Source organism: Zobellia sp. OII3 (assembly GCF_002211465.1).
Lineage (GTDB): Bacteria > Bacteroidota > Bacteroidia > Flavobacteriales > Flavobacteriaceae > Zobellia > Zobellia galactanivorans.
In genome coordinates this window covers 1-57,671 of record NZ_MWRZ01000013.1, presented here as the reverse complement: position 1 = coordinate 57,671, position 57,671 = coordinate 1, and the positions used below count along the sequence as shown (strand labels likewise).

The 57,671-nt window shown below is 43.9% G+C and carries 38 protein-coding genes and 1 pseudogene (1 of these 39 running past the window's edge); 21 read left to right on the top strand and 18 right to left on the bottom strand.

The genetic code is table 11. The features are described 5' to 3' along the window. Positions 1-3,139 carry the 3' portion of a malectin domain-containing carbohydrate-binding protein gene (locus B4Q04_RS20560; protein ID WP_088697942.1) on the top strand. The gene continues 2,960 nt to the left of window position 1, outside the view, so only the last 3,139 of its 6,099 coding nucleotides appear in the window; the start codon falls outside the window, past its left edge; the stop codon is at positions 3,137-3,139. Positions 3,140-3,228: 89 nt separating this feature from the next. On the opposite strand, the gene B4Q04_RS20555 is transcribed toward B4Q04_RS20560, so the two are convergent. The 12 genes and pseudogenes from B4Q04_RS20555 to B4Q04_RS20500 all read right to left on the bottom strand — a co-directional run bounded on the left by B4Q04_RS20555 (position 3,229) and on the right by B4Q04_RS20500 (position 15,553). Further along, a complete protein-coding gene (locus tag B4Q04_RS20555; protein WP_013995115.1) occupies positions 3,229-3,969 on the bottom strand; it encodes a tyrosine-protein phosphatase in 741 nt (246 codons plus the stop codon). Between the two features lie 196 nt (positions 3,970-4,165). Then, the gene (locus B4Q04_RS20550) at positions 4,166-6,397 is read right to left on the bottom strand and encodes a TonB-dependent receptor (RefSeq protein WP_088697941.1); all 2,232 of its coding nucleotides are present in this window, start codon (positions 6,395-6,397) and stop codon (positions 4,166-4,168) included. Positions 6,398-6,496: 99 nt separating this feature from the next. Continuing rightward, positions 6,497-6,979: a hypothetical protein gene (locus B4Q04_RS20545; RefSeq protein WP_088697940.1), complete on the bottom strand. Its 483-nt coding sequence runs from the start codon at positions 6,977-6,979 to the stop codon at positions 6,497-6,499. Positions 6,980-7,063: 84 nt separating this feature from the next. Further along, positions 7,064-7,228: pseudogene (locus B4Q04_RS23190) on the bottom strand (phosphopantetheine-binding protein); the annotation flags it as partial. 291 nt (positions 7,229-7,519) lie between these two features. Further along, on the bottom strand, positions 7,520-8,824 hold the full coding sequence (locus B4Q04_RS20535; RefSeq protein WP_236631068.1) for a DUF3570 domain-containing protein: 1,305 nt from the start codon (positions 8,822-8,824) through the stop codon (positions 7,520-7,522). A 13-nt stretch (positions 8,825-8,837) separates the two neighbouring features. Next, on the bottom strand, positions 8,838-9,050 hold the full coding sequence (locus B4Q04_RS20530; RefSeq protein WP_088697956.1) for a DUF4266 domain-containing protein: 213 nt from the start codon (positions 9,048-9,050) through the stop codon (positions 8,838-8,840). Then, on the bottom strand, positions 9,047-10,027 hold the full coding sequence (locus tag B4Q04_RS20525; protein ID WP_236631067.1) for an FAD:protein FMN transferase: 981 nt from the start codon (positions 10,025-10,027) through the stop codon (positions 9,047-9,049). Before B4Q04_RS20525 ends, B4Q04_RS20530 begins: the two co-directional genes overlap by 4 nt. Before the next feature lie 109 nt (positions 10,028-10,136). Then, complete coding sequence (locus B4Q04_RS20520; protein WP_088697936.1) at positions 10,137-11,165, bottom strand: Gfo/Idh/MocA family protein; 1,029 nt, start codon at positions 11,163-11,165, stop codon at positions 10,137-10,139. Position 11,166: 1 nt separating this feature from the next. Next, entirely contained in the window at positions 11,167-12,435 is a 1,269-nt protein-coding gene (locus tag B4Q04_RS20515) for an MFS transporter (protein WP_088697935.1), read from the bottom strand. A gap of 9 nt (positions 12,436-12,444) precedes the next feature. Beyond that, entirely contained in the window at positions 12,445-13,830 is a 1,386-nt protein-coding gene (locus B4Q04_RS20510; protein ID WP_088697934.1) for a four-carbon acid sugar kinase family protein, read from the bottom strand. Next, on the bottom strand, positions 13,830-14,474 hold the full coding sequence (locus tag B4Q04_RS20505) for a cyclase family protein (RefSeq protein WP_088697933.1): 645 nt from the start codon (positions 14,472-14,474) through the stop codon (positions 13,830-13,832). The genes B4Q04_RS20510 and B4Q04_RS20505 overlap by 1 nt, the downstream gene beginning before the upstream one ends. A gap of 14 nt (positions 14,475-14,488) precedes the next feature. Beyond that, entirely contained in the window at positions 14,489-15,553 is a 1,065-nt protein-coding gene (locus B4Q04_RS20500) for a tartrate dehydrogenase (RefSeq protein ID WP_088697932.1), read from the bottom strand. A 173-nt stretch (positions 15,554-15,726) separates the two neighbouring features. Between B4Q04_RS20500 and B4Q04_RS20495 the strand changes: the two genes are divergently transcribed. The 3 genes from B4Q04_RS20495 (at position 15,727) to B4Q04_RS20480 (ending at position 20,630) form a co-directional block, all read left to right on the top strand. Beyond that, the gene (locus B4Q04_RS20495) at positions 15,727-16,764 is read left to right on the top strand and encodes a LacI family DNA-binding transcriptional regulator (RefSeq protein WP_046288060.1); all 1,038 of its coding nucleotides are present in this window, start codon (positions 15,727-15,729) and stop codon (positions 16,762-16,764) included. Positions 16,765-16,831: 67 nt separating this feature from the next. Beyond that, positions 16,832-19,777 carry a DUF5060 domain-containing protein gene (locus B4Q04_RS22870; protein WP_201723429.1) on the top strand — a complete coding sequence of 982 codons (2,946 nt, stop codon included), beginning with the start codon at positions 16,832-16,834 and terminating at the stop codon, positions 19,775-19,777. Between the two features lie 7 nt (positions 19,778-19,784). Next, positions 19,785-20,630: a DUF1080 domain-containing protein gene (locus B4Q04_RS20480; RefSeq protein ID WP_088697931.1), complete on the top strand. Its 846-nt coding sequence runs from the start codon at positions 19,785-19,787 to the stop codon at positions 20,628-20,630. A 51-nt stretch (positions 20,631-20,681) separates the two neighbouring features. On the opposite strand, the gene B4Q04_RS20475 is transcribed toward B4Q04_RS20480, so the two are convergent. From B4Q04_RS20475 to B4Q04_RS20460, 4 genes are all read right to left on the bottom strand, one after another. Then, positions 20,682-22,247: a sulfatase gene (locus tag B4Q04_RS20475; RefSeq protein ID WP_088697930.1), complete on the bottom strand. Its 1,566-nt coding sequence runs from the start codon at positions 22,245-22,247 to the stop codon at positions 20,682-20,684. Between the two features lie 15 nt (positions 22,248-22,262). Then, positions 22,263-23,831 (bottom strand): DUF4955 domain-containing protein, encoded by a 1,569-nt coding sequence (locus B4Q04_RS20470; RefSeq protein WP_088697929.1) that lies wholly within the window; start codon positions 23,829-23,831, stop codon positions 22,263-22,265. Next, entirely contained in the window at positions 23,821-25,044 is a 1,224-nt protein-coding gene (locus B4Q04_RS20465) for a glycoside hydrolase family 88 protein (protein ID WP_088697928.1), read from the bottom strand. Before B4Q04_RS20465 ends, B4Q04_RS20470 begins: the two co-directional genes overlap by 11 nt. 139 nt (positions 25,045-25,183) lie before the next feature. Further along, on the bottom strand, positions 25,184-29,278 hold the full coding sequence (locus B4Q04_RS20460; RefSeq protein ID WP_088697927.1) for a two-component regulator propeller domain-containing protein: 4,095 nt from the start codon (positions 29,276-29,278) through the stop codon (positions 25,184-25,186). Between the two features lie 194 nt (positions 29,279-29,472). Between B4Q04_RS20460 and kduI the strand changes: the two genes are divergently transcribed. From kduI to B4Q04_RS20445, 3 genes are read left to right on the top strand one after another with little or no spacing between them, the layout of a single operon-like run. Beyond that, positions 29,473-30,312 (top strand): 5-dehydro-4-deoxy-D-glucuronate isomerase, encoded by an 840-nt coding sequence (kduI, locus tag B4Q04_RS20455; protein WP_088697926.1) that lies wholly within the window; start codon positions 29,473-29,475, stop codon positions 30,310-30,312. A gap of 2 nt (positions 30,313-30,314) precedes the next feature. Then, entirely contained in the window at positions 30,315-31,109 is a 795-nt protein-coding gene (locus B4Q04_RS20450; RefSeq protein WP_013995136.1) for a gluconate 5-dehydrogenase, read from the top strand. Positions 31,110-31,113: 4 nt separating this feature from the next. Then, positions 31,114-32,310, top strand: coding sequence for a DUF4861 domain-containing protein (locus B4Q04_RS20445; protein WP_088697954.1), 1,197 nt, complete (start codon positions 31,114-31,116; stop codon positions 32,308-32,310). A gap of 54 nt (positions 32,311-32,364) precedes the next feature. Here B4Q04_RS20445 and B4Q04_RS20440 read toward each other — a convergent pair whose 3' ends face one another. Together B4Q04_RS20440 and B4Q04_RS20435 are read right to left on the bottom strand one after the other, a co-directional pair. Next, positions 32,365-32,937: a sugar O-acetyltransferase gene (locus B4Q04_RS20440; RefSeq protein ID WP_088697925.1), complete on the bottom strand. Its 573-nt coding sequence runs from the start codon at positions 32,935-32,937 to the stop codon at positions 32,365-32,367. Between the two features lie 68 nt (positions 32,938-33,005). Next, positions 33,006-33,479 carry a nucleoside deaminase gene (locus tag B4Q04_RS20435; protein WP_088697953.1) on the bottom strand — a complete coding sequence of 158 codons (474 nt, stop codon included), beginning with the start codon at positions 33,477-33,479 and terminating at the stop codon, positions 33,006-33,008. 396 nt (positions 33,480-33,875) lie between these two features. On the opposite strand from B4Q04_RS20435, the gene B4Q04_RS20430 reads away from it, so the two are divergent. The 14 genes from B4Q04_RS20430 (at position 33,876) to B4Q04_RS20365 (ending at position 57,417) form a co-directional block, all read left to right on the top strand. Beyond that, positions 33,876-36,638 carry a LuxR C-terminal-related transcriptional regulator gene (locus B4Q04_RS20430; RefSeq protein WP_236631066.1) on the top strand — a complete coding sequence of 921 codons (2,763 nt, stop codon included), beginning with the start codon at positions 33,876-33,878 and terminating at the stop codon, positions 36,636-36,638. A 264-nt stretch (positions 36,639-36,902) separates the two neighbouring features. Then, the gene (locus B4Q04_RS20425; RefSeq protein ID WP_088697924.1) at positions 36,903-39,941 is read left to right on the top strand and encodes a SusC/RagA family TonB-linked outer membrane protein; all 3,039 of its coding nucleotides are present in this window, start codon (positions 36,903-36,905) and stop codon (positions 39,939-39,941) included. A gap of 12 nt (positions 39,942-39,953) precedes the next feature. After that, positions 39,954-41,492 (top strand): RagB/SusD family nutrient uptake outer membrane protein, encoded by a 1,539-nt coding sequence (locus B4Q04_RS20420; protein ID WP_013995142.1) that lies wholly within the window; start codon positions 39,954-39,956, stop codon positions 41,490-41,492. A gap of 25 nt (positions 41,493-41,517) precedes the next feature. Further along, positions 41,518-43,314 (top strand): LamG-like jellyroll fold domain-containing protein, encoded by a 1,797-nt coding sequence (locus tag B4Q04_RS20415; RefSeq protein ID WP_088697923.1) that lies wholly within the window; start codon positions 41,518-41,520, stop codon positions 43,312-43,314. A 41-nt stretch (positions 43,315-43,355) separates the two neighbouring features. Then, on the top strand, positions 43,356-44,714 hold the full coding sequence (locus B4Q04_RS20410) for a glucoamylase family protein (protein WP_088697922.1): 1,359 nt from the start codon (positions 43,356-43,358) through the stop codon (positions 44,712-44,714). Then, on the top strand, positions 44,707-46,092 hold the full coding sequence (locus B4Q04_RS20405; RefSeq protein ID WP_084724372.1) for a glucoamylase family protein: 1,386 nt from the start codon (positions 44,707-44,709) through the stop codon (positions 46,090-46,092). Before B4Q04_RS20410 ends, B4Q04_RS20405 begins: the two co-directional genes overlap by 8 nt. A gap of 111 nt (positions 46,093-46,203) precedes the next feature. Continuing rightward, positions 46,204-48,477 (top strand): beta-glucosidase BglX, encoded by a 2,274-nt coding sequence (bglX, locus tag B4Q04_RS20400; RefSeq protein ID WP_088697921.1) that lies wholly within the window; start codon positions 46,204-46,206, stop codon positions 48,475-48,477. Positions 48,478-48,493: 16 nt separating this feature from the next. Beyond that, positions 48,494-50,128: a sulfatase gene (locus B4Q04_RS20395; protein WP_088697920.1), complete on the top strand. Its 1,635-nt coding sequence runs from the start codon at positions 48,494-48,496 to the stop codon at positions 50,126-50,128. A gap of 117 nt (positions 50,129-50,245) precedes the next feature. Next, complete coding sequence (locus B4Q04_RS20390; protein ID WP_088697919.1) at positions 50,246-51,343, top strand: hypothetical protein; 1,098 nt, start codon at positions 50,246-50,248, stop codon at positions 51,341-51,343. 29 nt (positions 51,344-51,372) lie between these two features. Next, positions 51,373-53,754: a ShlB/FhaC/HecB family hemolysin secretion/activation protein gene (locus B4Q04_RS20385; RefSeq protein WP_088697918.1), complete on the top strand. Its 2,382-nt coding sequence runs from the start codon at positions 51,373-51,375 to the stop codon at positions 53,752-53,754. 18 nt (positions 53,755-53,772) lie between these two features. Beyond that, a complete protein-coding gene (locus tag B4Q04_RS20380) occupies positions 53,773-55,386 on the top strand; it encodes a glutamate synthase-related protein (RefSeq protein WP_088697917.1) in 1,614 nt (537 codons plus the stop codon). A 10-nt stretch (positions 55,387-55,396) separates the two neighbouring features. After that, on the top strand, positions 55,397-56,131 hold the full coding sequence (locus B4Q04_RS20375) for a hypothetical protein (protein ID WP_088697916.1): 735 nt from the start codon (positions 55,397-55,399) through the stop codon (positions 56,129-56,131). Positions 56,132-56,133: 2 nt separating this feature from the next. Further along, on the top strand, positions 56,134-56,787 hold the full coding sequence (locus tag B4Q04_RS20370) for an NAD(P)H-hydrate epimerase (RefSeq protein WP_088697915.1): 654 nt from the start codon (positions 56,134-56,136) through the stop codon (positions 56,785-56,787). 6 nt (positions 56,788-56,793) lie between these two features. Next, positions 56,794-57,417, top strand: a complete 624-nt coding sequence (locus B4Q04_RS20365) for a Pycsar system effector family protein (protein WP_088697914.1) — start codon at positions 56,794-56,796, stop codon at positions 57,415-57,417. Positions 57,418-57,671: the final 254 nt, after the last annotated feature.

Genomic DNA, 57,671 nt, shown 5'->3' with positions numbered 1-57,671 from the left:
TTTTGATATTTTGGCTGAAACAGATCCGGCTACGGCATTGGTGAAGGAGTTTGATAATGTAACCATATCGGATGGTTTCGCGAGTATCTACTTTAATGGGGTAGAGAGGAGTCCAAAAGTCAATGGTATTGAAATTTTATCGAAGGATACCTTTGATAAAGGGGATGTCAATGCAAATATTACGATTATTTCACCTTCAAACGGTTGGGATGTTAACACTTCATTTGAAGTGGCCTTTAGGGTAGAAAATTGGGTAATCAACGAAGGCGATACGCACGTGCATTATTTTTTAGATGGTAGTTTGGTAGACAAGTATTACGGCTATGATCCTATTCCATTCTCTGATTTATCTGAAGGAGAACATACAATACGAATTGAGTTGTTTACCGAAAACCATATTGGTACGGGTATTTATGACGAGGTAGTCGTAAACGTAACAGGTTTGATTACTTGCAACGAGACCCCATTTCCTGAATCTTGGGTGGTTCATGAGTTCGACCCCAATCCGTACACGGTAGTATATACTTTTGCAGATGATGATTTGGATGGCGATGGCTTGAAGGACATTGTAACCGGTGGTTGGTGGTATAAAAATCCAGGTTATGCTTCTGGAGATTGGGAGAAAAAAGAAATAGGAGGGACATTTAAAAATGTAGCCCATGTTTATGACTTCGATCAGGATGGTGATTTGGATTTACTGGGTACAAAAGGAGCTTATACAGGTGTTGAGCTAGTTTGGGCGCAAAATGATGGGAAAGGTAACTTTACGGTGTACGAAAATATACCTGAGGGAGATTCAGATTATTATGAGCCATTTTTGGCTGGTATAGCCGGTGGTGTATTTGATAACACAGGCATCTACAGAATGGCGATTAACTGGAACGGCGCCGAATCGACCGATTCACCGATTCAAATGCTTACACCTCCGACCAAATCTTTAATTACAACCGAAGAGTGGAGTTTGGTAGATATCAGTCCTGATTCGTCGGGAGAAGACATTCAAGCAGGTGATATTGACCGCGACGGCGATCTCGATTTGTTCCAAGGTATAAATTGGTTGCGAAATAATGGCGACCTGAATTTTGAAACTTTTTCAACAGGAATAACGTATGTATCCACACCGGATAGGGCCCAATTGGCCGATTTTGACCGCGATGGCGATTTGGATGCCGTAGTTGGACAATTAGGTTGGGGAGGAAGTGGCAATAATAAGCAATTTGCGTGGTTTGAAACGCCTTCTGACCCGACCCAACCATGGATACGACATGATTTGGCGGATGATATAGAAGGAAGTCTAAGTGTTTCTGCGGTGGACATTGATTTTGATGGTGATCAAGATATCGTCGTCGGAGAATGGAGGGGTGAGAATCGCTTGATAGCCTTTGAGAACGACCTCTGTGGTTCTGGTCAATTTAACAAGATTATTTTAGATGATGGAGCCTTGGGGTATGAGCATCATGACGGTGCCAGGGTAGTGGACATTGATGCTGATGGAGATTTAGATGTGGTTTCCAATGGGTGGTTAAATGACAAAGTTCTCAGAATTTACGAAAATACAACCCCTCCGTTACTTGATGACAGACCAATAGCTAATGCAGGTTCGGATAAGATTATATCGGCGACAAGTGTGACTTTGGTCGGATCGGGAAGTGACCCGGATGGAGGTGATATCGTTTCCTATAGTTGGAGCCAGCAAAGTGGCCCATCGGCGACTTTATCGGGTGAATTGACACAGGAGTTGAAGGTAACTGATATGATTGAAGACGGTATTTATGTTTTCCGTTTAATGGTTACCGATGATGAAGGGGAAATTGGGTTCGACGAGGTAAGGGTAACTAAATCGAGTGTTTCAATAGTTACAAGAATTAATAGTGGAGGTCCTACCTTTATCCATGATGGTAAAAATTGGGCCGGTGATATACATTCTAATGGAGGAGAAACTTTAGTTAATGCCATAGAAATAGCTAACACGGAAAACGATGTATTGTACCAAACTGAGCGTTATCGAACTAGCGGAAGTTTAATTTATGAGATTCCAGTTAGTAACGGTGAGCATAGTGTTAACTTGCACTTTGCGGAGATATATTATGGTGCACAAGGAGGAGCTGAAGGAGGAGCTGGATCGCGTATTTTTAATATCGATGTTGAAGGTCAGCAGCAAAAGGAAAACTACGATATTTTTGTAGCGGCTGGAGGTGCGGCAACGGCCGTAATAGAGACCTTTAGCGGTATAAATGTTACGGATGGCAGTTTGACCATTACCTTGACACCGGTCACAGAATACCCGAAAATATCAGGTATTGAAATAATTGAACCGGTAGTGGAAGGGGCACCTACGGCCGATGCCGGTGATGACCAAGTATTGACCTTGCCAATAAGCAATGTCGTGCTTACCGGGTTTGGATCGGATCCTGATGGAGGAGAAGTTTCTTATGCTTGGTCCCAAAAAAGCGGACCTGATTTGGCAACGTTGAGTGGAGCCGATACGGCAAGTTTGACCGTTAGCAATTTGAGTGCCGGAGTCTATGTATTTACTCTTGTCGTTACCGATGATGAGGGAGAATCGGATTCTGATACCGTTACGGTTACTGTTGTAAATGAAAATGGACTTTTGGCTGTTGCCGAAGCGGCTCCTACCGAAGGAAGTGCGCCACTAGAAGTAACTTTTACGGGTAGTAAGTCATTCGGTGATGTCGTTAGTTATTTATGGGATTTTCAAGATGGAAAAACATCGACCGATTCGGATACTGCTAATACCTTTGTTGAAAACGGCACTTACAATGTAGAGCTTACCGTTACCGATGCTGAAGGGGTTACCGATACCGCAACGGTGACCATAATCGTTTCGGAAACCCTTGAAGGGGATAAGATGGGGTATATTTTAAAAGACAACCCCGTTACCGAAGGCGTCGTAAGCGTTCGGGTGCTCAACCAACCTGCTGACTTTATTATGCTGGGGGTTAATTTGCACGATCAACAAGGACGATTGATTAGCGATATTAGTGCCGAGGATATTGTTCTTTCCGGGGATAATGCCTATAACATACCCGTTTATCTGTTAAGGGATGGTATTTACTTCCTGAACATAGTGAACAATATGGGTGACCCGGTTACCATAAAGTTCCTGGTGAAGAATTAGATTATTTTGAACTGAATATAAAAAAAGCCGCTATACAGCGGCTTTTTTGTTTGAATACACGAAATTTCTTTCCTTCGATTTGACCTATCTTAATAAAAGGTCTCGATGGTATTATTGATCAATGGTAATAACTGCTCCAAGGTCTTTTTTGATACCGTAAGTTTTTTAAGGGCGTTGAATTGATTCATGTTATGTATATCCGAACCCAGGAAATCGATGAAACCGTTTTCTAAAAGTTCATGGGCTACTTTTGGCACTTCCTTGCCGTAATACTCGCTCAGCGACAATAAGTTCATCTGAAACAATATCCCATTGTCTTTGTATTGGTTATATCGTTTCATTCGATGGTGTAGAAAGCCATATCTCTCTGGGTGGGCCAGAATCGGAAAAAATCGATTGGAGGCCGTCTTTATAATGGCGTCATCAAAATTTATAGGTGGCTGCAAATAGGACATTTCTACAAGAAGATAGTCCTTCTTCATGGGCATTACGCCCGAGCTCTCCAATAAAAATTCATAATTGTCATCGATCATATGTTCGGCCGATGCCTCTATGGAAATATCTGTCAATCCATTTTGTAAAAGGGCATTCTTTAATTCCGATAGGGCGGCCTGAATCGTCTCTTTGGTGTTGGGGTAATAGTTAGACATGATATGTGGGGTGGCAATAAAATGCTTTACGCCCAATTCGGAAAATGCTTTGATAAGGCCAATCGATTCGTCTACGGTTTTGGCCCCATCATCAATACCCGGTAAGATGTGGTTATGGATATCGATAAACCCTTCTAGGTAATCGGACAAGAATTTCTTTTTACTGAAAAAGTGAAACATTTATAAGGGTTTCGTTAGTATCGTAAGAGGTATAACGGACAATGCCGATATTTATGATGTTTTGTTTGGTTCTATACAAAGATAAGTTAGAACCGCTATAATCGGAACAATTCTTAAAAACTTTGATCGGTCTTAAAAACAAAAACGATGGTAAGGTGAATTCACCTTACCATCGTTTGTATAAAAATTGAAAAAACTAAAAGGTGACCGAAACTTTTCCCCTTAAATAAAAGGGTGTACCCGGAGTAAAATGAATTTCTTCTACGGGTTCGGTTTCGTTAAAAAGTCGACTTTCAGTGGCAAATTGGGTTTCGTTCCATTCGGTGTCAAACAAGTTTTCTACAATTATGCCCAAGGTCCAATTCTTAATGGAATAGTTGATGTTCAAATCGGTTACAAAATATCCTTCCGCCACAATGGAATTATCCTCGTTGGCAGGTCTATCCTTCACGAACTTATAATTGATCCCTCCTGAAAAATTATTGATATTACTAAAGGAGAGTCCCGCCGAAGACGTTAGGTCGGGGGCCAAGGGAATATAGTCTTGACCGCTTGGGTCTTCACTACTTCTCGCGTAGGTATAGTTGATATCACCATTGGCATAGAGCCAGTCGGTAAGTTGGTATCTTAAACCGAAATCTAGCCCAAGGCGCTTGGTTTTTCCGCTGGGTTCAACGATGCCCGCATCGCCAACGTAAACGAATTCCTGGTCAAGGAAGAGGGACCATAGGGCTACATTGATCGCAAGTCTGTCTATGGGTTTATAAATAGCACCCAGGTCCGCCCCATAGGCCAAGGGTAAAATTTCCTTGCCATTGTTGGCTGTAACCACTCGGGTGTCGTTTGAATGATAGCCTATACCTGACTTGGCAAATAATTGCAAGTTTGACGTGGGGGCATAGATGATATTGAGTTTGGGCCCGAGAAAAAGTTTGTTTTCACTTTTGCTATCGTAGGTTTCGGAAAGTTTATCGATATAATCGAACTTAAAATAGTCTAACCTGAGCCCTGTGTTCAGGGTCCATTTGTTTTTCTTGTAGGTGATATCAAAAAAACCGTAGGCATTAAGTTCGTCAACATCGCCGAAAGCCAGTCGCTCCAATAGGGTTTGGCGATTCTTGGTACGGGAGAGTTGAACGTCATTGACATCATCGTACCTAAACCCTATACCGGACTCGTACTTGAACTGTGAATCGTGATTACCAATATGAACGGAATGCTCGTAGCTGGTTTCGGCCCCGATTATGGTGCGGTCTTCAGATTGCCTTATTTGGTCGCCGTTTACGGGGTCTTCCAAAAAGAATGTAAAATTGGAGAAAAGCTCGAAGTCATATTGGGTCAGATAGGCTTTAGATTTTACCCTTGAATGCTCATCAAGCTGTTTGGTATGGTTCAAAAGAAGGTTGCTCCTGCTGGTATTTCCTCCCTCCGTATCATCAATGGCCCCAAACCTACTGATGCTACCCGCGTCAACGCTACGTTGTGGTATCTGGCCCGAAGCGTCCCATTTACTTTGAAAGTGCGATAGGGTAAGGGTCAGGTCCTGATCTTTTCTATTATTGAATGAGTATCGTCCCATAATATTGATGCGATTGAAGTTTTGCGATGATTCAAAAGGACCATCGGTCAGAACTAGCTCAGAAGCCAAATAAGCGTTGCTAAAGTCGCTTTCGGCAACTTTGAACATACCTAGGGTACGGAGTGTATTAAACTGTCCTAGCTCAAGGGAGACCGTATTCTTATCGATTTTTCGTTTCGTTTTCAAATCGACGTAGCCGGCCGTATTGAAATTTCCCTTGTGGACATAATAGGGCCCCTTTCCGAAGTCGATGTTATCTATGGTTTCTGGGATAATGAAATGCATATCGGAATAACCCTGTCCGTGCGCATGCGATACCATGTTTACGGGAAGTCCGTCTACATTTATGGCCAAATCGGTTCCATGGTCGATATCGAATCCCCTTAAGAATATTTGTTCGGCTTTTCCTCCACCGGCATGCTGCCCTATAATTAACCCCGGTACTTTTCGCAATATTTCTTGTGAAGATTTTACGGGATTTGCCTTTACGTCTACATTGACAAAATTGCTCAGCGCATTTACTTTTGAAACCAATACGACTTGGTCGAGTGAGACGGCCGATTCTTGAAGGATGATTTCTACTGTGCTATTCAATTGGGCCTCGGTAATAGTAAGCTGTTGGTTTTTATAGCCCAAACTGTAGAAGTAAATCACATCACCGACCGAAATATCGTCCAGTTCAAAATATCCTGAAACATTGGTGTAGGTATACCCGCCTGTAGTCTTGTTATAGACCCCGACACCTTCTAAGGCGGTTTTATTTTCGCTTAGTACTTTGCCGTTCAGGTCATGGGCATAAGTGCTAGTACAAAAAAGCATTAATAATATATATATAATCTGTTTTTTCATCGTGTATAGTTTGATGTATAAAATAGAAGCCATAGGCACACCACCACAATAAAGAAAAGCGGTGTGTACGGTATATTGTAAGCCCCGATCAATAGGGTCTTATATCAAAAAAAAAATTGGCCAGATAGGTTTCGGTGGCTCTTCTATGGCATTGTAGTAGCTTGATTCTAGAAAGTTGTCGAAACAAAAATAAGTGGTTCGTGGTTCTGTGAATACAATACTGTCGTAGTCGTCAGAATCTTTGACCAGGTGTTTGTCGAATTTAAAATCGGCGTGCAGTTCTTCATCGTGATGTCCCTCTTCGTCGGATGCATCAAAGAGTGCGCTAAAAACATCGATGAATTCGTGTTGGTGAAGTGTTTCTTGACCGGAATGTTGGTGGGCCCGATGGTGTTTTTCCGTAACCGAAGCATGGGAAATAAGGTTATCGGGAATTGTTAATATATGCGAGACCTCGTGAAGTACGGTTTGGATTTGCTGGTGTAAAGGATTGATGATATAACAGAGCGCAATAATCAAGGCCATATATTTGATAAGCTTTGATTTTAGGACTTTAGCCGAATTTTGTTTGGCGCAATGCATACGATCCTATTTTACTCGATAATCGAGATTAAATGCTCCGAGGCTTGCCTCGAGGTAGTTTACGTAATCTTGAACGGGTACGTTCTATTCCTTTAATAAAAAGGTTAAGGTCTCTTCTATATATTTTAAATATTCTGCAATAGTAGGCAATTCAAATATCTTTTTTAAGGGAAAATTATATTCTATTTCCTCATTGATACGGGGCGTAAGCCGTAGGGCTGCCAAAGGATGGCCTCCTAAAGAAATGAAATTATGGTGAACCCCCTACCTTGCCCAATTGTAAAACTTTTGCCCATATACTTTCCAATAGGGTTTCAAATTCGTTTCGAGGGCCATTTGAACGGCGTTCAAATTTTATAAGCTGACCTTATCTATAGGAAACGCTTTGGAACCCTGAAGAAAGGCAGCATTGGAGGATTTTTTCCTTTGAGCCTGTCGGAGCGATTGCCCTACCTCGGTCAATTCATAAAATTATCTACTATGGCTTGAAAGATGTAAGGTAGTGCTTCCCGATTTTGAAGTATAGACTTTTCTTGTCTTTTAATCCATTACAAAGTTGAAACCAGCCGTAACAATTTGATAGCCAAAGGAGGTGTCGCGATCGTATCGATAGAACTTAAGGTCGATACTTTTTAGTCCGAATTTAGAAATATGTAGTTGGGTAAAAATATCGGTATAAGATACGCCTAAACCATATTGATGCGCATTGTACTTAGAGAGGTCGTAGTCCGAAGTGTAAAAATTTTCGGTAGACAAATGGGTTTCATAGGGTGCAAAGTAATCCGCTGCCGTTTGATTGTAAAAACGATAGGAAGGATATACGGTAAACTTATCCGATAGTTTTATGGGGATTTCAACGCTTGCCGTATGTGAGTTGATGCCCCAGTCATCGAAGTAATAGCGATAATAGGTGCGTAGCGACAGTACTTCGTTCATATACCAGTTCAAACGGCCTCCTATAGCGATTTTGAAGCGGTTGTCAGGAAGGCGTTCGATATCGTCGGCGAGATGGAAATCTTCAATAAAGCTATCCGCTACATCGCTGAAATAAACCCTTTGAAAAGGCGTGGAAAGTAGGCCTTGTTGTTGCACGAGGTCTATCGATACCAATCCCTGAACATTCTTGTGCAATATTTGCGAAAGTCCAAAACCCAAGGAGTATGAGTTTCTGTTCTTCTTTGTTAACTCCGTGAATTGTGGACTGTAATTTGGGTTTCCTGAAATTTCGTCGGGTCTGAAAAAACCTAGCCCTCCATCGGAAAAAGGACGAAGTTCTATTGGGTAAACGGTAGTCCAGCTATCCAAAAAGACATTGGCATTTATACTGGCTTCAGTATTTTTTTCATTGAATAGTTTGGAATAGCTCCCGCCAAATCCCAAAGAGAAGTAATCGTATTCCGAAGCGAGCGAAGCGCTGGCCGACCAAACATCGTTTCTGTTATCTGAACTATGGGTATAACTACCTTTTAGGTTGACCCAATTATCGGCTTTTGAGGCCCCGCTACTGGCCACAAATGCATTGGCGCTACCTTTTCCGTCAAACGGATCGACATTGCTTGAAGAGGCCGAGGTATAGGCCGATACGCCTGCATCTATGGTCAAGACATCATCGTCGTTCAAGGGTATCGATACTACTATGGTACCGGTAATATCCGTTAGCTCTTCTGTTCCAATGCCGCCACTGACCGCTGCATTATCTCCATCTTGCGAGTAGTAGCTTGATAAAATATCGACTTCGGTACTCTCAAGAACCCGTTTTTTGTAGGTGGATTCTTCTTGTGACCTTGCTTCGGCAAAAGCGAAAACCAGCAAGATCAGGAGTATATTTTTTATGTGGATCGTCATATCTGACACTTTTTTAGTTACAGCCGCATCCGCCACCGGTTTTTCCTCCATTTGCCCCTACGGCCGCTTCGCGATATGAATGCGCGATCGTTACATTTCGGTCGCACTTTTTGTCCGACAGGGCCATATCGGGATCGTTGAGGTTTACTTTATCGTACTCTTTTACCACCACACAACTGTTTAGGGTTATGATAAACAATACTACTGTCAAAAATCGAGCGATCATAATTTTTCTATTTCTATTTTGTCGGATGTATGGATGTTTCCTTTCCCGTCAATTAAAATGCATTCAACATTCGGTATCTGGTTGATTCTGTTAAGCCCGACTTCCTTCCCCATAACAAAGACCGAAGTGGCCAAGGCGTCGGCAAGTTCGGCTTTTGGGGCGAATACGGTTGCGCTGATTATGCCCGTAGACGGATAGCCTGTTCTCGGGTCGATGATATGGGAATAACGAATACCGTTAAACGTTACGTATTTTTCGTAATTGCCAGAGGTTACAACGGCTCCGTGTTGTATGGGAAGCAGCGCAAACACCTTGTTTTTATCCATCGGATTGGTGATGGCCACTTTCCAAGGCTCGCCGTTTGCTTGTTTGCCCCATGTGTTCATATCGCCAGAGGCATTGATGATACCGGAAACCACACCTTCGCTCATGAGCATTTTTTTGGCATGGTCGGCCGCATAGCCTTTCCCTATGCCCCCAAAACCTATTTTCATGCCCTTTTCCTTTAGAAAGACGGTGCGGTTTTCTCTGTTTAAAACGATTTTTTTATAACCGACTCTAGAAACGGATCGTTTTATGGCTTCGGGGTCGGGAATTGTGGTCATACTCCCGTCAAACTTCCAAAGGGCATCCATGGAGGCGTAACTGATGTCAAAAGCACCGTCGGTGAGTTGGCTAATGGCAAGGGACCGCTCGATAAGGTCGAACAGTTCTTTGTCGACTTTTACCGGTCTGATTCCTGCGTTTTTATTGATTCGTGAGGTCTGCGACAGACTGTCCCAAGAAGAAATCAATTTTTCAATTCTTGAAATGTCGGCAACGGCCATATCAATATATCTATGGGCCTTGGTCGAATCGGTATCGACAACGGTGATGTCGAACCTGCTGCCCATAAGCCTTAGGGTACGGCTATAACTTTCTTGTGATCGAGCGTATATAGCGGTAAACACGCAAAGGGCTAATAATATCCTCTTCAAGATCGGGCAGATTGAATTCTATAGACTTATGTAAGATGTATCAACAAAGATACTGGGCAAAGGTATGCCTCTATCTTATACAAATGTAAAAAGTGCGGAAATATTGTGTTTATGCGATGTTGACAGGCGATTTTTCATCGTTGGAACGGTAGATGGCATCTTGAACCTCTATGTTCTTTAGGTATTTAGATACCTCCGTTTCAAAGGGCCTGTTATCGCACAGTCGTTCTATGAAATGTGATTGTGTGGCGAAGACACAATCGCCCGAAAAGTTCTTATTCTCAAAGTGGTAGGTGTGCTTGGTTTCTTTTTTGCCGAGGGGCTGCACGGTAATGGTGCCGTCGTCATAGAGCCTTATGCTGCCCTTGGGACCATCGATCAGTACCGAGCCAAAGGTCAACCTGGGGTCTTCGGCCGTATTTTCGTTATAACGGCTCGCATCTAAAAAGCCTAGGGTTCCATTTTCAAAATCAAAATTTACCCAAGCAAAATCCTCCCCTTTAATATTGGGGTTCAAGGTGCGTAACTTGGCGTAAACACTTTTGATGTTTCCTCCCAAAAAGCTGAAGACGTCAATAAAATGGATGCCGGTCTCATAGATAAGCAGGCGGTCCATTTTACGGAAATAAGGTTGTCGGTTCATATAGGCGTCGTCTTGCCAGCCATCTCCCATCCGCATACGAAGTTGAATGGTCTGTATTTTGTCGCCTATTGTATTCTGTTCCAATAGCTTTTTGATTTCGCGGTACCATGGCATAAACCGGAAATTCTCGTGTACCATCATACGGACTCCCGAGCTTTTTATCATTTCTGCTATTTGAACGGACTCCCCATAAGTAGGGGCCAAGGGTTTTTGACAGATGATATCGATTTCGTTTGCAATGGCAAGTTTACAGAGTTCTAAATGGGTTTCAGGGGGTGTTATAATATCAACGAAATCAGGTTTTTCCGTTTCGAGCATGGTAACCACATCGTCATAGGCCTTTTTGAAACCATAGGTGTCACAAACGGTTTGGGCCTTTGCGAGTTGGTGGTCGCAAATGGCTGCAATCTCTACATTCTCTATGCGTTGCCAGGCATCAAAGTGAAATTGACTAAAATAACCTGCCCCGATACATACTCCTGTTAACTTTTTCATTTTAGTATAGTGAAAAGTGTTTTGATGGTTTCATATTGTACCAAATGAATATGGCCATAATGTTGAGGGCCGCACCTACTATAAAAAATAGGGTAGTGGAACCTGTCCATGCCAATAAATAAGGGAATAATAGGGCCGTAATAAAGGCTCCTATGTTTCCGGCCATGTTCATTGTGCCCGATACCGTTCCCGAGTGCTTTTGGCCAATATCAACACAAAAGGCCCAAGATGGGGGAAGGGTCATGTCCGCCCCAAAAATAGCGATACTTAGAAAAACAATGGCTCCAACGGCCGAATCCATATAAATACTTCCCAAAAGACCAATGGCCGCAAGGCCAAAACCGATAGATGCGGGCAATATTCTCGATTTGTTCCAATTGCCGTTTTTGAATATCCTGTCGATCAGCCAGCCTGAGACCCAATTGCCTATGGCCCCAAAAGTGAGGGGTATGGCCGAGTAGAATCCGGCCTCGACCGTTTCTAGTCCGTATTCGCTCTTTATATGGGGAAAGAGCCAGGTAAGGGCAAAGAAAAAGGTGAAATTACTGGCAAAGTACTGGCCCATGGCCAACCACATGTTCCTTGATTTAAGCAGGGTTCCGAAATGTATTTTTTCCTTGGTTTTTGTAGCTTTTTTGTTTTGTCGGGAGGCAATGATAAATTCCTTTTCCTCCTTTGAAATACCGTTGTGTTCCTCGGGGGTGTCACGGAATAAAAAGTACCAGGCCAATGCCCAGAGCACGCCAACGGCACCTAAAATGAAAAAGGTGATCCTCCATCCGAAGTCGTTTACCATCCAGGCAACGGCAGGTAGGGCGAAGGCCGCACCTAGTCGAGAACCGGAAAAATTGATGCCGGTTACCAATCCCCGTTCCTTTAGGGGGATCCAGCTAAAAATGGCCCTTGACATGCCGGGAAAGGCACCCGCCTCACCCGCGCCAAAGAGAAAACGTACGATCAAAAGCGATATAAAATTAAATGCTGCTCCCGTCAATGCGGTAAACACCGACCATAAGGTTACGATCATAGTGAGTACCCGGCGTGGCCCGAAGCGGTCGGCCAAAATACCCGACGGGGTTTGAAAAAAGGCATAGCCAAGGGAAAAGGAGGCTAGAATCCATCCCATTTGTTTGTCGCTGAGGTTCAGGGCTTCCGAAATGGGGTCTTTGGCAACAGAAATACAGATGCGGTCAATATATAAAAGCAGGGCCAGCAAAAATGTGCCGACCACCATAAAATAACGTTTAGGGAAATAACCGTGTTCTTTCATCTTTATCTATTAATTCAAAAGTTCTATTACTTCGGCCACTGCCGTTTCATCACCAACATTTCCAGGGAAAACGATATAAGGTAAATTAGGGAATTTCGACTCATTTCCCAATTGCCATACCGGAACCCCTTTAATGACCTGTCCGAGAACCATGGCGCGTTTTACACCCAAACCCTTGGTTGCGATATCGCTAGACGTTATCCCTCCTTTGGCCAGTATATATCGCGGCCGAACCCTTAGCTGTCTTATAAGGGAGTTCAGTCCGTTCGCCACTTCGTTGACAATAGCCAGGCTTTCTTTTTTATCGGCGCCCTTTACGATGGTGCGACTGGTGTAAATTACAACGTTTTGCCCCTTGTCTATGGCCTTGTCGGCTTGTTCGGCCAAATCGGATATTTGGGCGTTAAAGGCATTTATGTCGAAGACCAAATTCGCGTTCAGCTCAAGGAAGAGGGCGGAGCTTCTGTTTTTGAGATAGTTTAATTGGGCCGTTGTTTTGGGGACGTAAGAACCGACAACGGTCAGGGCTCCATAGGAAACTTTGTTCTTTAATAACTCGCCTTTTTCAAGGCATTTTTTAGGGGCGATTCCTCCCAAGGCGTTGACAAAGGAGGCGGCGCTTCTAAAAACGAGATGGCCTTGATGTAAAAGACAGGACAAGGCTATGGCCTGTAAGTCGGAATAACTTGTGGCGTTGACAACAAAATGTGTTTTTGTCTTAGAGGTTAAAGCTTTTTGGACCTTCGTCAAATCCGATGCGCGTAAGTCGGCCAGTGATATCGACCCGATTTCATCGGGAGATATGCGGGGCCCATACTTTTCGAGAATGTATTCCTTAAGGTTGGATGAAGAATAGCCAAAAGTATTGTCTTGGGCGAACGGTGTTTTGGAAGCTGGTACAAAGTGTTGCTTTTCGGCAACGTAGTGCACATCATTGAAGGTGTATCTTCCCCCTTCAAAAAAAGCGGGAATCAACAGTTGTTTGGTGTTTTTCCACCCTAATCCCTTGACCAGGGCTTCTACCTCGTTCGGATAATGGCCTCGTAAGGTGGAGTCGCTACGGCTGATTACCAAAACGGACTTATCAAGTTTGTCGGCCGCTATCTTTAAGCGTTGACCGATGCATTCGGCAAGGGAGTTGGCTTCTTCGGCCTGTAAACTTCTTGAGTTGGTCAGGATAAAAAAAATACGGTTATCAGCTAGTTCCCGTTCTAAGATCTCTTGGGTCCATTCCGTTATTACCGGTATGTCGTATATGGTTTGGGTACCGGTGGGGTCATCATCTAGAACGACTATGCTTTTGGGGGATGTCTCCAACGCTTTAAGAATAGCCCTTTCGTATCCGGGTAGTGCATCACCTTCCGTAATCGAACGTAAAATTGCCGTTTGTTCCATTAATTTTCAGTTTCTATAGCTATGACCCGGGCCGGAGCGCCATCGCCTTTTGCTACTTTCAAAGGAAGGGCGATGAGCGTGACCTTGGGTTTTGAGAGGGCCTCAAGGTTGGTTAGCCCTTCTATGATGATTACCTTGTTCTTAAATAAGATCGTGTGTATTTCGGTAACCTCTTCAATATTGTTGACATCTGCCACCGATGGGGGTTCCACGCCCAATATGTTAACGCCGTTGTTGCCGAGCCAAAGGGCGAGCTCCTTGCCGATACGCGGTAAGCTGTTTCTATAACTATCGGTCCCCGCCCGCTTGCTCCAACCGGAACGCAATAATATGCTTTCCCCTTTTCTGAACGAATGGGCCACGTCTCCCAAATGGGAAACCTTTATTTCTTCGCTAGGGGAGATGGAAGTGATATCTACGACCCAGGCTTCTGAAATAAAATGGCTTACCGGCAACTCGTCTATGGTCTGCTCAGTGGTTTCAAAATGAATCGGGGCGTCCATATGGGTGCCACTATGCGAGTATAGGTGCAAGGTGGTGGCGTTCCATCCATCATCGGCTACTGTTTTAGCATTTTCTATGGATGCCCCGGGCATATGGTTGCCAATGGTCTGTGTTAGGTCTATGATTCGTTTTTCACCCATTTGGGAATTCAGTTTTAATTGGCCTTTATGAATGCGACTACACTTTCTGCTACTTCGGAAGTTGTGGCGTTTCCTTTGAGGTCCTTGGTTAAATTGCCCTTGGCGGTAGTGTGTTCTATACCGACAAGAATATCCTGGGCAGCCTCTGATTCGCCCAAATGTTCCAGCATGATGGCCGCGGACCAGATTTGACCTATAGGGTTGGCAATGTTCTGTCCTGCAATATCGGGTGCAGAACCGTGAATAGGCTCGAACATTGAAGGAAAATTATTTTCAGGGTTGATGTTTCCACTACCGCCGAGGCCTAAGCTTCCCATTATGGCACCGCCAAGATCGGAGAGGATGTCGCCCATCATATTGGTAGTGACGATAACATCAAAAACTTCAGGTTTCAAAACAAAGCTGGCCGAAGCATTGTCAATGTACATTTTCGTATAGGTAACATCAGGATATTGCTCCGCAACCTCCGCTATGACCTTGTCCCAAAAGCCCAAGGTGTAGATCAAGGTGTTCGATTTGGTTACGTTGGTCACGTGCTTTCGGCGCTTGCGGGCCAATTTAAAGGCGTAATGGGCGATACGTTCAACGCCTAATCGGGTGACCATGCTGGTGTCGACGGCGACGCCATTGGGGGTGTCAGGGTAAAGTATTTTACCGTTTTGGACAAATTCCCCTTCGTTGTTCTCACGAAGAATGACAAAATCGATGTCTTTTTCGGTTTTGTCCCTTAGGGGACTTTTTACCCCGGAAAAAAGTTTTACCGGTCTGTAGTTGACATATTGCTCCAGTTGGGTACGTACTTTAAACGTGTAGTCCCTTGCCGGAAGGGTATCATCCACCGCAGGTAGGCCAACCGCCCCAAAGTATATGGCATCAAAGGCCTTTAGTTGCTCTATGCCGTCTGAGGGCATGAATTCCCCGTGCTTTAAATAATGACCGGCACCCCATGAAAAATCGGTAGTGTCTAGGGAAAAATTGTGTTTTGCTGCCACGGCCTCTAATACGGATACGCCCGCTGGTACAATTTCGGATCCTATGCCGTCTCCTTTTACAACGGCTATTTTATATGTTTTGCCCATAGTTCTTGAATAAAGCTAAATTTTGTTGCACAGATTTGCACAAATATTAAATGTTAATTTATCGATTAATTAAGTATTTTTGACAAATATATGTAAATTTGGTTATCAATTTTGATAATAATACAAATTATTGCGCAATATTTTGCTCAATTGATTTTGCTAAAGAACATCTTTTGAAACAGCGTCCGAACAAACGAAATGCCACTTTACAAGATATAGCCGAGAAGTTAAACTTATCGGTATCGTCCGTTTCGCGTGCGTTAAAAGATAACCCTCGTATCAGCGGTTTTACCAAAGAAAAGGTTCGACGTGCGGCCGAGGAACTAGGCTATGTCTCCATTGATACCTTAGGGCTAAAAAAAGGAAGTGCCTCTAAATTGATCGGGGTTATCGTTCCTAAGATCGGTTATCACCTATATGCAACGGCTATCAGTGGTATTGAACAAATAGCCGAGCAGTTCGGTATGCGCATTGTCGTTTGCCAAAGCAATGAATCGAGTGAACGCGAAAAAGATTTGGTAAACGAGCTGATCAATATCGGGGTCAAGGGCGTAATTGTGTCCTTGGCCAGTGAGACCAAAACTTTTGGACATTTTGAGAAGTTGAAGCGAAATGGAGTCCCTTTGGTTTTCTTTAATAGGGAATGCAATGAGGTCTTGACCCATAAGGTAACGATAGACAACCGGTTGGCCGCCTATAATGCGGTACAACATTTGATTTCCATAGGATGTGAACGAATAGCCTATTTGGGCGGACCTGAAATCCTTCAGATCAATCGAGACAGGGCGCAAGGCTATAAGGAAGCTTTAAAGGAAGCCGGACTAAGGCAAGACGCAAGCTTGCTAAGGTTCAGCACCTTCGATCGCGAAAGTGCGATGAGCGCCGCTAGGGACCTGCTTTATCAGTCGGAATATCCCGACGGTATCTTGGCCTTCAGTGACCAAATGGCCATCAGTGTTATGCTGGCCGCAAAGGAAAGGGGGATTTCCATTCCAGAGCAACTCTCCATTATAGGTTTTAACAACGAACCGGTGGGTGAGCTGTTGGAACCCTCCCTAACCAGTATCGACCAACCGGCTTTCGCTATGGGGCAAGAATCGGCGAAGCTACTGCTGCAACCCTCTACCGAGTTTAAGCTGAATTATGAAAAGAAGGTGCTCAATTCCTTCATCGTGATACGGAATTCTACAAATAAGAATAAAAAAAACTGAACCCAGCCTTTACGGCGTTGATATTAAACATGAACACAAAAATAATGAACCTATGAAACCACGACACATGAAAAAACAATTCACGCTTTTTTGGTCCCTGACGGCCTTATGCTTCCTTTTTTCCGCATTTAAGCCCCATCAACAAGAGGTCAAGGTGCATACCGAGGAAAAAGGCCATGTGGTTGTAGAAGCCGAAGATTTCTATAAGCAGACCAATACCGATCAACGAAAATGGTTTGTGGTCGATAAGGGCTTTAGCACCGATTTAAAAGCCAACGACGGCGATTTACACACCCAAGGGGCGAATGGCGGTAAGTATATAGAGATCTTACCCGATACGCGAACCAACCATGACGAAAAACTGATCGTTGGGGTCAACTTCTCCAATGAGCCTGGTAAAATCGGTATTTTACATTATAGGGTCAATTTTTCTACACCGGGGAGATATTACGTTTGGGTACGGGCCTATAGCACGGGTAGTGAAGATAACGGTGTTCACGTGGGTGTTGATGGAACCTGGCCTGAATCGGGGCAGCGTATGCAATGGTGCGAGGGTAAAGATACTTGGACTTGGGGCAATAACCAGCGCACCGAGGAAAGGCACTGTGGTATCCCAGGGTTTATTTATCTCGATATAGATAAGGCCGGTGAACACGACATTCAGTTCAGTATGCGTGAAGACGGTTTTGAAATGGACCAATTTATTTTAACCACCGATAGGACTTTCCATCCCCAGAAAGAAGAGGCCAGCTCTTCGGATTATAAAGGTTTATTGGCTACCGTAAAGGATGTGAGGCCAAGTGCCAAAATATATCCGGCACAATGGTTCAAGAGTACAAAAAACTCTTTTTATAAGGATAAGGAGTGGTTGGCCATAGACCCTGAAAAATTTAAGGAGGCCGAAGCTTCCCTTGCTTTTGATGGAGCCCAAGGAGACTATGACGTCGTATTGTTTACCGTAGGTGAAAACGATGGCCGCTCGGTTTATACCTTGAAAAAGAACGACCAAAATTTTCAAGATTTTAGAACGCCCCTAAGCAGCAATATGTTTGAGGAAGGACTTGAATATGTTAAGGTATACTCGAATATCAAGCTAAATACCGATGATGTTATTGGGGTGAAGGCCGTTCCCAAGAGCAGGGACGGTAAGGAGTTTAGCCGTGCCCGATGGAGCGGATTGGTATTGGTGAAGGCCGGTACGGGTAAAAAATTGATACAAGAATTACAGCAAGAAATGGCAGCCCGAACCCAGATGCAAATTACGGGCGAGCTTAAGAAGTGGCACAAGGTAACCTTGACCTTCGACGGCCCAAATACTTCGGAGGATGCAGATTACAATCCGTTTATGAACTATAGGTTTAACGTAACCTTTACCCATAAGCAGAGCGGTAAATCATATTTGGTACCGGGCTATTATGCCGCCGATGGGGATGCTGGACAGTCTTCCGCCAAGGAAGGCAACAAATGGCGTGTACATTTTGCTCCCGATGAAACAGGTGAATGGACCTATAAAGTAGATTTTAGAAAGGGAAATTATGCCGCTGTGAGCACCAAGCCCAATACAGGGTTAAGCGGCTCTTATATGGATGGCGCAACGGGTAGCTTCAAAATAGATGAAACCGATAAGACCGGCAACGATTTTAGGGCAAAAGGAAGGTTGCAGTACGTAGGCGAGCGTTATTTGAAATTTGCAGAAACTGGCGAGTATTTCTTGAAACAGGGCCCCGATGCTCCCGAGAATTTTCTATCGTATGCCGACCTTGACGGAACTTTTAAGAACGACGGACATAAAGATAATATGGTAAAAACTTGGTCGGCCCACTTGCAAGATTATAAGCAGAACGACCCCACATGGAAAAACGGAAAGGGGAAAGCCATTATCGGTGCCTTGAATTACCTGGCGTCTAAAGGCTTGAATTCCGTTTCGTTCTTGACCAATAATATCGCTGGAGACGATCAAAATGTTTTTCCGTATGTCGATTACGATACCTATGATCGAATCGATATTTCGAAAATGGACCAGTGGGAAATTATTTTTGAGCACGCCCAAAAACTGGGATTGTTTTTACACTTTAAGATGTTTGAAGTGGAAAACCAAGGTCTATTGGATAATGGAGGGGTAGGAGCGAACACGAAATTGTACTACCGCGAGCTTATGGCGCGCTTCGGACATCACCTGGCATTGAACTGGAATCTTTGTGAGGAAAATGGGGAGTGGGTAAGCAACCCTACAACACCACCGCAGGAAACCGAACAACGTTTGGCCATGACCGCGTATTTTAAAAAGAACGACCCCTATCACCATCATTTGGTCATCCACAACGGAATTGAGTTTGATGATTTGTTAGGACCGGACAGTGGTCTTACGGGACCTTCGGTACAGACCAACAAAGAAGATTTCAGTAGGGTTCACAAGGCGGTATTGCATTGGCTAGACGCCTCTAAAAAAGCAGGTTTCCAGTGGGCCGTAGCGGTCGATGAACCTGGTGATGCACAACATTCATTGATTACCGATGGAGAAGATCCGGATCATGATAATGCCCGTAGAAATGCACTTTGGGGCACTTTTATGGCCGGCGGATGGGGCAATGAATGGTATTTTGGATATGCGCATCCCCATTCAGACCTTACCTGTGAAGATTATCGTTCTAGGGACCTCTTCTGGGATCAAGCGGTACATGCCATGAATTTCTTTAAAAACAACGATATTCCTTTCTGGGAAACAGAAAACAGAAATGATCTGGTAGGCAATAGCAAGAATGAAAACACGGTGTACTGTTTGGCCAAGGAAAATGAGGTCTATGTGGTATACTTGAATTCACAGCCTACGGCCCAACTAGATTTGTCCCATGCTTCCGGAGAGTTTGAGGTACTTTGGTTCAATCCTAAAAAAGGAGGGGATCTCAAAAAATCGAAGGTTAGGAAAGTAAGAGGGGGAGGTATGGTCGACCTAGGGAAGTCTCCCGATAAAAAGCAGCTAGATTGGACTATTTTGGTACGAAGGCTTAAATAAACGCTAGATGAAACACTTGAGATTTATTGCCGTAGCGGGTATAAGCGTTTTCCTTTTCTCATGTAAGGCCAAGAACGTTTCGCCGTCCGATTCCGCTAAGGGTGAGGACGGTTACGTTTCCCTTTACAATGGGAAGGATATGGGGAACTGGAACATTATGTGCCGAGACAAAACGCCCGGTTTGGCCGAAAAGGTATTTTCTGCGGGCGATAATGGGGAAATGCATGTGTATAAAAATTTTCCCGATGGAGACCGAAGGGTTACGGGAAAAAATGGCACCCATTGTATGTTTTTTACCAAAGAGAAGTACAGTCGCTACAGCTTTAAGTTTGAATATAAGTGGGGTGATAAAGTTTTTAATAATTATGATAAGTTTCAGTATGATGCCGGTATGTACTTTCATGTTTTCGACGTGAATATTTGGCCTAAGGGATTGGAGTATCAAGTGCGTTACGATGATACCCGAAACGAGAACCACACGGGCTGTGTGTGGAATTCGGGGGCAAGCTTTGATTGGTATGGTGACAATTCCGAGGCGAACCCTAAATTAAGGACCTATCTATCAAAAGAGGATGGGGGCATGGCCCAAGAACATCGCGGAGGGGAGCACAAGGCCCATAAAGATGCGGAGTACCATGCGCTTGATGGACAATGGAACCAATGCGAGGTAATCGTGATGGGCAAGGCGTATGCCATTTACAAACTCAACGGAAAAGTGGTAAATGTGCTGACCAACCTCAGTCATTCCGAAGGGGAAATAGGTCTGCAGGCAGAAACTGCTGAAATATTTTATAGGAATATAAAAATCAAGGTCTTCGATGAAACAAGGCCTATGAAAGACTTTTTAAGGTAATTTTTATAGTTTACGTAATAGTGTTGTTAAGTTCAAAGATGTAAGGGTACCTTATTCGTACCGTATAACATCTTTGAACTTTTTTTGTTGGTACCAAGGGTCGTTGGTCCGCTTTAATTCCGAACCTAAAAGCTGTAAAAGCGCAGCAGCTTCTTGGGGCCTTTCGTCAAGACCCAGCCTTTTCAGCTGGTAAGGGTCTTTTAGGTTGTCGTAGAGATAAATATCCTTATCATCGGGTGTTCTGTTCCTACGGTCGGCCTTTTGTTCTACGCAAAGGGTATAGCGGTCGGTAAGTATGCCCCTCGATTTGGCGAGCATAAGTAAAACTCCCTTCGGTTTTTCAATGCTTGTATCGCTAGAAGGGATTATAAGAGGGGAGAAATCATATCCTTGAACCGCTTCGGGAATCTTTTGCCCCATACCTGCCAATCCCATAACGGTAGGCAGCACATCCGGAACGCTGAAAAGCACATCGTTGATGCCTCCGGCCTTTATTCCTTTAGGCCAATGCACGATAAAAGGTATGGCCAAGGCTTCGGTTTCGAATACATTTTTACCTTCCTTACCATGACTGCCCAGCATTTCACCATGGTCTGAACTGAAGATTATGATGGTGTTGTCGAGTTCCCCCATTTCCCTCAGGGTTTCCATTACTTCGCCAATATAATGGTCTACGCTAGTGAGGTTGGCGAAATAATGACGTACATAGCTGGCTACCTTTAAATCGGCATTTTCACGTACCGCCAATAAACTGTCTTGCGGAAACTTATCTGTATTGTAATATTTCGCCAAGGTTTCCATATCGGTGTTTTCATCGTCCCAGGGGTTATGTGGTGGGTTGATCGACCACATCATAAAAAACGGCTTGTCGGAATCGCGGACCTTATGCTTGTTTTCAAGGTAAGCCTTGATTTTTTCGGCTTCGTTCTTGGGTGTAAATGTCTTGGGTTGATGCAATTCGCCATCTTTTTTACCCGCTACGGTATTCGGGTCGTTACTGTAGACCAACGGATCGTAATGCGTATCTCGAATAGATTGGTAAAAATACTCGATACTATGGCGAGATTTCCCTGGAGGCACATAAGTGTCGTATCGATTGATGTAATGCCCTCCCGGTTCCTCGGTAGAGCCTACGTATGTCCCGTTTTCGTCGAACAGGGCCTCGTTCTTGAGCCAGTGGCATTTACCAAAGTAGGAGGTGTTGTAACCCGCCTCGTAGAACAGGTCGGTTATCGTAGGGATGTCGTCTCTTAAGCTTTCGCTTCGGTCTTTTCTACAATTGTTCCATATCCCGTTTTGTTCGGGGTACCTCCCCGATAAGATCATACCTCTTGCGGGACTGCATAAGGGGAAATTGCTGACCGCTTGGGTGAAGACCACCCCATTTTCGGCCAATTGGTCAATATTAGGGGTAATTACGGGGTCAGGTTTTCCTATGACGTATTTTCTGTATTCCTCCTTAGACCAAAAACCGGCACTGTAGCGTCTTAATTGGTCAGGGTAAATGATCAAAACATTGGGCTGCTTTGCATCCTTGGAAGCGGTAGTTATAGCTTCTTTCTTTTCGGCGCATCCCACAGCAAGAAGCAAGGCTGTCATTATCGTAACTATTCGCATTATGGCAAGTCGTTTTTATTTTTTTGCTAAGCTATTTTTCAAGTCTAATATCCATTGGGGCAATTTGCCCAAGCGCAATTGCAGTTGTGCTTCGAACAAGGATTCGGGCTGTACGGGGCTGCCTAGGCTTTCTATCAATTGTACTTCGTCTTCTTTAAAAGTGGTGCCCGCCCCATGAAACCCTACGATAATGGGGGGAACCATACGCCAGTAATAGGTTTCGGTAGCGACGAAGGGAAAATTCGTTTCGGCTTCATCGGTTTCCTTATAATTCCACAATACGAGATGGCGTCCGTGGTTCGGTAAGTTTTGTATGGCGCCGCCAGCCCTTCCCTTGAAAAAGCCACCTTCAACATTGTCGAAAAGGGTAGAGCGGGGTTGTGAGGCATGCGATTCAAAACTGGTGTGCGCGGGGTGTTTCGAGCGCCAGATTACCGTACCCGTGGTACTGCCCCCACCAACGCCCGAAGCGTGCTGCATACCGGCCTCGTCAACGATATGGGCCAATAGAACCCCCGTGGAGCCACCGCCTACGGTAATGGCACTATGTCCTATTTTTCCGTCGATGACCACATTAATGGCGGTAGTGGCCGCCGAATGTGAAAAATATATGGCTCTGTTGATATTGGTGAACCTACAGTCTTTTACCCAAGAATCAACGAGCCCCGATAAGTTTAAAATACTCCATCCGCCATCGTCTTGTGCCGATCTATGGTGTACGAACTCTTTTTTCCAATTGCCTTCAAAACTTAGGTTTTCAAAGCCCACATGGGAAAGGTGGGGAAAGGTATACAGTTTCCAGTTTTGTCGCTCGGAAATGCTGTAGTGGATAGGGTCGACAAAAGTAACGGTATTTCCCGATACCGATGCCACTTTATGGCGTTCGTTGACCTGTACGCCCTCTTCAATGATCGTCCTCCATTTGGGATTTAGTGGAAGGGGGTGGATATCTTGGGCAACAAATTCGGGGTCATTATCCTTAAGCTGCACAATGACCCAATCGCCCTTTTTAATTTGGGAAGCGTCGGCAACCTCTATGGTATGGGTTTCCCTTGTAGCATTTCCTTTGATATCGGTTATGAACCGACTTTTTTCGGAAGCCTTGGTCTGTATGGCATAGGGCGAGGTCCATATTTTTTCTGGAACAGTGGGGGGTATATCGCGTTCAAAGAACAGGACGGCCTTTTCGGAAGTCTTTTTCGGCCCCCGAAAAACGATGTTGGAAGACCTGATCTGTATGGGGTCTAAATTGTCGGCAGGGGTGTTGAAATGATACCTTCCCGCAGGAAAATAGACTATTCCGCTTCCGTTTGCCTCGGCAGCCTTTATGGCTTCAACGACTGCCTGTTTATCGGAAATACCGTCATCGGCCCGTGCCCCGAAATCCTGTACGTTAAAAACCCGGTGCTTTTCTTCGGGAATACCGATTTCACTGAACTTGTAGCCGGCATAGGAAAAATTGGGCAATATGGGTTCGGTATGGGACTTCGCGGCATTCTTATAATTGGTCCATACCGCAGTTTCCTGTGCGGCGCAGCCCATGCCTATAATACAGGAGAACAAGCCAACTAGCTTAATTTTCATGATACTGTTCTTTATACCTTAGTAATGCTTCAAGATAGTAATAATCGGCATAGTTCAAGGGAACATCGATTTCAGCTTTATGAGGAATACTGCCCACACTGTGTTTAAGGATAAAATTATGGTTGGTACCGATTGGGGCGGTGAACTCATCCGAAGCCAAAGCGGTCAAAATGGTTTCTACCTCATTTTTATAGGTATCATTGGTATATTGGTTCAATTCTAGCAGCGCCGAAGCGGTAATGGCCGCGGCCGATACATCATAGGGTTCGTCAGGAATATTTTCGGCGTGATAGTCCCAATAGGGAATACCGTTTTTTTGCGCCTTCTGACCGATGATATAAGCAGCGATTTTCTTTGCCATATTCAAGTATTCGGGATTTTTGGTATAACGGTAACAAATGGTATAGCCGTAAAGTCCCCATGCCTGACCTCGGGCCCAAGAGCTTTCGTGGGAAATGCCCTGTGCCGTTTGTTTCGATCGTACCGCTCCGGTTTCGGGGTCGTAATCGACTACGTGATACGAACTGTTATCGTCCCTAAAATGATTTTTTAAGGTAGTTTCGGCATGTGTAATGGCTATCTCTTTGTACTTGGGGTCGCCTGTGTATTCCGAAACCTTAAAGAGTAGTTCAAGGTTCATCATATTGTCTATGATCACGGGAAACAACCAACCTCGTGAGGCTTGCCATCCTCGATCAACGTCCCAACTCTTAATACACCCCACGTTGGGGTTGAACCGGGAGGAAAGCGAATCGGCCGCTACGATCATTACTTCTTTAAAGGCTTCATTTTCGGTAAGAAGGTATCCGTTACCGTACGAGGTGTTAAAGACAAAGCCTAGGTCGTGATTGGTGGTCTTGTATTTATGATCTTCATAAAGGGCTTGGAATTTTTCGGCCCTTGTTTTCCAAATATCATCTTGGCTTGCTTTGAAAAGATACCATAGGCTCCCGGGAAAGAAGCCCTCCGTCCAGTCAAATTGTTGTCCGGTCCAATGCATTTCCCCCTCTGGCGTCACTGTTCTGGGGATGCGGTTTGCTTGCTCCGCAACTTTAGATTGTAGGTCTAATTGTTTGGTCGCCTTGATGAGAATTTCATCGACATTAACAGTGGTTGTTTCCTTGTGATCGGGTTTAGTCCCTTCTTTTTTAAAGGTACAGCCGCACATTAAAAAGGCCAATGCAGCATGTAAAACGATTTTTGTTAGTTTCATTGGTATAGATTATGAAGTCAGGTCGCGATTAAATGTATGAGCGTATTTTGTTTCCTGTCTTCGGTTTGGTGCTAAACTACCGCCGATACTACTTTTAAAGGGGGTGGAAATGCGTTTTTAAAGGGGGACTTTAAGATTTTTAGACACGCTCAGGGTCAAAAGGCTGTTGTTTTTTATAAGCGGAAGGCGTTTTTCCGTAGGCCTTCTTAAAACAGGCCCTGAAATATTTGATGTCGTTAAAGCCTACTTCATAGGCCACATCGTTGATGTTCAATTCGGTTTCCCGTAAGAGTTGGCCCGCTTTCTTGAGGCGAATGCCACGAATGAATTCCGATATGGTATTGCCGGTTAGGGCCTTGAGTTTTCGGTATAGTACCGATTGGCTCATGTTGATATGTTCACTTAGGAAACTGGCATTGAGTTCGGCGTTCGAGAGGTTTTTCTCTACAATGTCGACCGCATTTTTCAGAAAGACCTCGTCGGTAGATACTAACTTCAGTTCACTGGGTTCAAGAACCAGGTCTTTTCTGAATTTCTTGGCCAATTTTTTTCGGGTAGCTAGCAGGTTTTGTACCTGTAATTTTAAGAGGTGGGCTTCAAAAGGTTTGGTGACATAGGCATCGGCTCCCGTTTCGAATCCTATTTTCTGAATTTTGGAAGAGGTCCTTGCCGTCAGAAGGATTACGGGAATATGACTGGTAAGTACGTCGGACTTCAAGGATTCGCACATTTCAATACCGCCCATTTCGGGCATCATGACATCGCTAATGATCATGTCTATGTTCTTGGTCTTGGCCAGTTCTATTCCCATTCGACCGTTATTGGCCTCTATCACGTTAAATTCATCATTGAAGATTCCCTTTACAAAGGTTCTGACCTCTTTATTGTCTTCGACCACCAATATGGTCTGTTTGCTGTCGTCTAGGTTCGGGGCGGTCTCGATTTCATCTTTGACCCAGGTCGATTTTAAAATCGAGGGGTCGTAATAATCTAAAAGGTCGTTTTCTTCGGAACGTTCATCATAAGTGAGGTCTTCGGGCTTTAAATGGGCCTTGCCCAAAGGAAGGCTGATCGAAAAACATGAGCCTTTACCGAGTTCGCTTTCTACGGAGATTTTACCGTGGTGCAGATCTACTATATCTTTGGCCAAGGCTAGCCCCACACCTGTTCCTGAACGCAAATCGTTTTTCTGGCCCAATTGAAAATAGCGGTCAAAAACAAATTCGATGTCTTTTTGGTTGATGCCGCTTCCGGTATCTTTTATTAGAATGTCGACCGAATCGTCCTTGGCTTCGATCTGTATACTTATTTTTCCGTTGGGAGGGGTAAATTTAAAGGCATTGCTCAAAATGTTCAGGATTACCTTTTTCATTTCGATACGGTCAAACCAGACTTCCAATGGTGGTTTTGGGGCTATGAGCACAAAATTGATGCCTTTGTCTTGGGCAAGTTCGTTGAACGAAGCCTTGGTGTCTTCTACGAAGGGTATAATGTCATTCTTTGAAAACGCTAGTTTCAGCTTTCCGTTTTCGGCCTTTCTGAAGTCTAATAATTGATTTATAAGTTGAAGTAAAATACGGGCATTCCGTTGCATACCGCTTAATTGTCTGTGTAGCTGCGGATCATCCTTTTTCTCTTCGATAAGTCGCTGTAGCGGGGCCGTAATTAAGGTTAGCGGTGTTCTGAAATCATGCGATATATTGGTGAACAACTGTAGTTTTAAGCGGTTCAGTTCCTGCATTTGGGTCTTTTCCTGTCGTTCCCTTCTAAGATCGTGCCGTTCTTTGATGCGGATAAGGGTATACCTTCTTACCAGCAAGAAAATCCCCCCTAGGGCCAAAAAGTAGAGTAGATAGGCCCACCAAGTCTTCCAGAAAGGTGGGGTTATGCTTATTTCAAGGGAAGCCACCTCCTCATTGAAGATGCCGTCACTGTTGGAGGCCTTTACGAGAAAGGTATAGTTGCCTGGGTCTAGATTGGTATAGGTAGCTCTTGTTAGGTTGCCGCTGAAATTCCACTTGGTGTCGAAACCATCGAGTTTATAAGCGTACTTATTATTTTGGGGCCTTGAAAAATCGAGGGCCACATAATCGAAGGTAATGTCGTTTTCGTCGTGCTTCAGTTCAAAATGTGAAGTGGAGGGGGCTATGGTTATTTCGGAGGCATCGGCGATTTTCAGTTTTTCAATGACCACTGGGGCGATAAAAGAATCGCGTTCTATCTCTTTAGGGTCGAAAATGGTAAAACCATTAACCCCGCCAAAAGCCAATTTCCCATTTTGCGTCCGTAAATGTGCGCCGTAGTTGAATTCATTGTTGACCAGGCCATCGGCCCGTGAATAGTTCTTTATTTCCCCAGAGTTGATGTTCAATCTGCTGAGTCCCTTGTTTGTACTAAGCCATATATGGCCCAGGTCGTCGGGCAAGATTCCGTAAATGACTTCATCGGGAAGGCCGCTGTTGACGCCATAGCGGGTAGATTTATGGGTTTTTAGGTCGTATTGGTATAGGCCATCACCTTCGGTCCCGATCCACAGGAGGGTGGGGGTAGGGGCATAAATACTGATAACCTTTTTGATGTCGTAAGGGTCATCGCTTTCTTTTTTAAAGGCTATCCGGGTGATTTCCCTTGAATCGACCGAAACGGAACCTAGGCCGTTTTCTCCTCCAACAAGTATATTGCCATCGGGCTGGGGCTGGGTAATGACGGAGACAAAGGTGCCCAATATGTTTTTAGGGTCTCCCACCCTGAAGCTGTTTCCTGATTTAATGTCGTAAAAATTCAATCCGCGATTGTCGGTACCCATCCAGACGTTGCCGTGGCCATCTTCGAACAGACAGGTGATACGGTTTTTGTTCGGCCTTGATGAGGGGGTGGCTATCGAGTTCCAATCTTTAAAGGAAAGTTTATCGTCTTGAACGGAGGCGTAAGAAAGCCCCTGGTCGTGCGTGCCTACCCAAAGATTGCCGAACCGGTCTTTGGCCATAGCCTTGACATTGTTGCTGGCAATAGAATTCTTTTCGGAATTGACATGGGTGAAATAGGTGAACTTCTTCTGTGAGGTGTCGAAGTAATTGAGTCCGCCGCCCTCGGTACCGATCCATAGGTTGTTATGGTTATCTTCTATGATCGCGCTGACCACGGGGTAATTCAATCCGTTTGAGCCGATTTGGTAGTTTTTGAAAATGCTTGATTTTCGATTCAGGTAGCTGATTCCGCCCGCCCAAGTACCGATCCATAGGTCGCCCCTAGAGTCGGCCGTAATGTCGTAAATGGAATTCTGGCTGAGGCTCTTGGGATTGTCCGGGTTGTTTTTATAGAGGGTCCAATCCTTGGTTTTACGGTTGTAGATATAGAGTCCGTTGTACGTTCCGACCCATAAGTCCCCTCCGTTTTCTTCATGGATGGTGCGAACGGGACTGTCTATTCTTAAGGCTCCTTGGGGGTCTAAAAGATCCGAAAAAGTTTGTGTTATCTCATTAAAATATGCCAGCCCTCCGTTATAGCCCAGCCAAACGGTGCCTCCTTGGTCCTTGAATAGAACGGTGTGGTAATTTTTAGTTTTTTCAGGTGATTGGTTTGAGGGGTAGTCATAGGTTTCTAGCTGCTTTTTTGTATCGTCATAAAAGAAAACTTTTTTAGGATTGCCAAACCAAAGATGGGTCTTTTTAGGGTTTAGAACGGAAAGTACCGTATGGGAGTCTAGTTCTAAATCGCTGTGCAATTGATTGAAATCGTGCACTTCCCCAGATATGGTATTAATGCGCATCAGACCTTTTTCGGCGGACACCCAAATATGTTCATCGTCGGCAGCGCCAATGTCGAAAATTTCCCCTTCAAAAGGCCTGTCCCCGTTATTGGGCATACGTACACGGGTAAAATCATCCGTATCGGGATTGTACTTGTTGAGTCCGTTTTTGGTCCCCGCCCACACCGTGCCCTTAGGGCCGAGGTAGAGTACTTTTACCCAGCTGTTGCTAAGGCTGTTTTTGTTCGTGGCATCGTAGTAGTAGTTTTTGAATTTTTTGCCGTCGAACCTGTTGAGTCCGTAGCGCGTGCCGAACCAAAGAAAACCTCTGGTATCTTGAATTATTGAAACCACGGAACGCTGTGAGAGTCCGTCTTCGGTAGAATAATTTTTAAACTCCAGTTCCTTTGCGGGGACATCAGGTATTTGGGCCTGAACTTGTCCGAAAAGGGTCAATAATATAAGAATGGCGAAATGAAACTTCATGGATTGATTTGGTTTCTTAGGCCAAAAGTTAGCGAATCTTTTGTTACCTCACCAGTCTATATTGTGTTAGGGAGGCTTATAGGCGATAAAAACTTATACACCCCCTGTTTTAAAATGATATCCCCCTTATGTTTAGTGCGGTTAAGGCTACTTTTATGTGCTGAAATTCTAAAAAAACAAACCCTTAATTAGATATGAATGTGAATTATGAAACGCGCTATGCTTCAAGTCCGGAAGCGGTAAAAAAATATGATACAACTCAATTGCGTGAAGAGTTTTTGATTGAAAATTTACTGGAGCCGGGAAAAATAAACATGACCTACTCCCATTACGATAGATACATTACCGGGGGAGTCGTTCCGGAAGCGCCTTTGGCACTTGAGGCAATAGATCCGTTGAAATCGGACTATTTTCTAGAACGAAGGGAAATAGGTATAATCAACGTTGGGGCCTCGGGCAGCGTCGAAGTTGATGGTACTACCTACGAACTCGATCATAAGGATGCCCTTTATATAGGTCAAGGGGCCAAAAAGGTAATATTTAAGAGTAATGATGCCAATGCCCCGGCCTTGTTCTATTTTAATTCCGCTCCTGCGCATAGGGCCTATCCCACTAAAAAAGTAAGTAGGGCGGAGGCCAATAAATTAGAGTTAGGTAGCTTGGAAACGGCGAATCACCGAACCGTTAACCAAATGATCATTGGGGGTATCGTTACCACCTGCCAGCTTCAGATGGGAATGACCGAACTAAAGACTGGAAGTGTTTGGAATACTATGCCGGCACACGTTCACGACCGTCGTATGGAAGTCTATTTTTATACCGATGTGCCTGAAGACCAATCTGTTTGTCATTTTATGGGGCAGCCCCAGGAAACCCGTCATATCTGGATGCAGAACCATCAAGCGGTCATTTCCCCACCATGGTCTATCCACTGTGGATCAGGAACCTCGAACTACACTTTTATCTGGGGCATGGCCGGAGAGAACCTCGATTACAACGATATGGATGTGGCTAAAATTACAGAACTACGATAGATATGAGCATTTCTTTATTTGATTTAAAAGGAAAAATAGCCTTGGTTACAGGCAGTACACACGGTTTGGGTATGGCTATGGCCAAAGGTTTGGGCAATGCGGGCGCTACACTGATTGTGAACGGAAATTCATCCCAAGAAAAGATAGACGCGGCCTTAAAGGCGTATAAAAAAGAAGGTATTACCGCCCACGGGTACAAGTTTGACGTGACGGATGAGCGGGCCGTGATGGAAGCGATCCAAAAAATAGAACAGGAAGTCGGTGAAATCGATATTCTGGTGAACAACGCGGGAATCATCAAAAGAACGCCCCTTGAGGATATGGAAGTATCCGATTTTAAGCAAGTTATCGATGTTGACTTGGTGAGTCCGTTTATTGTTTCAAAACACGTGGTAAAAGGCATGATCGCCCGTAAAGAGGGAAAGATCATCAACATTTGCTCCATGATGAGCGAATTGGGAAGAAATACCGTTGGAGCCTACGCCGCAGCCAAGGGCGGACTCAAAATGTTGACCCGGAACATGGCTACGGAATGGGCCAAACACAATATACAGGTGAACGGAATAGGACCAGGGTATTTTGCGACTTCCCAGACCGAACCTATTCGGGTCGATGGGCATCCGTTCAACGAATTTATTATCAATAGAACACCGGCCGCCAAATGGGGCGACCCCAACGAGCTTCAAGGGGCCGCAATCTTTTTAAGCTCTAAGGCCAGTGATTTTGTCAACGGACATGTACTGTATGTCGATGGGGGAATTTTGGCTACCATCGGAAAACCTTCTAACGAGAACTAATGCTATGGGACTAAAATTCTTTTTTACCTTAGGCGTATGCGGGGCATTGTTACAGTTGGGATGCACTGACGCCACAGAGGGCCGCTATCGTATTGAAATCGTCAACCCCTTGAACGAAGCGAGGTCGCTTGAAACGGTGGAAATCGATTTAGCGGCAATACCTTTTAAGAACGCTATTCGGGCGTCGGCAAAATCGTATGAAATCTTTGATTTGGCCACCCAAAACAAAGTTACTTCACAAGCGGTAGATTTGGATGGTGATGGAAGTTTGGACCAACTCTTGTTTCAGCCCGAGGTCGATGCCGGAGAGAGCAAACTATTTGAAATAATCGCTTCCGAAGAAAAAACAATTGAGGAAGCCGATCCCCTTTGTTATTCAAGGTTCGTTCCCGAACGTACCGACGACTATGCATGGGAAAATAATCGGGTTGCGTTTAGAACCTATGGTCCAACAGCGCAAAAATTAAAAGAAGACGGGGTCCCCGGAGGCACCTTATCCAGCGGGATTGACGCTTGGTTGAAAAAGGTAGATTACCCTATCATAAACAAATGGTACAAGAAGGAACTCGAAACCGACGGCAGCTATCATGAGGATACCGGGGAAGGTCTAGACAATTTTCATGTAGGTGTTAGTAGGGGCGTAGGCGGTATAGCCGTAAAAAGGGATTCTAGCTACCACGTTTCCAAGAATTTCACCAGTTATGAAACGCTTACCAAGGGACCTATTCGCACTAGCTTTGTTCTAAAATATGAGGATTGGAAGGCCGGGGAAGATATAATAAAGGAAGAAAAACACATTTCACTTGATAATGGCTCCAATCTTTCTCGATTTGAAATTAAGGTTAGGGGAACGGATAAGGTTTCGGTTGGTTTGACCATGCATGAAAATGACGGACAAGTGAGCGTAGCCCAAGATAAAGGCTATGTAAGTTATTGGCAGCCACATGAAGATTCGGAATTGGGAACCGCCATTGTAGCCGAGCCCAAACGTATTGTAGAGGTGGAAGAATACCAAAACGGCCGCCCTGATGAAAACAATGTCTACGCGGGCCTAAGTGTACAAGAGGGCAGCGTCGTATACTATGCCGGTTTTACATGGAAGGAAAGCAAGCAATTTGCCAATGCGAAAGAATGGGAAAATTACTTGGAGGACTTCTCGAAAAAAATACAGTTTCCCCTTCAGGTAAAGTATCTGAAATAAAGGGATGCCTCGATAGGGATAAAAAATCTGGGGATTTCTTGTTTCTCCCTTTACTTACAGGCTTCTGATGACTTTACAAGGGTTGCCATAAGCTAGTACATTATCCGGTATATCCTTGGTAACAACGCTACCGGCACCTATGGTTACGTTGTTGCCAATGGTTACACCGGGAAAGATGATGGAGTTTCCTCCGATCCAGGCATTATCTCCAATTGCAACGGGTTTTGTGTTGGTTAAATAGCGGGTAGAATTCCCATCTTCAATAATTCTATCAGATGCCCTTAAAGGGTGCGTAGCCGTATAAATCTGAACAAAAGGGGCTATCAATCCGTTTTTGCCAATGGTAATTTTATTATTATCGATAAACATACAATTGGTGTTCACAAAGGTGTTTTCGCCAATAGAAATATTAGCCCCATAATCACAGAAGAACGGCGCTTCAATCCATACACCGGAGGCTTTGTGTAATAGTAATTCGGTCAAAAGCCTTTCCCTTTCCTCGGGTAATTCGGAGTCTAGGCTATTATAGGCCTGTAGTAGTTTACGGGCCCTGTGATACATTTTGAGTAATTCCGGGTCACGCGAATCATATGCATCGCCCTTCATCATCTTTTCTTTTTCGGTCATGGTAGTTTAGGTTGGGATAATGAATAAAGGGCGAAACGTTTGTTCCGTATTTGTCTTCGGATATTTCCCTAGTACTTCGTCTTGTCATTTTTTGAGGCCCAATTATCAAAGACCTCTACGGCTTCGTCCCGAAGCATTTGTTTAAAATCTATTTGCCGGTCTTCCATATCTTTGTCGAGTTCGTCATAAATAAATTGATCATCGAAATCTATGGCTTTGGCATCTGCTTTGTCACAACCGTAAAAAACCGCTTTGGGTCGGGCCCAGTAAATAGCGCCAAGGCACATGGGGCAGGGTTCGCAAGAGGTATAAATAATACAGTCGGTCAATTGAAAACTGTCCAATTTTTGACAGGCTTCCCTAATAACTACCATTTCGGCATGGGCGGTAGGGTCGTTCGTAGAGGTAACCTTGTTATGTCCTTCCGCAATTATTTCGCCGTCTTTAACGACTACGGCGCCAAAAGGACCGCCTGCATTTGAGTTCATTCCCTTTGCGGCCATTTCAATGGCACGTCGCATAAACATCTCGTGTTCTTTCATTAAATCCATAAATTATAACTATAAGTTGTTGATACCGTGACTGTACGAAAGAAAAGTACTTGTTCAAATGTACTTCCTTATAAGTATTTCGTCCAGAAATAAGGGTATATGCATCAATTTAATAAAGGTGTAAATTACATTTTTTTACGGGTTTTTGTAAGCCTTTTTTGGGGGCTGTGCCGTTTTATATCCATAGGATGGAAGCGTATAAAACGATTCTTGGTAAAAGCTAGTTTTTTACAACTTGGCTTGTGGTATTTAAGATACATTTTCTTAGGATTACGATATGACTAGGGTTTTCATGGAAGAACAGCGCACCCAAGCTTCCATAAACTACCTATCTTTGTTCGTAATTCTAGTGGGGGCGAAGCCCTTTATTTAATATGTAAAGTAGAGATGTTGATGAGAATAGGGTATTACATAGGTTCCCTTGTATTTCTTTGGTCCTTAAGCCTAGGCGCCCAAACCTTGCTGCCCCCAATTTATAATTATAAAGTCTTTGAGTACAATGCAGGGGCGCAAAATTGGGGGATTACGGTAGATGATAACGGAAGGGTCTTTGCGGCCAATGACAAGGGGCTACTTTCTTTTAACGGCGAAGAATGGGTGTTGAACAAACTACCCAATGCTACCATTCTTCGTTCGGTAGCTTCGGTTAAGGATAAGATCTACACCGGGTCTTACGAAGAATTCGGATATTGGCAGACCACGGATCAGGGAGGGCTTGATTATACTTCGTTGACCCACCTTATTAAGGACCACACCTTTACCAGTGAGGAATTTTGGCAAATACAACCTTTTCAAGATGCTATTGTTTTTCGTTCATTTTCCACCCTATACAAATATGAAGAGGGGCAGATAAACGTCATAGACCCCGATTTCGTTATAACGGGTTTGGCAGTTTACGATAACGAAGTTTATGTAGCGGCAAAAAACATGGGGCTCTATTGGCTCAAGGGACAAAAATTGGAGCCCGTAGCTAACAATGAAATATTTGAGGATCAGACCATAACTGACATGGTATCTTTTGAGGGGGGACTTTTGATCGGAACGCAATTGAATGGTTGTGTGGTTCTAAATAACGGAGAGTTTACCCCGATCGACAAAAATATGAACGACCGGTTAAAGGAGTACCAGTTGAATAAAATTCTGCCTTTGGACACGGGGGAAATTGTTTTTGGAACGATCAAGAACGGACTTTACCTATTTGATTATAATGAAGGAATATTTCGCAACCTCAATGGAAAAACAGGACTTCAGAACAATACGGTGCTTTCTTTGGCCGGGTTCAACGATCAGTTCTGGGTAGGTCTGGAAAATGGTATCGACCGTGTACAAGTGAATTCACCCATTACCTTTTACACCGACCATACGGGAGCCTTGGGCACGGTACACGATGTGGCCATACAAGAAAACACCATGTATTTGGGAAGCAATACGGGTATCTATTACTTTAAGGAAGACGAATTGCATTTTTTTGAAGGTTCACAGGGCCATGTTTGGGACGTTGAGTCGATCGGGGGCGATGTTTTGGCCGGCCACAATACCGGAACCTTTAAATTGGAAGGCGAAAGGCTGACCAAAATATCGGATCGGGCAGGGGGGTATCAATTTGTTAAAGTACCTGAAACGAACGATATTTTTTTGCAGGGCACCTATACAGGCGTGGCCAAATTCAAAAAGCAGCCCAACGGGCAATGGGATATTAGTACGATTTTAGGTATCGATTTTCCGGTGAAACAACTGTGCTTTGAAGATAAGCAGACCATTTGGGCCGCCCATCATTATAAGGGACTATTCCGCTTTCGGTTGAACGCCGATCTATCGAAGGTAGAGGAAAGGACGGTTTTTGATACGTCGGTACTTCCTAATATTTATAACGTAAAACTGTATCACATCAAAAACCAGATTGTTTTACAGAGCGAGGGAAAATGGTTTAAGTACGATCCCTTGGTAGGTAAAATAGATGTTTTAAAGGAGTTCGAACCCTTTACGGGTAAGTCCTTGATCTATACGGATGGAGAGCATTTCTGGTTTTTAAAGGACGGGGAGACCAAAGAACTGTTATATACGGATCTACGAGAGAATGCCATTGCTATCAGCGAGGTTCAGTTGAACCAGCGCTTGATGCCCGATATGGAACGGGCCGTTAGGCGAAACGATTCTACATATCTTTTGACTTTGAGCGATGGCTTCGCCCAAATGAACCTTACCCAACTACAACGTCAGTTGCATAACGCGACGATTCCCGTTCCGGAACTTTCATTTTTTGGAGCCCATGATAGGCGCTATTCCATCAACGATACGGTGTTTGAGGTGGCCTATGCGGAGTCCCGTGATTTGCGGTTTCAGTTTGCGGCCCCGCGTATGATCCAACCGAGATACTATTATGAACTTAAAGGGCCATTTTACCAAGGGGCATACACTACCGAGGGTACCCTCAATTTTCAAAATTTACCCCATGGCAGGTATGATTTGAACGTTCATACCGTAAGTATGGATAACCGAAAGAGCGCCCCAAAGACCATTACCTTCAATATAGCTCCGCCCTGGTACCTTTCAAACTGGAGTATGTTAGGGTACTTGGTGTTGGTAATAGCCGTGATTTTGGGGGTGAGATGGTACAATCGACAAAAGTTAAAAAGAAAGCACGAACTTTTAAAAATACGTCTGCAGCGCGAACAAGACGAGCGTTTGGCACAGTTGGAGAAAGAAAAGTTGGAAAAGGAAATCAAACGCAAGCAGACCGAACTGGCCCGAACCACCATGAGCGTAGCCAAAAAGAACGAGCTCATATTAGAGCTTAAAGATTTGATGGTGCTGAACAAGGATGCCTTTCCGAACAAGCAACGTTACCGCTCATTGACCAAGAAGTTGGACGGCTCGATCAATGAGAATGAAGATTGGAAGAATTTCGAGGTCAATTTTAAAGAACTGCACGATGACTTTTTCGACAATTTATTGCAACAGTTTCCAAAACTTACACCTAAAGATTTAAAACTTTGTGCCTATTTGAAGATGAACCTGACCAGTAAGGAAATTGCCCCGCTAATGGCTATCTCTATTCGGGGAGTGGAAATACATCGGTACCGTTTACGAAAGAAATTGGGGATAGATAGTTCACAGAACCTATCGAATTTCCTCATCAAGTTCAAATAGGGGGGCTTAAAGTAAGTCTAATTCCTACATATCTAGTTTTTATGGAATTACGATACTACATCACTACTACATCATACTGTTAAAGTTTTAAGTTTATTCCGCTTTCACATTACTGCAAATATCGTGTATTACTGGGTTTAAGTGCCTTAATGGGCTTGATGTACTTTTTATGTAGCCTTTCTCAAAAGCGTGAGGGGGTGGAATTGATAACTTGTGCTTGAATTTAACGTATTGATAAATTTATAACTCAACTTTTAGACAATTATGAAAATAAGGAACATTTTTTTGTTGATATGCTTCTTTTTGTTTCAGGTGGTATTGTTTGCTCAAGACGATATTACCGTTACGGGTATGATTAGCGATATCAATGGGGAACCATTACCGGGAGCAAGTATTGTGGTGAAAGGTACCACATCGGGTACCCAAACTGATTTTGATGGCAACTATACTCTCAACGGTGTGCCAAAAGATGCGACATTGGTAATAAGCTATATGGGTTTTACCACGCAACAAGTTATCGTGAACGGACAAACGAATATTAACATAAGCTTATCGGAAGATGCGCAAGCCTTAGATGAGGTGGTGGTCATCGGTTATGGTGAAATGAAGTCAAAAGACCTTACGTCTTCTATTACAACGGTAAAGGCGGAAGAACTATCGGCCACACCTACTAGTTCACCCATGCAGGCGCTACAGGGCAAGGTGGCGGGCCTACAGGTGGTGAGTAATGGGAGCCCGGGTCAAGGGCCTACTATTCGGGTGCGTGGTATCGGTTCATATGATACCGGTGCCTCTGGTCCACTTTATGTTGTAGACGGAATGTTCTTTGATGATATCGACTTTTTGAATACGGCCGATATTACCTCTATCTCAGTTTTGAAAGATGCTTCCGCCGCCGCAATCTATGGGGTGCGTGCCGCAAACGGGGTAGTACTCATCGAAACCAAATCGGGGGCATATAATAAAAAGGCAGAGATTACTTATGATGGGTATTCGGGCTTTCAAGTGGCACAGAATGTGTTAAAATTAGCTAATTCTGAGCAATTTGTGACCTTGGCACAAGAGTCCGGTTCGGCTCCTGATATCGAATTTATCGACAATGCCATGCAGCGTTACGGGCGTAGCCGAATTAACCCGAATGTACCTAATGTAAACACGGATTGGTATAACGAAATTTTGAGACCCGCTTTAATTCAAAACCATAGTATAGGGGTTACCGGTGGCAGCGATAATGCTACCTATGCTATTGGCGCCAATTATTTTGGACAAGAGGGAATTCTTAAAATGAAGAATGAATACGAGCGTTTTAACCTTAGAAGTAAGATCGATTTCAAGGTCAATGACCATTTGACCATTGGGGGGAATACGGTCATCAGTAACGCTACCCGTTACGATGCCGAAAACTCGGCTTTTCGCTTAGCCTATTATGCGGTTCCGATCCTTCCCGTATACGACGAAAATCTTGCCGGAAATGAAAATGTATTTCCTACCAATTATGCCAATGCCCAGGATTTGGGTTACCGCGGTGGGCAGAATCCATTTCCGACCATGGACAATAGTGAGCTGCGCTCAAAAATAAGGAACGTACTGGCCAATTTTTACGCCCAGGTACATATCATTCCTGAAAAATTGACCTTTAAAACGGCCTATAACCACAACTTTGAGACCGTTGAGCGCAGAGAGGTTCGCTTGCCCTATTTTATCGGTAACGGATTTCAGCGGGAAAATGCGGAGCTTATAAAGCGCAACGATACCTATTCCAATCAAATATGGGACAACACCTTAACCTACACCGAATCTTTTGGCAAACATAATCTAACCGTTCTTGGAGGTTCTTCTTTTAGGGATGAATCCTTCGAGCGATTGGAGGCCAAGGGCTTGAATTTTCCATTGTCGGGTGAAGAGGCCTATTATCTAGATCAGGCTCAGACCATTGTTCAAGACGATGTTAAGGATGATGGCCGTCGTGAATATGGATTGTCTTTCTTCGGCAGGGTTTCCTATAACTACGATAATAGATACCTGTTGTACGGTACCTACCGAGCGGATGGAACCAATAAGTATCAAGAAAAATGGGGGTATTTCCCAACAATCGGTGCGGGATGGGTTGTTTCCGAAGAAAACTTTATGCAGAACAATGGCGTTTTCGACTTTCTGAAATTTCGCGGTAGCTGGGGTAAACTGGGGAACGATAAAGTACCTGGTAGCGAAGGCGCCATTACCTCTACTGTGGTCACCACGGCTTTTGGTGACACTATGGTCAGTGGGGTGAATACAACAAGTAATTTTACGGCCCTAAAATGGGAGGTTACCGAAGAGGTGAACCTAGGTCTATCGGCACGTACCTTTAATAACAGGCTTTCATTGGAGGCGGATTATTATGTGAGGGATACCAAAGATGCGGTAATTCCTATTGAAGTTCCTTTAATTCCTGATGCAACGCGACAGAATGTAGGTGAAATTAGAAATCAAGGTCTGGAATTGGCTTTAAACTGGAACGACCAGGTTTCGGATGACTTTAGTTACTCATTGGGGGCTAATTTTTCCACCTTGAAAAATGAAGTACTCGACACCGACCGTCAGTTGAATATTGATACAGGTTCTGCCGAATTCAGACAACGGACCCGGGTTGGTGATCCCGTTTTCTCCTTCTTTGGTTTGGAAGTCGAGGGTGTCTATCAAAACGATGCGGAAATTGCTGCTGATCCCGCAGCACAAATAGAAATCGCCAATGGAAATGCCATTGTTCCCGGAGATTTGAAATTTAAGGATCAAGACGGGGTAGATGGTATTACCGCGGATGACCGCGTTATGTTGGGCAATTATTTACCAACCTATTCCTTTGGCTTCAATATGGGCTTTAATTATAAAGGATGGGATTTCTCGGCAGCGGCATTGGGCCAAGGCGGGAATAAAATCTTGAACCGTAAACGTGGGGAGGTCATCTTTACCAATGACACTAATTGGGATCGCGATTTTGCTTTGAACCGCTGGCATGGCGAAGGTACTTCAAACAGTTACCCTTCTTCGGCAGGTATCAGAAAAGGATGGAACCAGCAGTTAAGCGATTTCTTTATCGAGAAAGGGGACTTCTTTCGGATCCAGAACATCACCTTAGGGTATACCATCAATAAAAACGGGGCAACAAAGGGTATTCCGCAGACCCGTATCTACGTAACGGCCGAGAAACCTTTGTCGGTTTTCAATTATAACGGTTTTAGCCCTGAAGTATCCAATGGTGTAGACAATGAAACTTATCCAATTCCTGCTATCTATACGATAGGCGTAAATATTAAAATATAAAAAAGAGCGACTATGAAACGATTTATAAAAATTTCAAAACCTTCCCTAGTGTTGCTTTTCGTCCTAGCTGTTTGGGGATGTACCGATAAGCTTGACGAACCTGAACTGAACAATAATTTTGCCGGGGGAACGGACTTTACCGATTCATCGGGGATGTTACTGTCTACCGTTGGTGCCTATGAGGCTTTTTATTCGAGGGGGTGGGAGCAGCCTTTGATCATTTCCGTTCGGGGCGACGATGTGAATTCCGGTGGTTTGGGCGATCAGCCCGAGTTTACCGAAATGGATAAATTTAACTACAGTAAAGATCATTGGATGGTGAATTCCCTTTGGGAAAACACTTATGCCGATGTGATTTCCGCACATACGGCCATGGAACAGATTGCACGCTACCAAGAATTCGGTTCCGATGAGGAAATTGCCTTGGGGAACCAATACATAGCCGAAATTCAGGTGTTGCGTGGTATGATGTTGTTCCAGATTTCACAGGTGTATGGCGATGTGTTCATTCCTGAGTCCTCCGATACGGAACTCTTGTTAGAGGTAGAAACCTTACCGACCAAGGCGGAAGTGATGCAACATGTTTCCGATCAGATGGATTTGGCCATACCACTTTTACCCGAAATGCGTCCCAACGAACGTACCGATTTAAAAGGAGGGGTGACTAAATATACTGCCTTGGCGATTAAGGCCTTGGCAAACCAAGAGTTGGAAAATTACCAAGCAGTTGCCGATGCCACAGGACAAATTATAGCTTCGGGCAAGTTCAGTCTTTACCCAGATTTCTATGAGCTATTTAAAACTCCGGGCAAGTTGAGCGACGAGAGTATACTCGACCTGCAATATTCCGATTTTAATCAAGGGGAAGGTGATCGATTCGCCCATTTGTACGCTCCTTACGGTTCGGTAAACTGGACACCCGCAGTAGAAGGGGCCGCAAGTGGATGGGGTTTTTATGAACCTAGCTTCAAGTTTATCAAATTTATGTTAGACCGTGGCGAAACCGTTCGTTTAGAGACTAGTGTGCTCTTTACGGATCGAGGTATTGCCGAATTACAAACCGATGCGGCCTATTCCGATTTACCTTCTTTTATGACCAATGTTACTAGGGACGGTGATAAAATAAACGATTTTTCCAGAGGCTATTTTTCAAGTGGGAAACACTATCTGCCGTCCAATCAGCTAATTGCGGGAAGAACCGCCTATGGCAGTAATAAAAACTATAACGTTATCCGTTATGCCGAAATTCTACTGATGTATGCCGAAGCATTAAAGCAAGGGGCTTCAAGTTCTGTAATGACTGCCGACCAAGCGGTAAACTTGGTACGGGAAAGAGCCGGAATGCCTGCTTTGTCCGGTGTGACCTTAGATCAGATCGTAGATGAAAAGTTTGCCGAACTCGCTATGGAATGGGGAAAACGCTACTACGATATGCTCCGATTGAAAAAATACGATGAGCTAAGCTATGACGGACGAACCTTTACGGAAGACAAGAAATACCTTCCTTATCCACAGCCGCAAATTGATCAGTTTCCTGTATTGGACAATTAATCGAATCAACTAACAAATCAGAAAGATGAAAAATATCAAAAACCTAGTATCGTGTCTGATGGTCGCTACACTTTTTTACAGCTGTGACCAAGGTATCGATGCCTTAACAGAAGTCGACCCAGGGGCAGATGCCTCGGCCCCGACCATTACTATTACGTCACCTGCCGAAGGCGCTGCCGTAAAAGTGAATGAAGAATTGGCAACCATAACCGTTAGGTTTCAGGCCGAAGACGATATAGAATTGGGTTCGGTAGAAGTATTGCTTGACGGAACAAGAATAGGCAATTACAATACTTTTAAAGATTACCGCAAGTTGATCGTAGATGATTTAGTATACGACCAACTTGAAGATGGAGCGCATCAACTTACGGTTATAGCCAAAGATTTAGACGGCAAATCGACTAGTGAGGTGATCAATTTTACCAAAGAACCGGCCTATATATCAAAGTACCCTGGAGAGATATTGTACATGCCCTTCGATGGAGGATATGTCGACCTGCTGAGCTTTGAAGAGGCCGAACAAGTGGGGTCTCCGGCGATCAGTGAAGAAAGTTTGGCCGGAAGTGGGGCGTATGCCGGCGCTGAAGGGGCTTATCTTACCCTAGACCCCGAACGATTTAAGAATACGGAGTTAAGTGCCATTTTTTGGGTAAAATTAAATGCGATGCCCGACCGTGCCGGTATTTTGGCCATGAGTCCGCCGCTCGATGATGCAGGAGGAAATGTACTGACCAGTGGTTTTAGGTTCTTTCGTGAGAATGCCAATGGCCAACAGCGTTACAAGTTAAACGTAGGGGAAGGGGACAAGAATACTTGGTTTGATGGAGGTGAAGCTGCGGAAGTAGACCCAGCTTCGGAAGAATGGGTAAATCTTGCCTTTACCATTTCCGGTTCGGAAGCCGTGGTGTATATCGATGGACAAATTGTTTCTCAAGGACCTTTGGGAGGAATCGACTGGAATGATGTCAATGTACTTTCCATAATGTCGGGAGAACCTAATTTTTCGGGATGGAACCATAAATCGGACCTAAGCTTAATGGATGAGTTGCGCATATTTGACCGCGCGATTACCCAAGATGAAATCAAACAGATCATTCAAGATGATTCGGGTATCGTCGTTTCTGATTACCCTCCCAATTTTCCGGGAGAGATGTTCTACATGCCTTTCGATGGTACCTATAAAAATTTGTTTACTGACATAGCGGCTGATCTTGTCGGCACCCCTGGTTTTTCTGAGGATGATGTGGTTGCCGGTGATGCTTCTTACATGGGTGCTACGGATTCTTATTTGACCGTTCCTTCAAACGGATTGACTCCCGATGCGTTTAGTGCTACACTTTGGTATAAAGTGGATGCCTCATCGGGTAATGGGGGCATCTTGGTAATGAGTCCTGAAGACACTGAAAAAGAGGGCTTCCCCGAAGTGCAAAATTTAAGGACCAGTGGTTTTCGTTTCTTTAGGGAAGGTGATGCTACAAGACAGGTCTTTAAACTGAATGTTGGTACCGGTGAATCTGACGTATGGCTCGATGGGGCAGATGCGGCAGCTATAGATCCGACAACGGCTGGTTGGGTTCATTTGGCATTTTCTATTTCAGAAAGCGATGCCGTACTCTATATTAACGGAGAGGTCGTTGCCCAGAATAGCGTAGATGGCGGTATCGATTGGTCGGGTTGCGATATACTTTCAATAGGATCGGGAGCACCTAGGTTTACCGAATGGGGCCACTTGTCCAACGAAAGCCTGATCGATGAGCTTCGGTTTTTTGATAAGGCCTTGACCCAAGAAGAAATACAGGGGATTATGAACCACAATTTGTAATTCCCAAGAAAACCTGTCTGAAAATCACTTTAAAAAAATATATGAGATTAGTTTTATTGGCCCTGATCATGGGCGCACTTTCACTAGGTTGCGGAGGCAATCCTTCTAAAAAAGACCAACAAGAGGTAAAGGCCGATCAAGAACTGACCGATGACCAATTGTTCGACTTGATCCAAAGGCAGACTTTTGATTATTTCTGGGATGGAGCCGAACCTACTTCGGGTTTGGCCCGGGAACGCATCCACATGGACAATGTGTACCCTGCTCACGATAAGGATATCATTACTACGGGAGGTTCTGGCTTTGGACTTATGGCCATTCTAGTGGGGGTCGAACGGGGATTTATTACCCGTGAAGAAGCTCTCGAACGCTATGAAAAATGTGTTTCCTTTCTCGAAACCTCCGATAGGTTTCACGGAGCTTGGCCCCATTGGCTTATGCCCGATGGAAAAATGACCCCCTTTAGCAAGAAGGATAATGGTGGGGATTTGGTTGAAACCGCTTTTCTGGTCCAGGGCCTATTGACCGTTAAGGAATACTTTGAAGTCGGTAACGCGCGTGAAAAGAAACTGGCGGACCGCATTCAAAAACTTTGGGAAGAGGTCGAATGGGACTGGTATACCAAGGGTGGGGAGAATGTGCTCTATTGGCATTGGTCTCCTGAGTACCAATGGGAAATGAATTTTCCGGTAGGAGGATATAATGAAGCCTTGATCATGTACATTCTGGCTGCAGCATCGCCTACACATCCTATCGATAAAGAGGTCTATGAGCAAGGATGGGCCCAAAATGGGAAAATTATGAACGATACGACTTTTTATGGCCTTCGAACGGTACTGAACCATTACGAGCATGATAGGTCTCCTGTAGGCCCCATGTTTTGGGCACATTATTCGTATTTGGGACTTAACCCCAAAGGACTAAGGGATCAATATGCCGATTATTGGAAGCTGAACGAAAACCACGCCCTGATCCAATACCGCCATGCGCTTGAAAATCCACATGAATATAAAGGCTATGGAAAGAATCTTTGGGGCTTGACCTCTAGCTATTCGATGAAAGGATATGCGGGTCATAGGCCCGATAGGGACTTAGGGGTCATCTCTCCTACGGCCGCCCTTTCGTCCATGCCTTACACGCCTCAACAGAGCAAGGATTTTTTACGGTATATGTATGCCGAACAAGACTCCTTGATCGGAAAATACGGGCCCTATGATGCCTTTAGCCTTGAAAACAAATGGTACGTACCTCGATACCTAGCCATCGACCAAGGACCTATTCCGGTGATGATCGAAAACTATAGAAGTGGACTCCTATGGAAGCTTTTTATGAAGAATGCCGATGTTCGAAAGGGATTGAAAAAATTAGGGTTTAGTTCTGAAAACAGTGATGATGAGTAGAGCATTGGGTTTCGTTTTGGTGTTTTTGGTTTTTGCTTCTTGTACTTCGGATGATGCAGATGGTGGTGCAATCGGGGTTTCCGAACTTCCAGAAGTACCCGAGGAAAATGAACCTGAAATAGAAGTGGAGTTGACCGATGGGGAGCTTCTCGACCTAACCCAAAAAGAAACCTTTAAGTATTTCTGGGATTTCGCCCAGACTGAATCGGGTGCCGCCCGCGAAAGGTATCATCCCCAAGACCCGTCAAACGACCCTAATACGGTAACCGTTGGGGGAACGGGCTTTGGCCTTATGGGGATTTTGGTCGCTATGGAAAGAGGTTTTGTGTCCCGTATCGAGGGAGTTGAAAGACTGGAGAAAATCATTTCTTTCTTAGAAGGTGCCGATAGGTTTCACGGGGCATGGCCCCATTGGTTAGATGGACGGAACGGGAATACCCTTCCCTTTAGTGAAAAGGATAATGGCGCCGATTTGGTGGAAACTTCCTTTTTGGCACAAGGGCTGATCTGTGTAAAAGAATATTTGAAAGAGGGCAATTCCGAAGAACAAGTAGTGGCCCAAAAAGCCGATGAACTTTGGAAAGCTGTTGAATGGGACTGGTTTACACAAAATAAAAACACCTTGTACTGGCATTGGAGTCCTGATTTCGGTTTTGATATCGGTCTTGAGTTGAAGGGGTATAATGAAGTGCTGATTACCTATGTCATGGCAGCGGCTTCCCCTGATTACCCCATTGCCAAAGAAGTGTACGAAAACGGCTGGGCCTCTAATGGGGCGATTGCCAACGGGGCTTCGACCTACGATATTCCACTCATTGTCAATCATGCAGGTAGTTCCTCAAAAGGCGGTCCATTGTTCTGGGCACACTATTCCTATATGGGCTTAGACCCTAGTAACTTGGCCGATGCCTTTGTGAATTATGCGGATGCCACGCTAAACCATGCCAAGATCAATCATGCTTATTGCGTGGATAACCCCAAGAATTATAAAGATTACGGTAAAGATTGTTGGGGGCTTACGGCCAGTTATAGTAGAAATGCAGATGGAAGTTTAGGCTATAATGCACATAGTCCCTCAAATGACACGGGGGTGATTTCCCCTACTGCGGCTTTAAGTTCTATGCCCTATACACCAGAGGAATCCATGAGGGCGCTACGGTATTTTTATAGCAACAAGGACGAACTTTTAGGTCCGGCCGGTTTTTATGATGCTTTTAGTCCCCAATACAATTTCTGGGTAGCCGATGCCTATTTGGCCATTGACCAAGGTCCTATTTTAGTAATGATAGAGAATCATAGATCGGGATTGCTATGGCGGCTCTTTATGCAAAATGAAGATGTGCAGCGCGGACTCGATAGTTTAGGTTTTACCTATTAGGAATTCACTTTAAGAATAAACGAATACCCCGTGGGGAATCGGTTTAAACTGATTTGTCAAAGGGATGGTTTTGCCAAAATCTAATTTGATATAAAATATAAATAACAGAAAATGAGGAATATAAAGAGAAGAATCTGTTTTTTGACGCTTGTACTCGGCTTTTCGACTTTTGTGCGCTCCCAAGAAACGATAGAAGCGGTGGAGCAGCTTCTATCCCAAATGACCTTGGATGAAAAAATCGGCCAGCTCAATCTATTGACTCCTGGAGGGGGCATTGCCACAGGTTCGGTAGTGAGTGAAAATGTAGAGGCAAAGATCAAGGCGGGCCAAGTAGGTGGACTTTTTGGGGTTTCCGGGCCTGAAAAAGTAAGGCAGGCCCAAAAAATAGCCATTGAAAATTCACGGCTAAAAATTCCCTTGCTTATTGGCTCGGACATCATACATGGCTACAAAACGACTTTTCCCATACCCTTGGGAACGGCCGCTAGTTGGGATGTAGGGCTAATTCAAAAAATGGCGGAAACCGCAGCCAAGGAAGCTACGGCAGATGGAATCAACTGGAATTTCTCACCTATGGTAGATATAGCCCGAGATCCCCGTTGGGGGCGTATTGCCGAAGGTGCCGGTGAAGACCCGTATCTGGGGAGTGCCATTGCCAAGGCGATGATAAAGGGCTATCAGGGAAGCGATCTTTCAGCTCCTAATACGATGATGGCCACGGTAAAACACTTGGCCCTGTACGGTGCGGCCGAAGCGGGGCGTGATTACAATACCGTAGACATGGGCAGGTTGAAAATGTACAACCAATACTTACCGGTTTATAAGGCGGCGGTAGATGCTGGGGTAGGTAGTGCCATGACTTCGTTCAATGATATTGATGGGGTTCCGGCTTCGGGCAACAAATGGTTGATTACCGACCTTTTGCGGAACCAATGGGGTTTTGAGGGCTTCGTGGTTTCCGATTATACCTCGGTAAACGAGATGATTGCCCATGGGCTAGGTGATTTGCAGACGGTATCGGCTTTGGCCTTGAATGCGGGACTTGATATGGATATGGTCGGGGAAGGGTTTCTTACCACATTAAAGCAATCGGTAGCCGAGGGCAAGGTTACCGAAGCGGCAATCACCGAGGCATGCCGTAGAATATTGACCGCCAAATATAAATTGGGACTCTTTGACGACCCCTATCGCTATTCCGATGAGAGTAGACCGGCAAAAGACATTCTTACGGATGGGAACAGAAGTTTGGCCCGTGAGGCAGCAAAGCGCTCTTTTGTACTGCTGAAAAAACAAGAAGGTATACTTCCACTGAAGAAGAAGTCCAAAATAGCATTGATAGGGCCTTTGGCCAACAATAAGAACAATATGTTGGGAACTTGGGCCCCTACAGGTGACCCACAGTTGTCCGTTCCTGTTTTAGAAGGTTTCAAGAATGTGGCCCCAAAAGCAAAAATAAGCTATGCCAAAGGCGCCAATATTACAGATGACCCCGATTTGGCCCAACGGGCCAATGTTTTTGGAACACGGGTAGAAATAGACGAGCGCCCTTCTGCGGCCTTGTTGAAGGAAGCCTTGAATCTGTCAAAAGAAGCCGATGTCGTTGTGGCCGTAGTAGGGGAAGCCAGTGAGTTTAGTGGAGAGGCGGCCAGTAGAACCGATATTTCCCTTCCAAAAAGCCAAAAGCGACTTTTAAGGGAGTTGGCAAAGACCGGAAAGCCTCTGGTAATTGTCCTGATGAGCGGAAGACCATTGACCATTGCCGAAGAACTGGAACTTCCCGCAAGTATACTTCAAGTATGGCATCCCGGTGTAGAAGCGGGCAATGCTATAGCCGATGTGGTTTTTGGGGATTACAATCCCTCAGGAAAGTTAACGGCAACTTGGCCGAGAAACGTAGGGCAAATTCCGGTATATCACAGTATGAAAAATACGGGCAGGCCCATAGAGGGAGATAACTTCCAAAAGTTTAAATCGAATTATCTCGATGTGGAGAATACGCCGCTCTTACCTTTTGGGCATGGCCTGAGCTATACCGATTTCAGTTATTCGAATATCCAATTGAACAAAGATGAAATCGAACAGGGCGAATCGATTTCGGTTTCTGTAGAGGTGAGCAATACTGGCGCATATGACGGGGAAGAAGTGGTACAGTTATATCTACGGGATGTAGTACGTACGGTAACCCCGCCTATGCGCGAACTAAAGGGGTTCAAGAAAATATTCTTAAAAAAGGGGGAAACAAAAACCGTTGAATTGACCTTGCGGCCCGAAGACCTGAAGTTTTATAACGCTGCCTTGGAATTTGTTGCAGAACCAGGGGAATTTGAAGTTTTTGTGGGAACCGACGCTACGGCAGATTTAAAAACATCCTTTAGATTAAAATAGCCTCAATCAGTTTACTATGCTTTTACGATCACCCTTCATATATGTATTTTCTGCCTTTGCTTTTATAGCTTGTAAAGGGAATCCCCCACACGCGGAAGAGACGGTGCCAAAGACGAATATTCTGTTCATCATGGCCGACGACCATGCTATTCAGGCCATAAGTGCCTATAATCATCCGATTGCACAATTGGCCCCTACACCGAATATAGACCGGCTGGCCAAGAACGGGGCCTTTTTTACGCATAGTTATGTAACGAATTCCATTTGTGGTCCAAGTCGGGCGGTTATTCTTACCGGTAAGCACAGTCACCTGAATGGGTTTAGACAGAACGGAGACCATTTTGACGGTAACCAAACCACCTTGCCAAAAATACTCGGACAAGCAGGTTATCAGACCGCTTTGATTGGAAAATGGCATCTAGACAGCGCACCCCAAGGCTTCGATTACTCCAAGGTACTCGTAGACCAAGGGAATTACTATAATCCTGATTTTGTTCAAAATGGGGATACCACAAGGGTGGAAGGCTACGCTACCGACATCATAACCGAAGAAGCCTTGAGCTGGTTGAAAGATCAACGAAAGGATAGTCTTCCCTTTTTTATGATGGTGCATCACAAGGCCCCACACCGCAACTGGATGCCCGCCTTACGTCACTTGAATAAATATGACTCCGTAGAGTTTCCCCTTCCCGATACCTATTTTCCTTCCTTTAAAAAGCAAAGGGCGGCAGAAGCGCAATTACAGACCATTTATGATGATATGTACGAAGGGCATGATTTAAAAATGACCCAAGGGTACGGCAGCACCGAATTGGCTCACAACCCATGGACAACCGATTTTGAACGTATGTCGCCCGAACAGCGCAAGGCTTGGGATAAGGCCTATTTGCCCAAAAACAATGCTTTTCATAAGGCAAAGCTGGAAGGAAAGGCCCTTGCCCAATGGAAGGGACAGCGCTACCTGCAAGATTACATGGCTACCATTGCCGCAGTAGATGAAGGTGTTGGTGAGATTTTAGATTACCTAGAGGAAAGCGGACTCGATAAAAACACCTTGGTGGTCTACACTTCCGACCAGGGATTCTACTTGGGAGAGAACGGTTGGTTCGACAAGCGCTTTATGTATGAAACCTCCTTTGGTACACCTTTGTTGATGCAATTGCCAGGCACGATTCCCCCTAATACCCAAATAGATGCCATGGTCCAAAACCTAGACTTCGCACAGACCTTTCTAGACTTTGCGGGGGTGACGGATAAAACTGAAGCCATGCAGGGGCAATCATTCAAAGGCTTGCTGGATGGAAGTATGGATCCGGATGATTTTCGTAATGTTATCTACTATCATTATTACGATTACCCCGCTTTTCATATGGTCAAGAAACACTATGGGGTTCGAACCAAACGGTATAAGCTCATGCATTTTTATGATGATATAGACAGTTGGGAGTTTTACGACCTATACAAAGACCCTAAGGAGTTGAATAATCTCATCGATGACCGAACCTATACTTCCATTATCGATCAAATGCATGATAAACTTGATAGCCTCCAAAAGGTGTACAAGGTAACGGATAGGGAATTCCAAAAAGCACCGAAAGAAGCCGTCGATAAGGCCTACAAACAATTCAAGCGGTTACGCGGTAAACCCTAAAGTTTGGGTTTGTTTTGAGTAGCGGGACTTCCTTTTTTTTATATGTTATCCTCTTCATAAATATATAAATGAAAGAAAGTCCTCTTTTTTACGACAAAAGGTCGAAACCAACCTATTGTGAAGTGTTTTAGAATCAACCATTTTATTGCCTACCTTCTTTTTTTTGTAGCCAGTACAGTATTTTCCCAACAAATTGAAAGGTCGATATTCATAACTGCAAACACAGCGGATGATAACGATTCGGGAGTATTGGAACATATCGTTTCAGAAGTGAACGGCCAAGCAACTTCATCTCTTCTTATTATAGGAAATGCAGTATCGAATAGCGATTTTAAGCAGACTGTCGCCCCTCAGCTTAAAGTTTTAAATGGTGCCAAGGAGGTATTGTTTATTCCGGGTTACAAGGAATGGGCAAAAGGGCATAAAGGCGTTAGGAACATTGAAGACTATATTCAAGACAATAGTAACGCCAAATTTTCCCCAGATGATGCCGAACCTATTAAGCATCATGATCTGGGCGAAAACGTAGAATTGATTACGGTAGATTCCCAATGGTTTTTAGAGGACTGGGATAAGCATGTGTATATCAATGAAGATTCCGAAATTCAGAATAGAACCTTATTCTTTTTGGAATTTGAGAACAGAATAAAAAAGGCACAAGGAAAAACCATTCTTGTAGCCATGTATCACCCTATAGAGACCAATAGCAAACAAGGACTGTTTAGAAATATTGGAGGGTTTTCTAGTCAAGATTTTCAGAATAAACAATATAGAACGCTCAGAAACAGGTTAAAAACCATAGCTCGAGGAGGAGAGAATGTGATTTTTTTATCGGGACAAGGAAGGAATCTACAGTATATAAAAGGAAGTGTCCCCCAAATTAATAGCGGTGCGGCAGGTAGTTTGGAAGCCGTTAAAAAAGGGGAGGAAGGCGATTTTTCCTTGAGAAAGAATGGATATGTCCGTTTAGATATAACAACGGATGGTGAGGTAATTGCACACTATGAAATACTTGAGAATGGAGCTGCTAAGGAAGTCTTTAAGACCATAGTCCTAAGGGGGGAGGTAAGGACCATACGGAATCATACGTTTTTAAGAAAAACTATCTTAGTACGCAATTGGCTTCCGTTTACACTAAAAAAGCAGCTACAAAAAGTGGATTTTACAAAGCACTTTGGGGAGAGCATTACCGCAATTTTTATGGTAAGGAGGTGAATGCACCCGTAGTTTTATTAGATACTTTAATGGGAGGGTTAACGCCTGTAAAACGTGGCGGTGGGCAGCAATCAAAATCTTTACGATTAGTAGATAAAACAGGTAAGCAATATGTGATGCGTGCCCTACAAAAGAGTACCGTTAAATTTCTACAGGCCAACGCTTTTCAAGAAACTTACGTTGGCGATGTTTTAGACGGTACGGTCGGAGATAAGTTCTTGGCGGATTTTTACACCACTTCTAACCCATATACTCCTTTTGCCATTGGAAGTCTTTCTGCGGCAGTTGGAGTAAACCATACGAATCCGGTATTATACTATATCCCCAAACAGAAAGTATTGGGGAATTACAATGATGATTTTGGCGATGAATTGTATATGATCGAAGAGCATGTAGGGGATACACAAATAGAATCCGAAAGTTTTGGAACGCCTGAAGATATATTGAGTACGGCCGATGTTTTGCAGGAAATAAATAAATCGGGAAAATCGGTTGTAGACGAGCCTTCCTATATAAGAGCTAGGTTGTTTGATATGCTCTTGGGAGATTGGGACCGCCACGAAGATCAATGGCGTTGGGCACTTTATAAAAATGAAGATGGCACGGAGTATTGCAGTCCTATCCCAAGAGACCGTGATCAGGCATTTTCTAAATATGACGGTACACTAATCAGTACCCTAACCCGACTTATACCAGGTTTGCGTAAAATGCAAACGTATGACGAGGAGCTAAGAAGTGTAAAATGGTTTGCATCATCGCCTTATCATTTAGATTTGACATTGATACATGCATCAGATTGGGACGAATGGGAAAAGCAGGCCAGTCATATTCAAAATGGGCTTACCAATGCGGATATAGAAAAGGCTTTTGAGGCTATTCCTAAAGAAGTAAAGGGCCCCGTAATAGAAGATATTAAAGCGAAGTTGCAAGGCAGGCGCGATAACCTTATGGAAATCGCTAAAGCGTATTACTTATATCTCAACAAATTTCAGGTAGTTACCGGTACCCAAAAAGCCGATGATTTTACCATAACTAGGTTGCCCAATGGAAAAACCTCCTTAAAAATAGACCGGAAGGATTTAGGGATTTTAAACCATACGTACTCAAAAGATATTACCAAGGAAATATGGCTTTTTGGTTTAGACGGCAAAGATACGTTCACGATAGAAGGAGAGGGAGACCATCCTATTAAAATTAAGATTGTTGGGGGGAAGAAGAATGATACCTATGATTTTAGAAACACCAAAAATGTAAAGTTATACGATTACAAGGACAAAGAGAATACTATAGTGAACAAACGCTCTAAGAAATGGCTGGTAAATGATTATGAATTAAATAATTACGACCATAAAAAAGTAAAGTATAATTTTAATCAATTACTTCCTGTACTAGCTGTGAATCCAGACGATGGACTCAAAATTGGTGTAGTAAGTAACCACACTTCCTATAGTTTACAACGCAATCCTTTCACTTATAAGCATAGTATTCATGCGGCCTTTTACACCAGTACTTCAGGTTATGATTTATCGTATAGCGGGGAGTTTTCGAACATATTCCACAACTGGAATTTTGGCATAGAAGGTTTATATACCAGTCCTAATTTTGCACAAAACTTTTTCGGTTTCGGAAATGATACGGAATACGATAATGATGCGGTAGACTTAGATTTTAACCGAGTTAGAATCCGAAAGTTTAAAGCTGCGTTGGCATTAAAATGGGAAGGAATTAGTGGTGGCTCCTTTTATTTTAAACCTTTGATAGAATCTTTTAGTGTAGAAAATACCCAAGATCGATTTGTAGAGGAATTTCCTGTGGACAACACTATGTTTAACCGGCAAACTTACGGAGGAATAGAGGCCGCTTATAATTTTAAAAATAAAAATAGTAATGCTTTTCCTACCTTAGGACTAGATGCAGGATTAACAATAGGTTATAAAACCAATATTGATAATACGGAGTCCGATAATAGTTTCGCCTATCTGCAGCCCAAGTTAGCGGTAAATCATAAGTTAACAAAAAGCGGAAGCATTGTTTTGGCAACAGAGTTGGGAGGAGAGGCCCTTATAGGTGATGACTTTGAGTTTTATCATGCTGCAACTATAGGGGGCAATAAAAGTTTAAGGGGTTTTAGAAATGAACGCTTTACGGGAAAACAATCTTTTTATCAGAATACAGACCTTAGGTTTCCGTTAGGCGGCGTGCGAACGAGCCTTGTTCCGTTTAGATTTGGGGTTACCGGCAGTTTCGATTATGGTAGGGTTTGGACCCAAAATGACACTTCTAACACCTGGCATAATTCTGTGGGAGGTTCTATGTGGCTCATTGGCGCAGAGGCATTTACAGCTAATTTAGGTTATTTTAGTAGTGCAGACGGCGGGCGAATTGTATTCGTGCTCGGCTTTTCTTTTTAATATTTAAAAACTCATCTTATGAAAAAACCAATTGCAATTGCCCAAGTATCATCCTTAGAAAATAAGAAACCGGAACACGCACTGGTCAACGGTTTGGATTTGGTTATCGTAAAATTTGACGATGATATTTCTGTATTGTATGGTAGATGCTTGCATAGGGGAGCTTTGATGTCAGACGGCCATGTAGATGGCCATAATCTTATCTGTGGGGTTCACGGTTGGGATTATAGAGTAGATACCGGGGTCTCGGAATACAATAATGCTGAGGTTTTACATAAGTTTTCTACTAAAATTGAAGGCGACAGTCTTTTTGTAGATGAGGAAGAGATCGATGCCTATTTGGTAGATAGTCCACAACCCTTTAACAGGGATGCCTATTTAGGCGCTTACGCAGATACCCATCCTGAAGAGACAGAACCTTATACGGGGTATATAAAAGAGTTAGCTACTAACGGATTGAAGAATCTGGGTCACCATGGTTTTTCCGCATCTATGGGAGTGGATAGAAATACCTTGCCAAAATGGAACGATATTCAATTTTTGCCGGCCCAATTGGCGAGCAGGCCTTTGCTAGATGAAGACGGTGTGGCAACAAAGGTAGTGATCGGACCTAAAGCAAAGAAACCATTGACCTTAGATATTCCGTTGTTTGTCAGTGATATGAGTTTCGGCGCCTTATCGCGCGAAGCTAAAATAGCATTGTCAAAAGGTGCGCAATTAGCGGGTACGGGTATTTGTTCGGGAGAAGGCGGAATGCTGCCTCAGGAACAGGAAAATAACAGCAAGTATTTTTACGAATTGGCTTCGGCAAAGTTTGGATTTACTTGGGATAAGCTAGACCATGTACAAGCCTTTCATTTTAAAGGCGGACAAGGTGCTAAAACAGGTACCGGCGGTCATTTGCCGGGAGCTAAGGTAAGTAAGGAAATTGCTGAGGTAAGAGGGGTGAAAGAAGGCGAGACGGCAATCTCTCCGGCTACTTTTCCCGATTTTCACGGGGTGGAAGATTTTAAAGTCTTTGCGGCCCAAGTCAGGGAACGCACAGGTGGTATTCCGATCGGATTCAAAATTGCGGCCAGTCATATCGAAAAAGATATTCAGTTTGCTTTAGATGTGGGGGTCGATTATATCATTTTAGATGGTAGAGGGGGAGGTACCGGTTCTGCGCCTACCATTTTAAGGGATAATATCAACATACCCACTATACCCGCTTTGGCAAGGGCAAGAAAGTATCTGGACAAAGTCGGTGCAACTGACGTAACTTTAGTAATTACCGGAGGCTTGCGAATTGCGGAAGATTTTGCAAAGGCCTTGATGTTGGGTGCAGATGCTATTGCGGTTTCCAACTCGGCTTTACAGGCTATCGGTTGCTTGGGTATGCGGGCCTGTGGAAGCAATAACTGTCCGGTAGGGATCGCTACACAAAAAGAATCGCTGCGCAGTAGGTTGATAATTGAGTCTTCGGCAAAACAATTACACAACTATTTCGATGCAACAAATAACTTGATAAAAGTGGTCGCAAGAGCTTGTGGCCATGATGATGTTTCAAAATTCAACTTTGATGACCTCGCTACGTACAATTATGATATGCATAAACTAACCGGAATTAATTACGCCGGTGTAAACGCCTAAAAAAATAACTATGGAAAAAATGATGCATTTAGCAGCACAATATTTAGCTGCGGCAGGAATAAGTTTTGTAGAGAAGAAGGCAGATGATAGCCATACGAATCTTGGGTGGTCAATTGATAAACAAGGTCTAGAAACACACCCGTTATCAATAGATGGCGATGTTCTTGCCTTAAACTATAATACCTTTTCCTTAGAATGGAATTCCCCTAAGAACAATGCTTCTTTTGCACTGGATGGAAAAACCCATGAGCAAGTATTGGAGTGGCTAACGAATTCGGCGGATGCATTTTTGGGTAAGAAGTATACCTATGATTTTCATTATGACCTGCCGTATTCAATTGATGATTCTTTCACCTTTAAACTAGATGCGCATAAATTAAAGGAGCTTACCGGTTTAAGGACTTTGGCGCAATCTAGTTTAGAAAAGACACTTGAGGCAAATGGTTTATCATCAGACATCCGTATTTGGCCCCATCACTTCGATTCAGGTGCTTACGTTATTATCTCTGATGATTTGTCTATTGGCTTTGGTTTAGCTGTACCCGATACGATGATCAATGAGCACTATTTTTATATCAGCGGATACAAAGGTCACGATGGCATAGAAACATCAAATTTTACTTCGCTTTCTATGGGTGAATGGAAAAACGAAGGATTTAAAGGAGCAGTTTTACCGGCTACAAAAATTAACGAAGCTCAAGTCGTACAGTTTTTTACGGAAGCTATCAATACCTATAAAAAGTAAATATGCAGGTAACCAGTCTTTCATTAGAAGCCTTTAAAGAGATGGATTATTGGGCAGTTAAAAAATATAAGCTGTCCATTGAATTGATGATGGAAAATGCCGGACTTCAATTAGCCAGATTAGTCGCTAAAAAGGCAACTCAGAGTTCAGTCGTCACAATTGGTGTGGGTAATGGAAACAATGGTGGTGGCGGATTGGTAGCAGCCCGTAGACTGGCTGCTTGGGGGTTTAAGGTGTATTTAGATGTGGTAGTGCCTATTACCAAAGACCTGCCCAAAACACAATTGGAACGAGCCTTGTTATTCGGGGCTAAAGAAGGCATACCGGAAACAACGGATATTTGGGTAGATGCCTATTTAGGGTTTTCACAACGGTTACCCCTGTCAGATGCCTTTGCCAAAAGTATTGGGCTGGCCAACGCATCATCGGCATTTAGAATATCATTGGATATTCCCGTCGGTATTTCCAAAAATGGTGAGTTATCGGGATTTGAAGCAGACCAGGTAATGACCTTGGCGGCGCCTAAAACGATATTGGAGCAATTGCCAAGTGGCATAGAAGTGTTTGTGGCCGATTTGGGAATCCCTAAGGCTGTTTATAGACATTTTAATGTAGAGATGCCTGATTTTTCAAAGAATCAACTAATCGCTTTATAATACGATATGAAAGACGCTAAGGCGAAAGCAAAAATAATCGATAAGCAATTGATTGCCGAACTGGGAATTGATAAGGAGAAGCTAAAAGAACTAAAGAAGAAACTTTTAAAAGTAGAACCGCGCTCGGAACGGGGTGCGGAAACTTTGTTTCGCTTGGTATCTAGAAACCAGTATACCTTGAATACCATGATCGATAGAAAATCGAACATTCTTATTTCCATCAACGCCCTTATTCTTTCCATTATCTTGGGAACGGTACTCACGCAATTGGACAAAGACCCGCATCTTATATTTCCGGCGATCATAATGTTGGGAACCAATCTCATCTCTATCGGGTATGCCATATTTGCTACTAGACCCGAACTTACACACGGAAATAAGGCAACGAACAACCTTTTGTTCTACGGTAATTTTAATACCATGGAAGAAGAGCAGTACACCGAAGAGCTCACCAGCTTAATGTACAAAGGAGACGAACTTTACAAGACCATAGCAAAAGATACTTTTCATTTGGGAAAGACCATAGATAAAAAATTCAAACTCCTTAGAACCTCTTTTCATGTCTTCTTGGTGGGCGTCGTCTTAGCGGTGATAGGGTTCATTATTTGCCATATTATGTTTGCCTTTTAATTTAGTAATTCGGGCTTGGTAGGGATCCTGAAACAACGTTCTTCCCCTAAATAAAGCGGATCCCCATATTTTTCAGACCAAAAGCCATCGAGGATGTCCTTGCTGATGCATTGGTATACGGCAACGCCAGTCTGTCTCAAAACCACCTTTGATTTTGAATAAATTTAAGCAATTTGTGGTACAATGGATATCGGCCTGAAAGAAGGTTGGATTTTCATAAATAGGGATATAGGGTCCAAGAGCGCATATTTCGG

Excerpts from the sequence above, each read along its gene's own strand:
- B4Q04_RS20510 (WP_088697934.1), bottom strand. The coding sequence starts at position 13,830 with ATGGAACAAACGGCAATTTTACGTTCGATTACGGAAGGTGATGCACTA.
- B4Q04_RS20425 (WP_088697924.1), top strand. The coding sequence starts at position 36,903 with ATGAAAATAAGGAACATTTTTTTGTTGATATGCTTCTTTTTGTTTCAG.
- B4Q04_RS20535 (WP_236631068.1), bottom strand. The coding sequence starts at position 8,824 with ATGACGATCCACATAAAAAATATACTCCTGATCTTGCTGGTTTTCGCT.
- B4Q04_RS20380 (WP_088697917.1), top strand. The coding sequence starts at position 53,773 with ATGAAAAAACCAATTGCAATTGCCCAAGTATCATCCTTAGAAAATAAG.
- B4Q04_RS20465 (WP_088697928.1), bottom strand. The coding sequence starts at position 25,044 with ATGAAACTAACAAAAATCGTTTTACATGCTGCATTGGCCTTTTTAATG.
- B4Q04_RS20370 (WP_088697915.1), top strand. The coding sequence starts at position 56,134 with ATGCAGGTAACCAGTCTTTCATTAGAAGCCTTTAAAGAGATGGATTAT.
- B4Q04_RS20415 (WP_088697923.1), top strand. The coding sequence starts at position 41,518 with ATGAAAAATATCAAAAACCTAGTATCGTGTCTGATGGTCGCTACACTT.
- bglX (WP_088697921.1), top strand. The coding sequence starts at position 46,204 with ATGAGGAATATAAAGAGAAGAATCTGTTTTTTGACGCTTGTACTCGGC.
- B4Q04_RS20385 (WP_088697918.1), top strand. The coding sequence starts at position 51,373 with ATGGGAGGGTTAACGCCTGTAAAACGTGGCGGTGGGCAGCAATCAAAA.
- B4Q04_RS20475 (WP_088697930.1), bottom strand. The coding sequence starts at position 22,247 with ATGCGAATAGTTACGATAATGACAGCCTTGCTTCTTGCTGTGGGATGC.
- B4Q04_RS20480 (WP_088697931.1), top strand. The coding sequence starts at position 19,785 with ATGAAACACTTGAGATTTATTGCCGTAGCGGGTATAAGCGTTTTCCTT.
- B4Q04_RS20430 (WP_236631066.1), top strand. The coding sequence starts at position 33,876 with ATGTTGATGAGAATAGGGTATTACATAGGTTCCCTTGTATTTCTTTGG.
- B4Q04_RS20365 (WP_088697914.1), top strand. The coding sequence starts at position 56,794 with ATGAAAGACGCTAAGGCGAAAGCAAAAATAATCGATAAGCAATTGATT.
- B4Q04_RS20555 (WP_013995115.1), bottom strand. The coding sequence starts at position 3,969 with ATGTTTCACTTTTTCAGTAAAAAGAAATTCTTGTCCGATTACCTAGAA.
- B4Q04_RS20470 (WP_088697929.1), bottom strand. The coding sequence starts at position 23,831 with ATGAAAATTAAGCTAGTTGGCTTGTTCTCCTGTATTATAGGCATGGGC.
- B4Q04_RS20505 (WP_088697933.1), bottom strand. The coding sequence starts at position 14,474 with ATGGGTGAAAAACGAATCATAGACCTAACACAGACCATTGGCAACCAT.
- B4Q04_RS20550 (WP_088697941.1), bottom strand. The coding sequence starts at position 6,397 with ATGAAAAAACAGATTATATATATATTATTAATGCTTTTTTGTACTAGC.
- B4Q04_RS20435 (WP_088697953.1), bottom strand. The coding sequence starts at position 33,479 with ATGAAAGAACACGAGATGTTTATGCGACGTGCCATTGAAATGGCCGCA.
- B4Q04_RS20410 (WP_088697922.1), top strand. The coding sequence starts at position 43,356 with ATGAGATTAGTTTTATTGGCCCTGATCATGGGCGCACTTTCACTAGGT.
- B4Q04_RS20545 (WP_088697940.1), bottom strand. The coding sequence starts at position 6,979 with ATGCATTGCGCCAAACAAAATTCGGCTAAAGTCCTAAAATCAAAGCTT.
- B4Q04_RS20500 (WP_088697932.1), bottom strand. The coding sequence starts at position 15,553 with ATGGGCAAAACATATAAAATAGCCGTTGTAAAAGGAGACGGCATAGGA.
- B4Q04_RS20420 (WP_013995142.1), top strand. The coding sequence starts at position 39,954 with ATGAAACGATTTATAAAAATTTCAAAACCTTCCCTAGTGTTGCTTTTC.
- B4Q04_RS20520 (WP_088697936.1), bottom strand. The coding sequence starts at position 11,165 with ATGAAAAAGTTAACAGGAGTATGTATCGGGGCAGGTTATTTTAGTCAA.
- B4Q04_RS22870 (WP_201723429.1), top strand. The coding sequence starts at position 16,832 with ATGAAAAAACAATTCACGCTTTTTTGGTCCCTGACGGCCTTATGCTTC.
- B4Q04_RS20450 (WP_013995136.1), top strand. The coding sequence starts at position 30,315 with ATGAGCATTTCTTTATTTGATTTAAAAGGAAAAATAGCCTTGGTTACA.
- B4Q04_RS20375 (WP_088697916.1), top strand. The coding sequence starts at position 55,397 with ATGGAAAAAATGATGCATTTAGCAGCACAATATTTAGCTGCGGCAGGA.
- B4Q04_RS20395 (WP_088697920.1), top strand. The coding sequence starts at position 48,494 with ATGCTTTTACGATCACCCTTCATATATGTATTTTCTGCCTTTGCTTTT.
- kduI (WP_088697926.1), top strand. The coding sequence starts at position 29,473 with ATGAATGTGAATTATGAAACGCGCTATGCTTCAAGTCCGGAAGCGGTA.
- B4Q04_RS20515 (WP_088697935.1), bottom strand. The coding sequence starts at position 12,435 with ATGAAAGAACACGGTTATTTCCCTAAACGTTATTTTATGGTGGTCGGC.
- B4Q04_RS20460 (WP_088697927.1), bottom strand. The coding sequence starts at position 29,278 with ATGAAGTTTCATTTCGCCATTCTTATATTATTGACCCTTTTCGGACAA.
- B4Q04_RS20440 (WP_088697925.1), bottom strand. The coding sequence starts at position 32,937 with ATGACCGAAAAAGAAAAGATGATGAAGGGCGATGCATATGATTCGCGT.
- B4Q04_RS20530 (WP_088697956.1), bottom strand. The coding sequence starts at position 9,050 with ATGATCGCTCGATTTTTGACAGTAGTATTGTTTATCATAACCCTAAAC.
- B4Q04_RS20445 (WP_088697954.1), top strand. The coding sequence starts at position 31,114 with ATGGGACTAAAATTCTTTTTTACCTTAGGCGTATGCGGGGCATTGTTA.
- B4Q04_RS20405 (WP_084724372.1), top strand. The coding sequence starts at position 44,707 with ATGAGTAGAGCATTGGGTTTCGTTTTGGTGTTTTTGGTTTTTGCTTCT.